Here is a 55250-nt window from a genome sequence, read left to right as displayed (position 1 = left end):
CAAAGCCGATCTCGGCGGCACGTTCGGCCCGCTCGCTGTCGGCGGCATCGCGCCGGGCCTGTTCCACTTGCGCCAGGCGAGCCTCCTCCTCTCGCTCACGCCGGACTCGGTCCCGGGACATGGTGATGAAACTGCCCACGGCCTGCCCCATCGCCCCGATCTCGTCCCGGCTGTCGAACTGCGCCAGGTTCACGTCGACTTCGCCGGTCGCCAGCTTTTTCATCGCATTGGTCAACACGCCCAGCGGCCGGATCACGGTGAAAGCGAGCGATACGGCAAGGAGGAAGGCCAGCAGCACGCCGCCGAGGCCAAGAGCCAGCACGGTGACGAAGCTCTGCATTTCAACGGCGGCAATATGGTTGGCCTCGGTCACGATCGCCTTGAGGGTCGCATCCTCTGCCGTCTTCAGGCGCTGGATGCGTTCACTCGCCAAGGAAAACCAATCGGGGGCTGGGAGACCGTTCAGATCGCCCGCGACGCCGCCCTTGATGATGCGTGCCCGCATCGTTTCCAGGGCCGCGCCGTCGCGCTGCATTTCGACCAGCACCTGTTGGCGCTGGTCTGACGGCAGAAGCTCGACATAGGCGTCGAGCAGCGCCGTCTGCGCGCCGAACAGGCCGGCAAAGACCATGAAACGCTGTTCGTCGATGCGCGCGGCGGACAGGAAGGCGTTGCCGATAGCGCGCTCCTGGCCCGCCAGTTCCTTGGCGTTCATCAGGAGGTTGTAGGCGATCATGTGCCCGAACGTGCCCTCGCTGCCGATCGCCAGCGAAAAGTCGCGCGACAGATCCGTCAGTTGGCCGATCAGACCCGTGTAGAAGTTGAAAGAATCCGCCGCTGTGGCGGAGAGCCCGTCCACCGCCTTGCGTCGATCCGCCAGTTGGGCGAGTTCCGCCGCGACGCGATCGGTGCGCGCCTTGAGAGAAGAATTGTCCTCGGCAGCGACCGTGGCAAGAACGCCGGTCATGGCGGCGACGTGCGGATCGCTCTTGCCCCGGGCGGCGGCCAGGGCATCCACACCTTGCTTGCCCTGCGCACCGATGAAGCCGGCCGTCTGGCCCCGCTCGACCTGCAAGGCGTGCACCAGGCTGCCCAGGGTCGCGATCTCCTCCGTCGCTTCGACCAGGCGCTCAGCATGGCGGTAATTGTCATAGCTGGCGCTCATCTGCATCCAGGCCAGCACGACCACCGCCACGAGCGGAACGGCCATGGCCGCAGCAAGGCGCCATTTCACGGATATGTCTTTCAAACGCATTTTCTCGTCTCACGATGGGGGGATGGCACGCTCCTGGCGGGCCTTGTCGCGAAAACAAGTAAACGGCGCTCAACTATTAACTTTAGCTGAAGCTCACTTTGTATTTTCTAGCCGCGGCGGTGCCGATGCGCGCATGGGTCGCAGTCAGCGTCCATCCGATTCGACGAGGGTGCTGACGAAGTCGAACAGCCCATGGCGGCGGTCACGGCGGAGTCGCTCGGCCTTGACGATCGACTGGACGGCATCGAAAGCCGTCTGCAGGTCGTCATTGACGATGACATAATCATACTCGCGCCAGTGGCCGATCTCGGAGCGGGAATTGGCAAGCCGCGTCTGGATGACCTCTTCGGTGTCCTCGGCGCGGCGGTGCAGGCGCGACTGAAGCTCGGCCATGGTCGGCGGCAGGATGAAGATCGACACGACGTCAGCCTTCATCTTGTCCTGCAACTGTTGCGCACCCTGCCAGTCGATGTCGAACAGCATGTCACGGCCCTCGGACATTGCAAGCTCGACAGGTTCGCGCGGCGTGCCGTAGAAATTGCCGTGAACCTCGGCCCATTCCAGCAGCGAGTCCGAATCGCGCATGCGCTCGAATTCGCGTTGCGAGGCAAAGTGGTAATGCACCCCCTCGATCTCGCTCTGGCGCCGCTGGCGCGTGGTGACGCTGACCGACATGCCGATCTGGCGGTCCCGCTCCATCAGCGTGCGCGCAATCGTCGACTTTCCCGCGCCCGAAGGCGACGAGATCACCAGCATCAACCCCCGGCGCGCGATCTGGACGACCGCCCCCTTGCCCTCTGCCATCAGTTCACTCCAAATTCTGGACCTGTTCGCGGAACTGGTCGATCACGACCTTCAACTCGATGCCCGCGGCGGTAACGGCCACGCCGTTCGACTTCGAACAGATGGTATTCGATTCGCGGTTGAATTCCTGCGCAATGAAATCGAGCTTGCGACCGACGGGGCCGCCAAGCGCCAGGAGATCACGTGCGGCGGCGACATGCGCCTTCAGCCGGTCGATCTCCTCGCGCAGATCGGCGCGGGTGGCCAGAAGCGCCACCTCGGCATGCAGCCGGTCACGGTCGAGCGTGCCGGCAGCGCCCATCAGCGTGGCGATCTGGCTCTCCAGGCGCCGGGCAATCTCGCCGGGCTGGCGCGACGGATCGGCCTCGACGGTCAGCGCCAGTTCCTCGATACGAGTCACCTGGTCCGAAAGCAGGCGATAGAGCGCATCACCCTCGATGCGCCGCATCTCGCACAGCGCATGCACGGCCTGTTCCAGGCCGGCGAGAATATCCGCCTCACGCCGGGAAACCGCTTCTGCGTCGTCGGCCGCTTCCTTGAATTCGACGAGACCACGGATCGACAACAGGGCGTCGAGTCTCAGCGGCGCAGGATCGACCAGCGCCGCACCGAGTTCATCCCTCAATTTCAGCAGAGCATCGAGCGCGTCGCGATTGAGCACGGCCTCGACGCGGTTCTCGCTCACCTGCACGGTCAGTCCGACCTGGACATTGCCGCGCGTCAAAAATTGCGACAGCAGACGCCGGATGTCGCTTTCAAGGCCTTCCATGCCCTGCGGAAGGCGCATCCGGATGTCCAGCCCCTTGCCATTCACCGAGCGCAACTCCCAGGCCCAGCGATGCCGACCGCTGGTTCCCTCGCTCCGGGCAAAGCCGGTCATGGATTGCAGTGCCATCGACCTGTCCTCGGTTAGCTGCTCAGCTCTTCTTCTTCTTCGCGGCGGCGGCGTCCGGATCGGCTTCCGGCGGCGCATCGACCGCTGCACCCGGATCCTCGCCACGTTCGGCCTCGATCTTGCGCCAGTTGCGCACATTCGCATTGTGCTCATCGAGCGTCGCGGCAAAGACATGGCCTCCGGTGCCGTCCGCGACGAAGTACAGGTCCTTGGTCTTCCACGGATGGGCGACGGCCTCGAGCGCGGCACGGCCCGGATTGGCGATCGGGCCCGGCGGCAGTCCCTTGATGACGTAGGTGTTGTACGGCGTTTCCTTCTTCAGGTCCGACTGGTAGATCGGCCGATCGGATGGCTTGCCGTCACCGCCAAACAAGCCGTAGACGATCGTCGGGTCGGACTGCAGCCGCATGCCCTTGGCCAGGCGATTGATGAAGACCGATGCGACATGGGCACGCTCGTCGTCCTTGCCGGTCTCCTTCTCGACGATCGAGGCGAGCGTGACGAACTCCTCCCTGGTCTTGATCGGGAGGTCGGGATCACGTTTCTCCCAGATCTGGTCGACGAGCCTCTGCTGCGCCGCCGCCATCTGGTTGACGATCTCTGTACGCTTGGTGCCGCGCGAGAACTTGTAGGTGTCCGGGCGCAGCGAACCCTCGACCGGCAGTTCGGCCGGCAGTTCGCCTTCCAGAACCGGATCGTCCGCCAGCCGCTTGAACATCTGCTTGACGGTCAGGCCCTCCGGCATCGAAACGGAGTAAAGAATTGACTTTCCCGACTTCAGCAGATCCATGATCTCCTTCATCGACGCGGACGCCTTGATCTCGTATTCGCCGGCTTTCAGGCTCTCGCCTTCCCGCAGGTAGGTCGCGGTCACATGGCGGAAGATGCGGGAATCGGTGATGATGCCGTTGCGCTCGAGGCTGCCGGCGATCTCGGCGAGGCCCGCGCCGCTGCGCACGACGAAATTGGTGTTGGTGGCGAGCGGACCGGGATTCTGGTAGGCCGACATCGCATAGAAGAACACGGCGACCGCGATCACGCAGACCGCTACCACCATCGTCATCAGAAAGTTGAGGAAGATCACCACCTGGCTGCGCGCCTTGCGCGAACGCCGGGGCGGAGCGGGAACCCGCTCCGGACGGAGTGCCTCGGTCGGAGACTTCGGAATGATCGGCCCTTTTGCAGAGGTTTCCGCTCCGCGGCCAAAGGAAATCCCGCTGTTCTGGCTATCGTCGGTCACAGGCAATCCTCTTCAGTTCGGTATCGCTGCTGTCTGGCCAAGCAATACGGCAAAAAGCAGGTGGAAGCGGGACTTGCGCCCCGGCATCCACAAACTTTGCCATGGTCGCGGCGCTCAGCCCTCGTAGCGCCGAAGCACCAGGGAGGCGTTCGTACCGCCAAATCCGAAGGAGTTGGACAGCGCGACGTTGATTTCGCGCTTGCGCGCCTTGTGGGGCACGAGGTCGATCGCCGTCTCGACATCGGGATTGTCGAGGTTCAGCGTCGGAGGTGCGACATTGTCGCGAATGGCAAGTGCGGAGAAGATCGCCTCCACGGCACCGGCAGCACCCAAGAGGTGGCCGATCGCCGACTTGGTCGAGGACATCGAAATCTTCGAGGCCGACTCGCCGACGAGACGCTCGACCGCGCCGAGCTCGATGGTGTCGGCCATGGTCGATGTGCCATGGGCATTGATGTAGTCGACATCTGCCGGGGTGAGACCGGCGCGCTTCAGCGCCATGGTCATGCAGCGGAAGGCGCCATCGCCGTCCTCGGAGGGAGCGGTGATATGGAAGGCATCGCCGGACAGGCCGTAACCGACCACTTCGGCATAAATCTTGGCGCCCCGCGCCTTTGCGTGCTCGAGCTCTTCGAGCACGACGATGCCGGCCCCCTCGCCCATGACGAAGCCGTCGCGGTCCTTGTCATAGGGACGCGAGGCGGCCTTCGGATCGTCGTTGCGTGCCGTCGACAGCGCCTTGCAGGCGGCAAAGCCGGCCAGCGAAATGCGGCTGATCGGCGATTCCGTGCCGCCGGCCACCATGACGTCGGCGTCGCCGAATGCGATTAGGCGGGCCGCGTCACCGATCGCATGGGCGCCGGTGGAGCAGGCGGTGACGACCGAGTGATTGGGACCGCGCAGCTTGTGGCGAATGGATACCTGGCCAGAGGCCAGATTGATCAGTCGACCGGGAATGAAGAACGGCGACAGGCGACGGGGGCCCTTGTCGCGCAGGATGTAGCCGGCCTCGACGATACCTTCGATGCCGCCGATGCCGGAGCCGATCAGAACGCCGGTGGCACACTGGTCGTCATCGGTCTTCGGATGCCAGCCGGCGTCGTTCAGCGCCATGTCGGCGGCTGCGATCGCATAGATGATGAAATGATCGACCTTGCGTTGCTCCTTGAGCTCCATCCAGTCGTCGGGATTGAAGGCGCCCTCTGCATCGCCGGTCGGGATACGACAGGCGACCTTGGCCGGCAGGTCATCGACCTCGAATTCGGTCACGAGGCGGGCACCACTTTCCCCGGCGAGAAGTTTCGACCAGGTCAGTTCAGTTCCACACCCTAGCGGAGATACCATGCCGGTACCGGTGATAACGACACGTCTCATCGCCCGTAGTCCACCCCACTCTTGCAGTCGATGTCATCAGAAAACAGTAAGGCCCGCATGTCGCGGGCCCCGGCGGGAAAGGCAGCCACAGCCGCCGTCCCGCTATGCGTGCAATCGATCAGGGCTGAGCCTTCTCGATGAACTTTACGGCGTCGCCGACCGTCAGGATCGAGTCAGCCGCATCGTCCGGGATCTCGACGCCGAATTCTTCTTCGAAGGCCATGACCAGTTCGACCGTGTCGAGCGAGTCCGCACCCAGATCATCGATGAAGCTTGCGCCTTCAACAACCTTTTCAGCGTCTACGCCGAGATGATCAACAACAATTTTCTTAACGCGTTCTGCGATATCGCTCATGTCGGTTTCCTCGACCTTCTTAATCTCAGGGGCGTCTGGACGACTTCCCTACCCTGTTCAAACCGGCGAACACTTCATCGCCACCGGCAAACCCGTTCAGCCCCGTCTCAATGAACCAACCATACAATCAAGTGCATAGCAATCGCCTTGGGAGACGGAACGACTGTTCACAGTCATGGCCCGCTTAACACGGTTTCGCCGCGCCGCAAAGCCAGAAAAATCGCGCGAGGCCCGTGCTCAACACCCAATTGGGCAAGCAGTGGCTCACGCGCGAGACTTGCTCAGATCATCGCCATGCCGCCGTTGACGTGCAAAGTCTGCCCGGTCATGTAGCTCGCCTCGTTGGATGCGAGATAGACGACGGCCGAAGCGACTTCCGAGCCGGTGCCCATGCGACGCATCGGGATGGCGCCCATGATGGCGTCCTTCTGCTTGTCGTTGAGCTTGCCGGTCATGGCGCTTTCGATAAAGCCCGGAGCGACGCAGTTGACCGTCACGTTGCGGGTGGCGATTTCCTGGGCGAGCGACTTGGAGAAACCGATCATCCCGGCCTTGGAGGCGCAGTAGTTCGCCTGGCCCGGATTGCCGGTAACGCCGACGACCGAGGTGATGTTGATGATGCGGCCGAAGCGGCGGCGCATCATCGGATGGGTGAGTTCGCGCGTCAGGCGGAAGACGGCCGTCAGGTTGACTTCGAGGACGCTGTCCCAGTCGGCGTCGGCCATGCGGACGAACAGGCCGTCCTTGGTGATGCCGGCATTGTTGACCAGGATGTCAACGCCTTCGAGGTCCGCCTCGGCTTTCTCGCCGAGCGCCTTGACCTCGTCGCGGTCGGACAGGTTGGCCGGGAAGATCTTGACGCGGTCGCCGAGTTCGGCGGCCAATGCCTCGAGCTTTTCGACGCGGGTGCCGTGCAGGCCGACGATGGCGCCCTGGGCGTGCAACTGCCTGGCGATTTCCTCGCCGATGCCACCGGTCGCGCCGGTGACGAGGGCCTTGCGGCCGGTCAGGTCAAACATGTTCCTAGTTCCTTGTTCCAGATCATCCAGACAATCAGCCGAGTAGCGCAACAAGCGCGGCGTCGATGTCGGCCGCAGAATTGACGGCAATGCCGCTGACGTTCTTGTCGATGCGGCGGGCAAGCCCGGTCAGCACCTTGCCGGAGCCGACTTCATAAAGCGTGGTGACACCGTTGGCGCCGAACCATTCGACGGTCTCGCGCCAGCGGACCTGGCCGGTCACCTGCTCGACGAGAAGGTCGGCAATTTCGCCGGCATTGGTGACGGGGGCAGCGCGCACATTAGCGATCAGCGGCACGACCGGATCGTGTTTTTCGACCTTGGCCAGCGCCTCGCGCATGGCGTCTGCGGCGGGAGCCATCAGGGCCGAGTGGAAGGGAGCCGAGACCGGCAGCATGATGGCGCGCTTGGCGCCTTTTTCCGTGGCAAGAGCCGCTGCCATCTCGACGGCCGCCTTGGCGCCGGAGATGACCAGCTGGCCGCCGCCATTGTCGTTGGCGATCTGGCAGGGGCCGGAAGCAGACGCCTCCTGGCAGGCAGCCTGCACATCGCCGTGCTCGAGGCCAATGATCGCCGCCATGGCGCCCTCGCCCACCGGAACGGCCGCCTGCATGGCATTGCCGCGAATGCGCAGCAGGCGCGCGGTGTCGGCGAGCGAGAAGGTTTCGGCAGCACAGAGCGCGGAATATTCACCGAGCGAATGGCCGGCGACGAAGGAAACCCTGGATTTCAGGTCGAGGCCGCGCGCCTGCATGACTCGCATCACCGCCATCGACACGGCCATCAATGCCGGCTGGGCGTTGGCGGTGAGGGTCAAGGTCTCTTCCGGTCCATCGAACATGATGGCCGAGAGCTTTTCGCCGAGCGCCTCGTCGACTTCCGCAAAAACCGCCTTGGCTTCCGCATAGGTTTCGGCAAGCTCCTTGCCCATGCCAACGGCCTGACTGCCCTGGCCGGGGAATGTGAATGCAATGCTCATGGGGATATTCCTTCTCGGGATGATGTTCTTCCCTGACTTTTTCCTTTCCCATTGACGTGTTTTTCCAGTGAGTCAAGACCGGGGGCCCTCGGTCGACTTTTTGCCCACGGAACCGATTCGGCGCATTTTGCCCTTGCGAATGATCGAGGCGCCCCTAAATTTCCGCCGGTCCTCTCTACCTTTCCGAAGCCCCCACCACGGATTCCTTTTTCATGAAGCACAATACACTCGGCCGCACCGGCATCTCCGTCTCCGAAATCTGCCTCGGCACCATGACCTGGGGCTCGCAGAACACCGAAGCAGAAGCCTTCGACCAGATGGACTATGCCGTCGAACACGGCGTCAATTTCTTCGACACCGCCGAACTCTATCCAACCACGCCGCTTTCGCCCGAAACCTACGCATTGACCGAAACGATCATCGGAAACTGGTTCAAGAAGACCGGCAAGCGCAAGGACATCGTGCTCGCCACCAAGGTCGCCGGCGCCGGTCGTCCCTATATCCGCGAGGGCAAACCGATCACCGGCGCTTCGATCCGCGAGGCGGTGGACGCCAGCCTCAAGCGCCTGCAGACCGATTACATCGACCTCTACCAGATCCACTGGCCCAACCGTGGCCATTTCCACTTCCGCCAGGCCTGGACCTACAACCCTTATGGCCAGGACCGAGAGCGCACGCTTGCCGACATGACCGAGAAGCTCGAGGCGCTGGACGAGTGCGTCAAGGCCGGCAAGATCCGCGCCATCGGCCTGTCCAACGAGACGACCTGGGGCACGCAGAAGTTCATCGCGATCGCCGAGGCGCGCGGCCTGCCGCGCGTCGCCACGGTGCAGAACGAATACAGCCTGCTCTATCGTCACTATGACCTCGACATGGCGGAACTCTCCCACCACGAGGACGTGGGCCTCCTCGCCTATTCACCGCTCGCCGCCGGGCTTTTGACCGGCAAGTATCTCGGAGGAACCAAGCCGGCGGGTTCGCGCGCGGCGATCAACGGCGACCTCGGCGGTCGCCTGCAGCCGTTGCAGGAACCGGCGGTTCGCGCCTATGTCGACATGGCGGCGAAGCATGGCATCGACCCCTCGCAACTGGCCATCGCCTTCTGCCTGACGCGCCCCTTCATGGCCTCCGTCATCATTGGTGCGACGACGATGGAGCAGTTGAAGACCGACATAGGTTCGGCCGATATCAGACTGTCGGACGAGATCCTGAAGGAGATCGGCAAGGTTCACCGGGTCTATCCGGCGCCGATCTGAAACCCTGCGCGCCGACGGCAGCGGCAGTTTTCCGTCGCAAACGCTTGCCATCGGCGCGAAAATCCGTATAAGCGCGCTGTTCACAACACCCGGTCTCCTGGCTGGTGGCTGAACGGAGGGCCGGCTTCCGATGAGGAAGCCGCAGGAACCGAAGGGTTTTCCGGCCTCCCGTGTCTCCGCTCTCGACCGTCTCGAACACAACGCTTTTCTTGCCTCGGCTCGGCCGAACAGGAGCAGTCGTTGAGGCTTAGCGCCGGATCCGGGTGATGACAACCGCAAGAAAGGCAAAGCTTACAATGGCTCTTTACGAACATGTATTCCTTGCCCGGCAGGATATGTCCGCACAGCAGGTTGATGCCCTCGTCGAACAGTACAAGGGTGTTATCGAAGCGAATGGCGGCAAGGTCGGGCGCGTAGAAAACTGGGGCCTCAAGTCCCTGACCTACCGCATCAAGAAGAACCGCAAGGCGCACTACGCCCTGATGGACATCGAAGCTTCGGGTGCAGCGATCCACGAAATGGAACGCCAGATGCGCATCAACGAAGACGTTCTTCGTTACATGACCATCGCCGTCGAAGCCCACGAAGAAGGCCCGTCTGCGATGATGCAGAAGCGCGACCGTGACGACCGTCCGCGTCGTGACGGCGACGATCGTGGCCCGCGCCGCGAAGGCGGCTTCGGCGACCGTGGTCCGCGTCCGGACCGTGGCCCGCGCGAAGGTGGCTTCGAGCGTCGTCCGCGCGAAGACCGCGCGTAAGCTGAGCAAAAGGAGAAATTACAATGGCTGATGCATCCTCTTCTCAGGCACGTCGTCCCTTCCATCGTCGTCGCAAGACCTGCCCCTTCTCGGGCGCCAATGCTCCGAAGATCGACTACAAGGACGTTCGCCTTCTGCAGCGCTACATTTCCGAGCGCGGCAAGATCGTTCCCTCGCGTATCACCGCGGTTTCCCAGAAGAAGCAGCGCGAACTGGCCCAGGCCATCAAGCGCGCCCGCTTCCTCGGCCTGCTGCCCTACGTCGTAGCGTAATCTGATCCGAAGCCTGCCGGTCACCGACCGGCGGGCTTCATCCCTTCCGCGTTGGGCGCGGATCGGAACCATGCCGAAGGTCGCTCGCTTGATGAAAAGCATGAACGACCTCAGGTGAAATCCCATGTTGGGGACGGAGTTCAGGATTTGAATCCGTTCTATCCCCTAACTGCTTGAACCGGCAGGACAGCGAACGTGAAACAAGTGAACGGACAATTGCTGCTGATCGGCGTGATCGCCGGTGTTACCGCTGCCCTGCTGGTGCTGGGCGCGAATGCGCAGCCGTCCTTTTCGTCTATTCTCTATGCCGCCTCCGCCCTGCCCGTGCTGATCGTCGGTCTCGGCTGGGGCAATGTCGCGGCGATCGCCGCCGTCGGCACCGCGGCCATTCTCGGCGCGCTCGCCATCTCGCCCCTCTTTGCGGTCGCCATGGCGGTCTTCACGCTCCTGCCCGCCGGCTGGCTCAGCCATCTGGCCAATCTCGCCCGCCCGGCCTCCGAGATCGGCGGCCCTGACGACCTGATGGCCTGGTATCCGCTGTCGGACATCCTGCTGCATCTCTGCGCCCTGGTCACGCTCGCGGTGATCTTCCTCGGCGTGATGATCGGCTATGGCCCCGAACTGACGGGCCAGATGGTCGACATGCTGTTTTCCTCGATCAATGCGCGCGATCCGAGCCTTGCGGCCGATCCGGCCGCCGTCGATCAGATCAAGGGCATGATGGTCCTGCTCCTGCCGATCGTCCAGGGCGGCATGTGGGTGCTGATGCTGTTTGCCGCCTACTATTTCGCCATGCGCGTCGTCAGCGCTTCGGGCCGGGCACTGCGTCCGCGCGAGGATCTGCCGTCGTCGCTCAGGATGAACCGCAATGCGGTCTTTGTCTTCCTCGCCGGCATCGTCGCCTGCTTCATCGGCGGCACGCCTGCCCTGATCGGCGCGACGGTCTGCGGCACCTTCGGCGCGGGTTTCCTGCTCGCCGGCTTCGGCTCGCTGCATCTGAGGACGCGCGGCAAGGACTGGCGCCTGCCGGTGCTAGTGCTTGCCTACCTGTCCGCGCCGATGATCCTGCCGGCCTTCCTCATTCTCGTCCTCGGACTTGCCGATACCAAGCGGACCGTGGCCCTGACCCCGGCAGCCAAGGCCGAAACCGACAATTCCAAATCTTGAACGCAAACTGAAAGGAACAAAAACATGGACGTCATTCTTCTCGAACGCATCGCCAAGCTCGGCCAGATGGGCGAAACCGTCAAGGTTCGCGACGGCTTTGCCCGTAACTACCTCCTGCCGCTCGGCAAGGCGCTGCGCGCCAACGCCGCCAACAAGGCGCGTTTCGACGCCGAGCGCGCGACGCTCGAAGCCCGTAACCTCGAGCGCAAGTCCGAAGCCCAGAAGGTCGCCGACGTGCTCGACGGCAAGTCGTTCATCGTCGTCCGCTCGGCCGGCGAAACCGGCCAGCTCTACGGTTCGGTCGCAGCTCGCGACGTTGTCGAAATCCTCGGCGCCGAAGACTTCGTCATCGGCCGCAACCAGGTCGAACTGAACACCCCGATCAAGACCATCGGCCTGCACAAGGTGGTCATCCACCTGCATTCGGAAGTCGAGATCTCGGTCGAACTGAACGTCGCCCGTTCGGCTGAAGAAGCAGAACGCCAGGCCAAGGGCGAAAGCCTCACCTCGGCTGATGCCATCTACGGCATCGACGAAGACGCACTTCGTCCGGAAGACTTCTTCAATCCGGAAGCCGACCGCGACGGCGACGAAGAATAAGCTTCGGCCAACCCACAAGAAAGAACGCCCGGGCCCTTCGTCCCGGGCGTTTTACTTTGCCCGACCCTTTGCAGCCGGGCAGTGAAGGGGCGAAGTATTTGCGCTGACGGCACCCCTTTGGGATATGATTGAATGGTGCCCTGCGATTCGCGCGGCAAATGGCTATGCAAGCTCTTTCATCGGCGGCGCGCAGATTTTTTCAGGCCCCCTGTGGATAGAAGGGGACAAGTCCGACGCGCTCGATTGAAGTTGACTCGCACCGGTCCAGCCGCCAAATCCTAGGGCCAACACGATCGACATTTCCGAGAAGAAAAGACGGTAGCCCGCGATGAACGATGCTGCGCGCAAGATTGCCCCGCTTCAACCGGCCGAGCCCCATTACCGGGAAGCGCCGAACAATATCGAGGCCGAACAGGCCCTGCTAGGCGCGATCCTCGTCAACAACGACGCCTATTACCGCGTCTCCGACTTCCTCAAGCCGGACCACCTCTACGAGCCCCTGCACCGCAAGATCTTCGAGGTCGCCTCGGAAATCATCCGCATGGGCAAGACCGCCAATCCGGTCACGATCAAGACCTTCCTGCCGGCCGACCAGAAGGTCGGCGACCTGACGGTCGCGCAGTATCTCGCGCGCCTGGCTTCCGAAGCGGTCACCATCATCAACGCCGAGGATTATGGCCGGGCGATCTATGATCTGGCACTGCGCCGCGCCCTGATCCAGATCGGCGAGGACGTCGTCAACATCGCTTATGACGCGCCGCTCGACATGCCGCCGCAGGCGCAGATCGAAGACACCGAGCGCCGCCTCTTCGCGCTGGCCGAGAACGGTCGCTATGACGGCGGCTTCCAGTCGTTCAACGATGCGGTCGCCCAGGCGATCGACATGGCGGGCGCCGCCTTCGAGCGCGACGGCCACCTGTCGGGCATTTCCACCGGCATCATGTCGCTCGATGCCAAGATGGGCGGTCTGCAGCGCTCCGACTTGATCGTGCTCGCCGGCCGTCCCGGCATGGGCAAGACCTCGCTTGCGACCAACATCGCTTACAATATCGCGGCGGCCTATGAGCCGGAAATCATGCCGGACGGCTCGTTCAAGGCCAAGAACGGCGGCGTGGTCGGCTTCTACTCGCTGGAAATGTCGTCCGAACAGCTCGCCACCCGTATCATTTCCGAGCAGACGGAAGTCTCGTCCTCCAAGATCCGACGCGGCGACATCACCGAGGCCGATTTCGAGAAGCTGGTCGCCTGCTCGCAGATGATGCAGAAGGTGCCGCTGTTCATCGACCAGACCGGCGGTATTTCCATTGCCCAGCTGTCGGCCCGCGCCCGCCGCCTCAAGCGCCAGCGCGGCCTCGACTGCCTGGTGGTCGACTATATCCAGCTGATGACCGGCACCGGCAAGGCGGGCGAGAACCGCGTTCAGGAAATCACCCAGATCACCACGGGCCTGAAGGCGCTCGGCAAAGAACTCAATGTGCCGATCATCGCGCTGTCGCAGCTGTCGCGCGGTGTCGAAAGCCGCGAAGACAAGCGCCCGCAGCTTTCCGACCTTCGCGAATCGGGCTCGATCGAGCAGGACGCCGACGTTGTGCTCTTCGTGTTCCGCGAGGAATATTACGTGAAGAACAGCGAACCACGCGACCTGGCCGACCCGAAATATCCGGAATGGGAAGCGTTGATGGACAAGGTCAAGGGCACGGCCGACGTCATCATCGCCAAGCAGCGTCACGGACCGACCGGCACCGTCAAGCTCGCCTTCCAGTCGGAATTCACCCGCTTCGCCGACTTGGCCGATCCGAGCTTCGTCGAATATCAGGAGCCTTGAGCGGAGTCTATTTGACTCGCCGCCTTCGTGTTGGCAATATCGCCAACATGAAGGCGGCGCTGCTCTATCGCTCGAAAACCGTGTTGTCGGATGGGGCCATCGTCGAGATGGTGATCTGGAAGGTTCCACGCCCCGTGGCAGGCAGCCACCACGCCTACAAGTACAGCCTCTTCTACGGCTACGAAGGACAGAGGGTGGTCGCCTACGACAATGAAAGAGGCAAAGGCGATCACAGGCACATACGCGGCCACGAGGAAGGATACGAATTCTCGACGGTTGACAGGCTCATCGCCGATTTTCTCGAGGATGTGCACGTAAGGAGGCAGCACGGCCGATGAAGACTGCAACGATCAGAATTCAACGCGACGATGAGGCGGCGCTCCAGAATGCCGCCAAGGGGTTCCTGGCCGCCTGGAAAACCGGCGAAGCCCAGGATCACGTCTTCAGCTTCGCTTCGCCGGAACAGCTCTTTACCGTGCTGACGCCCAAGCGCTGGACATTGATCGAAACCCTGCAATCGCTTGGTCCTTCGACCTACCGGGCTCTGGCGGCAGCGCTGTCGCGCGATGTCAAGCGCGTTCACGAAGATGCGGCGACGCTGATCGAATGGGGCCTCATCGAAGTGAATGAGGATGCGCGCATCCATGTCCCTTTTGACATCATTCATGCAGATTTCGATCTCAGAAGCGTCGCATGATAGTGTGGCATCGTACTGTGGCATCCAGAAAATTGTGCAGCGCGAAGGTATTTTCCGCGCCGGCCTTTTTCCGGCTTTGGAAAGCAGTAGGATGCGCGAAACAATCCTCATGCCCGACGAGTAGAAATGACCGCCTTCGATCTTACCGACGCCGCCGATGAATTCCTCGCCGCTCCGCTGCGTCTGACCATCGACCTTTCCGCCATTGCCGACAATTGGCGTGACATGGCTCGCCGCTCGGGCAAGGCGCGCACGGCCGCCGTGGTCAAGGCCGACGCCTATGGCCTCGGCATCGAGGATGTCGGCCAGACCCTCTACCATGCCGGCGCGCGCGATTTCTTTGTAGCCGTCCCCGCCGAAGGCGCGACGCTGCGCGCCTATGCGCCGGAAGCACGGATCTTCGTTCTCTCCGGCATCTGGCCGGGCATGGAGGCCATCTTTTTCGAGCATGACCTGGTTCCGGTCATCGCCTCGCAGGAACAGCTCGCCTTCTGGATGTCGGTCGTCGCCGAGCATGGCGACCACCCCTGCGCGCTGCATGTCGATACCGGCTTCAACCGCCTCGGCCTGCCGCTCGAGGATGCCTTGGCGCTGGCTGACGACGTGTCACGCCCGGCGAGCTTCTCGCCCGTGCTCGTTCTCAGCCACCTTGCCTGCGCAGATGATCCGGCCTCGCCGATGAACCGCCAGCAACTTGAATCCTTCCGCAGGGTTAGCACCGCCTTCGAAGGCATTGATTCAAGCCTTTCAGCTTCTGCCGGAACTTTCCTCGGCGCCGACTATCACTTCGACCTGACCCGTCCCGGCATTGCGCTTTATGGCGGCGAGGCCGTCAACGGGATGGACAACCCGATGCGTCCCGCCGTGACGGCCGAGGCCCGCATCCTGCAGATCCGTGAAGCCAAGGCCGGGGAGACGGTCAGCTATGGTGGCACAGCCATGCTCAGCCGCGACAGCCGGCTGGCCATCGTCTCGGCCGGCTATGCCGACGGCTATCTGCGCGCCCTTTCGGGTAGCGGCGTGCCGTTGCGCGAGACCGGCATTCCCGGCGCCTTCGGCTTCATCGCCGGTTACAAGGTGCCGGTCGTCGGCCGCGTTACCATGGACCTGACGATCTTTGACGTCACCGATGTTCCGCCGAACGCGATTGCCGCGGGCGACTATGTCGAACTGTTCGGCGCCAACATGCCCCTCGATTATGTCGCGCGCGCCGCGGGCACCATCGGCTACGAATTGCTGACCAGTCTCGGCCTGCGCTACGAACGCCGCTATATCGACGCGCTCTGAAGACTTGCGGGCTGAAGACTTGCGGGAGCCGCTTGCCTCTTGTGGCGTTTTCTCCTAACTGAGAGAGCGATATTCACTCTTTGTTCCGCATTTGCGCGGCGACGGACTCCACGGCATGGCAAAAGCGAAGACCCAATTCATCTGCCAGAACTGCGGCACGGTGCATAACCGCTGGGCGGGCAAATGCGACGGCTGCGGCGAATGGAACACCATCGTCGAGGAAGATCCGATGGGCGGCATCGGTTCCGGCCCCGGCAAGACGCCGAAGAAAGGCCGCCCGGTTACCCTCACCTCGCTGTCCGGCGAGATCGAGGAGGCGCCGCGCATCCCGACCGGCATGGGCGAACTCGACCGGGCGACCGGCGGCGGCTTCGTGCGCGGCTCGGCGGTCCTGATCGGCGGCGATCCCGGCATCGGCAAATCGACGCTTCTGATGCAGGCGGCCGCCGCCCTGTCGCGCAAGGGGCATCGCGTGATCTACGTCTCGGGCGAAGAGGCCGTCGCGCAGGTTCGCCTGCGTGCCCAGCGTCTCCATGCCGCCGACACCGAGGTTCTTCTTGCCGCCGAGACCAATGTCGAGGACATCCTCGCCACGATTTCCGAGGGCAAGCGTCCCGATCTGGTCATCATCGATTCGATCCAGACGCTGTGGAGCGACACGGCGGATTCGGCGCCCGGCACCGTCACCCAGGTCAGGACCGGCGTGCAGGCAATGATCCGCTTCGCCAAGCAGACCGGCGCCACCATGGTACTGGTCGGCCATGTTACCAAGGACGGCCAGATCGCCGGGCCGCGCGTGGTCGAGCACATGGTCGATGCCGTGCTCTACTTCGAGGGCGATCGCGGCCATCACTACCGCATCCTGCGCACGGTAAAGAACCGCTTCGGCCCGACCGACGAGATCGGCGTGTTCGAAATGTCCGACAAGGGCCTGCGCGAGGTTGCCAACCCGTCGGAACTCTTCCTCGGCGAACGCAATGCCAATTCGCCCGGCGCCGCCGTGTTTGCCGGCATGGAGGGCACCCGCCCCGTCCTGGTCGAAGTGCAGGCGCTGGTGGCCCCGACGACGCTCGGCACGCCGCGCCGCGCCGTGGTCGGCTGGGATTCGTCGCGTCTTGCGATGATCCTCGCCGTGCTCGAAGCCCATTGCGGCGTTCGGCTCGGACAACACGACGTCTACCTGAATGTCGCCGGTGGATACCGCATCTCGGAGCCGGCGGCCGACATGGCCATCGCCTCGGCCCTTGTTTCGTCGCTGGCCGGTCTTGCCCTTCCCGCCGATTGCGTCTATTTCGGCGAAGTCAGCCTGTCGGGTGCCGTCCGTGCCGTCTCGCACACCGCTCAAAGGCTGAAGGAAGCGGAAAAGCTCGGCTTCTCGTCCGCTGTGCTGCCCGCCGCCTCGTCGGAACTGCCGAAGGGGACGACGGGAAAGTGGAATGAAGTCGAAAGCCTGCCCGATCTCGTGGCGCGCATTGCCGGTTCCCGGTTGAAGGCGCGCCCGGAAGGGGACGGCGTCTGATCCAATCCGGCGCGCCGCCAGCCTAAGGCGGCAGCGGTCGCGATGGCAATCATGCGGGCGTTGGCCGGCAAGTCTTGGAGTTGGTATTTATGCCCATTACGATTTTTGACGGTATTGTCATCGGCGTCGTGCTGTTCTCGGCCGTGCTCGCCATGGTGCGCGGTTTCTCGCGCGAAGTCCTTTCGATCGCCAGTTGGGCCGGCGCGGTTGCCGCCGCCTATTATCTCTATCCGATGCTCGTGCCCTACGTGAAGAACTACACGAGCGACGACCGCATCGCAGTGGCCGGCTCGGCCGGCATCATCTTCCTCGTCGCGCTGATCGTCATTTCGTTCATCACCAGCCGGATCGCCGATTTCATCATCGACAGCCGCATCGGCGCGCTCGACCGCACGCTGGGCTTCCTGTTCGGTGCGGCGCGCGGCATCCTGCTTCTGGTCGTGGCCGTCGCCTTCTGGAACTGGCTGGTCGACGTCAAGCATCGGCCGGACTGGGTCAACAATGCCAAGTCGAAGCCCTTCCTCGACACGCTGGTGCTGAAGCTCGAAGCCGTGTTGCCGGAAGACATCGAGCCGCAGATCCGCTCCCGCATTCTTGGCAAGCAGGAACCTGCCGCAGAGGCGCCTGCAGACCAGGCTCCGGCCGACCAGGCGCCCGCAGAACAGGCACCGGCAGAAGACGCGCCGGCCGCCAACAACTGACCAGGCTGCGGCCTTCGGCCGCGCCCTTGAAATCCACAAGCGGACGCCGCCGGATCAGGACAGACCGGCGGCTTCCGTGTTAGAGCCGTCCCGACACATCTGTCCGATCGAGCAAAGGCCTGCTTCCATGTCTCAGTCTGATTTTTCCGGTTCCGAATGGACGCTCGAAGACGACACGCTCCATGAGGAATGCGGGGTGTTCGGCATTCTGGGCCACACCGACGCGGCGACCCTGACCGCGCTTGGCCTGCATGCGCTCCAGCATCGCGGCCAGGAGGCGGCCGGCATCGTCTCCTTCGACGGGCGGCAGTTCCACACCGAAAAGCACATGGGCCTGGTCGGCGACCACTACACCAACCCGGCGACGCTGGCGAAGCTGCCGGGCTCGGCGGCAATCGGCCATACCCGCTACTCGACCACCGGCGAAGTGGCGCTGCGCAACGTGCAGCCGCTGTTTGCCGAACTGGAGGAAGGCGGCATCGCCATTGCCCATAACGGCAACTTCACCAATGGCCTGACGCTGCGCCGCCAGATCATCGCCACCGGCGCCATCTGTCAGTCGACCTCGGACACCGAAGTCGTACTGCACCTGATCGCCCGCTCGCGCCATTCCTCCACCGCCGATCGCTTCATCGACGCCATCCGCCAGATGGAAGGCGGTTATTCGATGCTGGCGATGACCCGCACCAAGCTGATTGCCGCCCGCGACCCGATCGGCATCCGCCCGCTCGTCATGGGCGAACTCGACGGCAAGCCGATCTTCTGCTCGGAAACCTGCGCGCTCGACATCATCGGCGCCAAGTTCGTCCGCGACGTGGAGAACGGCGAAGTCATCATCTGCGAGATCCAGCCGGACGGTTCGATCACCATCGACGCCCGCAAGCCGGCCAAGCCACAGCCGGAGCGGCTCTGCCTGTTCGAATATGTCTATTTCGCTCGTCCCGATTCCGTGGTCGGCGGCCGCAACGTCTACCAGACGCGCAAGGCCATGGGTCTCAATCTGGCGACCGAAGCCCCGTGCGACGGCGACGTGGTGGTGCCCGTTCCCGACGGCGGCACGCCGGCAGCGCTCGGCTATGCCCAGGCGAGCGGCATTCCCTTCGAATACGGCATCATCCGCAACCATTATGTCGGCCGCACCTTCATCGAGCCGACGCAGCAGATCCGTGCCTTCGGCGTCAAGCTCAAGCATTCCGCCAACCGAGCGATGATCGAGGGCAAGCGCGTCGTTCTGGTCGACGATTCGATCGTGCGCGGCACCACCTCGCTGAAGATCGTGCAGATGATCCGCGATGCCGGCGCCAAGGAAGTGCATATCCGCGTCGCCTCGCCGATGATCTTCCATCCCGACTTCTACGGCATCGACACGCCGGACGCCGACAAGCTGCTGGCCAACCAGTATTCCGGCGTCGATGCGATGGCCAAGTATATCGGCGCGGACTCGCTTGCTTTCCTGTCGATCGACGGGCTTTACCAGGCCGTCGGTGGCAAGCCGCGCGACAACGCTGCGCCGCAGTTCACCGACCACTATTTCACCGGCGACTATCCGACCCGTCTGCTCGACAAGGAAGGCGAGAAGATGGGCCGCAAGGTTTCCATGCTGGCCACCAACGGCTGAGCTGAAGGGTAAGTATCATGACTGTTGACCTTAAGGGCCGTATCGCGCTCGTCACCGGCGCCTCGCGCGGCATCGGCTATTACACCGCCCTGGAGCTTGCCAAGGCGGGCGCCCACGTGATCGCCTGCGCCCGCACGGTCGGCGGCCTGGAAGAACTCGACGATGCGATCAAGGCCGTCGGTGGCAGCGCCACCCTCGTGCCGTTCGATCTGGCCGACATGAACGCCATCGACGCGCTGGGTGCATCGATCAACGAGCGTTGGGGCAAGCTCGACATCCTGGTCGCCAATGCCGGCATTCTCGGCGTGATTTCGCCGATCGGCCATATCGAGGCGAAGGTGTTCGAGAAGGTGATGACCATCAACGTCACCGCCACCTGGCGCCTCATCCGCTCGCTCGAACCGCTGCTCGTCAAGTCCGACCAGGGCCGTGCGCTGATCCTGTCTTCGGCCGCAGCCCACAAGTGCCGGCCGTTCTGGGGCGTCTATTCTGCCTCCAAGGCCGCCGTCGAGGCTCTGGCCCGCACCTGGGCCGGCGAAACCCAGCGCCTGCCGTTGCGCATCGTGTCGATCGACCCCGGCCCGACCCGCACCGCGATGCGCGCGCAGGCCATGCCGGGCGAGGATCCGAGCACCGTTCCGCACCCGTCGGAAGTTGCCGCAAGGCTCCTGCCGCTCTGCGGTCCCGAGCTGACGGAAACCGGCAAGCTGTTCGTCGTACGCGACGAGAAACTCAAGGACTATCGCCTGCCGGAGTGACGCTCTACCTCTGGCGGTCAGTCAAGATCTCGACTATATTAAATTTAGTTAGTCGGAGCGACGATATGACCAAGGCAAAAGCACAACATGTGGTGCCCCGCTCGGGAAAATGGGGCGTGCTTACCTCCGGCGCGTCCCGCGCGAGTAGCGTCCACACGACCCAAGCTGAGGCAATAGAGACCGCGCGAGAAATAGCAAAGTCCCGGAAAACAGAGCTTTATATTCACGGGCAGGACGGGCGAATCCGCGAACGCAATAGCTATGGCAGCGACTCTTTTCCGCCGAAGGGCTGAGCGTGCTCCCAATGTTCGAACGATCAGTTTTCATAAACTGCCCGTTCGACGAAGGCTACGCACCTGTTCTCCAGGCCATCGCCTTTTGTGTTACTTACTTGGGTTTCGCGCCGAGACTGGCGCCGCAAAACGCAGATAATGCGGCCAATCGGCTTGACCGCATCGCCGATATCATCCGTTCGTCAAAATACAGCATTCACGACCTTAGCCGCTGCCGTTCCAAGTCCGTGGGTGAGTTCGCCCGTCTGAACATGCCTTTTGAATTGGGCATGGATCATGGAAGCAGGCGCTATGGCGCGGGACAACTACGGGAGAAGTCCATCCTTATCCTTGAGGAAAGCCGCTACGACTATCAAAAGGCTCTTTCCGACATCGCCGGATGGGACATCGAACCTCATGACGGCGATCATCAAATTGCAGTCAAGAAGGTTCGCGCCTGGCTGATTCGTCAGGCCGGAGCGCCCAAACACGGCGCGGCCTTGATCCTGGGGAAGTACGCCACTTTTCAGCAATGGTACTGGAAGCGTGAGATTGCCGCTGGTGCCGCAGAAGACGACATCCGGCAATATCCCACGGTCGACGTCATCGACGCGATGCAAGAATGGATGGATGCAAAACAACCCGAATAGCCGCGATGTTATTCGGTCACGGTATTTGCAGCTCTCCCTCCAGGGCAGAAAGCAGACGTGCTAGTCCCGCCTGGGACGGACACAGGACATTCAGGTCGACGGGGCCTTGGATGCCGTCAAGGGAGCCGTTGTCGGCAAACTGCCAGATCGACCAGCGACGGCAGTCCTGCTGCTTCGGCTCGCGCGCGATACTGCGCAGCCAGAGAAAGTGCTCCGGAAAGACCGCCTCGTTTCCCTTCAGGTAGCGATCGTGGAAATCCTCGTCGACGTAGAAGATCGGCTTGCCCGGAAACACCGCGCCGAGTTCATCCATGAAGGCGCTGAGTTCTGCGGCCAGTTCATCCACTGTCGGCACCTTGTCGCAATTGCCGTGGAACTCGATGTCGACCGCGATCGGAAGCGTGTCCGGCTCGCGCGGCACCGTGGCGATCACATTTCGCGCCTGATCCCTGCCCGGCCGGCAAAAGGTGAAGAAGTGATAAGCACCGCGCACGATGCCGGCCTGTTTGCCGCGTTGCCAGTTCTCGGCGAACTTGCGATCCCGGAAATCGCCGCCCTCGGTCGCCTTGATGATGGCGAAGCGTACCCTCGGCTGCATGGCAAGCCTTGGCCAATTGATGTCGCCCTGGTGGTGGCTGACGTCGATGCCCTGGATCGGGTAGTCCTTGGGGGACGGAGGTTCGAAGGGGGCCATTTCGGTTCCATACCAGACATGGAGCGCTCCCGCAGCGGCAAGAATCACCACAACGATGATGATCGCCCTGATCGAATTCCTCACCACGACGCTCCTTTCCCCCCGCCCCGCGACCGACAAGGGGCCGGACGGCGTCATCGGGACAGTTTATGACCGATCTCAATTGCGGCCATCGGCCCGCGTCACCCGCTTGTGCCCCAGCGGCTGATTGGCGGCGTTCGGGTTCGCATGGTCGTTTGCGAGCACGGTCCGCCGAGCAAAACCCGGGACGTGCCTGCGAACCCGGTTTCGACCGTCGGTCTTCGCCTGGTAGAGCGCAACATCGGCGGCGGCGAGCAGCGGATCGAGATCTGGTGCCGCCTCGTCGGTCGCGGCGACCCCGATGCTGACCGTCACCAGAACGGAGCGTCCGTCGACCGCCGTGTGCAGGCGTTCGACGGCCCTGCGCATGGCCTCGGCGATATCGGCGCCCTCCGAGATACCGGTATTCGGGATCAGGCAGGCGAATTCTTCTCCGCCTATACGAGCGAGGAGCCAGTCGGACTGCATCCGTCCTTCCAGCAAGGCCGAGAACTCCATCAGCACCTTGTCGCCGGCAGCATGACCATAAGTGTCGTTGATATGCTTGAAATGATCGATGTCGAAGAGCAGGAGCGCGGCCGGCGCGGATTGGCGGGACAGCATCGCCTCGGCCTCGGCGACAAACGAACGGCGATTGCGGACATTGGTCAACGGATCCCGTTCGGATACGAGCCGGCTTCGGCGCTCGTCGCGCTCCAGCGCCAGGATCATCAAGGTGATGACGGAAAGAATGATCAGGAGCGTCTGCGCAAGGGAGGCGAGAACGAACCACGTCGGATACGGACCCTGATCGGTATAGACCGGTCCGAAGGCGAACGTGCCGACGAGCACCACGTACCAGACGACGGCGCGGGCACAATGCACGCCCGCTGCCAGCTTGCGGGACGGCAAGGGCTCCCTGAGCCTGCCTCGCCAGATCTCCAGCGCGCCGAGCAGGGAATAGGTGCCCATGATCAAGCCGAGAATAGTCGTGCGTACATTGATCGATGACTGAAACAGCGGCGTGAAGAACAGGCAGGCCCAGATGATCGCACCGGCAGCGGCATGCAGGTAGCTGGGGCGCTTCCCTTCGAAGACGACGATTGCCTGCCAGAAAAGGCCCATCGCAAGCATGCTGGCACCGAGGCCGAGGCCGGAGGAGACCGGGAAGGGCAAAGCGCCGCGCATCGCGTGCAGAATCGTCCCGACGAAGCCGACCGTGGCGGCGAAGGTCAGGATGCCGAGGAGGACGCTGTCGCGACGCCGGCGCCAGAGCGTGCCGACCAAAAGCGCGGAAATCAGCGTCGAGCAGGCGTGGAACACAAAAATCGTCGGAAGATGCAGCAATTGATCCATGGGAGTGTAAGAGCGTCCATCGCGCGACTGAATTTTCTCGATGATGGCGCATCTTGCCTTTCAGAACCCTTACACGGCATCAACGGGAACGCCCAAAATTGGTCTTGCAGCATTGCCCCTTTCCCGCTCCACCGGGCCTTTCCGCGCCGCTCCTGTCCTTCCTTCCGGACCACGGCGACGCTATTCTGTTGCATCTCCATTCTGGAACTCTTCGCCATGACCTTCCTACGCTATGCAACCGCGGCCTTTCTCCTTGGCGCCAGCCCGAGCCTTGCCGACGATCTGGTTGCCCTGAGCACCACTGCGACCGCAATCACCGGCGACATCAGTTTCGATGATTTCGAAATGGTTTTCGACAACGGCGAAAGGATCGAGTTCGAGGACCTGATCGCCGATCACTTCACAGTGGACGGCAAGGACGTGCCGGCCTCCGTCTACAGCGTGAAGGCGCCCGGCAATCCGGTACTGCTGAACGGCAATCGCCTCTGCGGCGAAAGCCCGGTCACCTATCTGGCCTCCTGGCTGGACGGCGACGTGACCATGGTCGCCGTGTTCGAGACGACGGAGGCGCCGACGCGCAACGACAGCATGTGTGCTCTCTACACCTACGTCTATCCCTGACATTGCGGCGCGACGGGGGACCTCCCCCTTGACCTCGTCTTCGGCCCAAGCCATAACTCGCCCCATGAAAACGACCATCTGCATTATCTGCGGGATCATTATTCGCTAGCGTCAGCGCTGGCCCGGCCGTTTTCGTCTCCCGACCCAAGTCCCAGATGACAAACGCCCCGGTCCAGCCGGACGGGTTGGCTATCGGGAGACGGGAATGGCGACGAGCCTCAAGCTTTACAACACACTGACGCGCGACAAGGTCGATTTCGCCCCGATCGATGCCGACAACGTGCGCATGTATGTCTGCGGCCCGACCGTCTACGACTTCGCCCATATCGGCAATGCGCGCCCGGTGATCGTCTTCGATGTGCTCTACCGGCTGCTGCGCCATGTGTATGGCGATAGCCACGTCACCTATGTGCGCAACATCACCGACGTCGACGACAAGATCAACGCCCGGGCGCTGCGCGACTTCGGCGCGCGGATCGGCGACGGCTCGATGACGCTGAACGACGCCATCCGCGCCGTGACGGAGAAGACGGAGAGCCAGTTCCATGCCGACGTCGCGGCGCTCGGCTGCCTGAAGCCCACCGTCGAGCCGCGCGCCACCGACAATATCGCTCAGATGGTCATCATCATCCAGCGGCTGCTGGACCAGGGCCACGCCTATGTGGCTTCCGGTTCCGAAGGCCACGAAGTGCTGTTTTCCACCGCCTCCATGGCCGACTACGGCCAGCTTTCCAGGCGCAAGCTGGAAGACCAGCAGGCCGGCGCCCGCATCGCCGTCGAGGCCCACAAGATGAACCCCGGCGACTTCGTGCTGTGGAAGCAATCGGCCGACACCGAGCCGGGCTGGAACGCCGACTTCACGTTCGAGGGCAAGACGGTGGCGATCCACGGCCGCCCCGGCTGGCACATCGAATGCTCGGCCATGTCGGACCGCTATCTCTGGGAAGAGATCAAGGACCGGCTTTCGCCAAAGGCCAAGGCACGGCCGCACCAGTTCGACATCCATGGCGGCGGGCTGGACCTGATCTTCCCGCACCACGAGAACGAAATCGCGCAGTCCTGCTGCGCCTTCGACACCGACATCATGGCCAATGTCTGGATGCATAACGGCTTCCTGCAGGTCGAGGGCCGCAAGATGTCGAAGTCGGAGGGCAATTTCGTCACCATCAACGAATTGCTGGAAACCGACAAGTTCGGTGCGCGCAAGTGGCCGGGCGAGGTGCTGAGGCTCGCCATGCTGATGACGCATTATCGGGAGCCGATCGATTTTTCGGTCAAGCGGCTGGAAGAGGCGGAAAGGCTTCTTGCCAAGTGGCCGACCACAGATGCCGGCGACGCACAGCCGGACTCGGCCATCATCGACGCGCTGGCCGACGACCTCAACACGGTCGCCGCGGTCCAGGCGCTGCATGCGCTTGCGCAGGCCGCCAATGCCGATGCGTCGAAGCTTGGCGTGTTTGCCGCCAGCGCCGCCCTGCTCGGCATCCTGCCGAAGAAGGCAGCGCTGAGCGACGACCTCGCCGCCGCCGTCGAGGCGCTCGTCGCCATGCGCCTGGAGATGCTGAAGACGAAGAACTTCGCCGAGGCCGACAAGATCCGCGACGAGCTTCTGGCGAAGGGCATCCAGCTCAAGGACGGCAAGGACAGGGAAACCGGCGAGCGGGTGACCACCTGGGAGGTCAGGCGGTAGGATGTATACGGTGGCGCGACAGACCCGAAAAGGAGACTGATCATGACCGATGCCATATACACCGGCGGGTGCCAATGCGGCGCCGTTCGGTTCCGGGTCGCCGGCGTTCTCAAGGATTCGTCGATCTGCCATTGCCGGATGTGCCAGAAGGCCTTCGGCGCCTATTATGCGCCGCTCGTCTCGACACGCGGAGCGGACCTCGAATGGACGCGTGGGCGCCCGAAGACCTTCCGTTCGTCGAACTTTGCCAGTCGCGGCTTTTGCGACAATTGCGGTACGCCGCTGACGTATGAGGCACCCGACGGCGTGGCGATCGCCGCCGGAGCCTTCGACGATCCATCGCTTCTGCCTCCGGTGGTGCAGTTCGGGATCGAATGCAAGATCGACTTCGTCGACCGCCTGCACAAATTGCCCGGCCACCGCACGGAAGAGGATGCCGACGAGGCCCCCTTCGTGCTGGAGATCGTATCCTACCAGCATCCCGACCACGACACCGACGGCGCCTGGCCGAAGGAGATCCAGCAATGACGCAGAAAAACCCCAATACTCAGATGCCGAAATGGCTGCTCTACGGCCTAATCGGCAAGGGCATCCTGGTCGCCCTCATCACCGTCGGCGTCGTCGCCTACATGGCACTGCGCTAGGAGACAATTGATGGACGGAATTTTCACCGGCGGATGCCAGTGCGGCGCGGTCAGGTTCCGGGCGGAAAAGCTCGGTCGGCCGTCGATCTGCCATTGCCGCATGTGCCAGAAGGCCTTCGGCTCTTTGTTCGGCGCGCTGGTGACGGCCGACCATGCGCATCTCACCTGGACGCGCGGCCAACCCTCGCTGTTCCGTTCCTCGGCCAAGGTGAAGCGCGGCTTCTGCAACAAGTGCGGCACGCCGCTGTCCTACCATGTCGGCGAAAGCATCGAGCTTGCGATCGGCGCCTTCGACCATCCGGAAGCGCTCGAGCCGCAGGTGCAGGTCAACCACGACAAGCGCCTGCCCTGGATCGACCACCTGTTCGACAAGCCGGCGGTGAAGACACCGGAAATGGAGGCGTTCTTCGCCTCGGTCGTTTCCAACCAGCATCCCGACCATGATACGGCGGTCTGGCCGCCCGAAGAGGATTGACCATGACCAATGACTTGCGCGGCTTCTACCCGGAGATCGAACCGTTCGAGGCCGGCTTTCTCGATGTCGGCGACGGCCATACGATCTACTGGGAACGCGTCGGCACCCGAGGTGCCAAGCCCGCCGTCTTCCTGCATGGCGGTCCGGGCGGCGGCACCAGCCCGACGCAGCGGCGCCTGTTCGACCCCGCACTCTACGACGTCCTGCTGTTCGACCAGCGCGGCTGCGGCAAGTCGACCCCGCATGCCGGACTGGACGCCAATACCACCTGGCACCTGGTGGCCGACATGGAACGGCTGCGCACGCTGATGGGCGTCGAGAAATGGCTGGTTTTCGGCGGCTCCTGGGGCTCGACGCTGGCGCTCGCCTATGCGGAGACGCATCCGGAGCACGTGTCGGAACTGGTGCTGCGCGGCATCTACACACTGACCAGGGCGGAGCTCGACTGGTACTACCAGTTCGGCGTGTCGGAAATGTTCCCCGACCGGTGGGAACTCTTTCAGGCGCCGATCCCGGAGGATGAACGCCACGACATGATGGGCGCCTATCGTCGCTATCTCACCGGCACGGACAAAAAGAAGCAGCTCGAATGCGCGATTGCCTGGAGCACCTGGGAAGGCGCGACCATCACGCTTCTGCCCAATCCGGACTATGCCGCGCATTTCGGCGAGGACGACTATGCGATCGCCTTTGCCCGGATCGAGAACCATTTCTTCGTCCATGCCGGCTGGCTGGAGGAAGGGCAGTTGCTGCGCGACGCTCATAAGCTCAAGGACATTCCCGGCGTCATTATCCACGGCCGCTACGACATGCCCTGCCCGGCCAAGTATGCCTGGCAGTTGCACAAGGCCTGGCCGAAGGCAGATTTTCACCTAATCGAGGGAGCGGGACACGCCTTTCTGGAGCCCGGTATCCTCGACCAGTTGATCCGCGCGACCGACCGGTTTGCGGGCAAGGAATGAAGACTTGCCCCTCACCCTGACCCTCTCCCCGTGAACGGGGAGAGGGAACGGAAACGTCGGCGGCACGAGCCTTCTCCCCGCAAGCGGGGAGAAGGTGGCGGCAGCCGGATGAGGGGCAGCGCAATGAGAAGACGACATATGCCTCGGGAGGCACACACATGACACGCGAAAAGATCTACCTCTTCGACACCACGCTGCGCGACGGGCAGCAGACGCCGGGCATCGATTTTTCGGTCGAGGACAAGATTGCCATCGCCGCCATGCTGGACGAATTCGGCCTCGACTATGTCGAGGGCGGCTATCCGGGCGCCAACCCGACCGACACGGCCTTCTTCGCCAAGAAGCGCACCACGCGGGCCTCCTTCGTCGCCTTCGGCATGACCAAGCGGGCCGGCGTCTCGGCCTCCAACGATCCGGGTCTCACGCAGCTGCTGCAGGCCAGGAGCGATGCCGTCTGCCTTGTGGCCAAGACCTGGGACTATCATGTGGAGGTGGCACTCGGGTGCACCAACGACGAGAATCTCGACAGCATCCGCGAGAGCGTCGAGGCGGTCGCCGCCGCGGGCAAGCAGCCGATGGTCGATTGCGAGCATTTCTTCGACGGCTACAAGGCCAATCCCGCCTACGCGCTGGCCTGCGCCAGGGCAGCCTACGAGTCCGGGGCGCGCTGGGTGGTGCTGTGCGACACCAATGGCGGCACCCAGCCGCCGGAGATCCGCGACATCGTCCAGGCGGTGATCGCGGCGGGCGTTCCCGGCTCATCGCTCGGCATCCATGCCCACAACGACACGGGCCAGGCGGTCGCCAATTCGCTCGCTGCCGTCGAGGCGGGCGTGCGCCAGATCCAGGGCACGCTGAACGGCATCGGCGAGCGCTGCGGCAATGCCAATCTGGTGACGATCATCCCGACGCTCTGTCTGAAAGAGACCTATGCGTCGCGCTTCGAAACGGCGATCGACACCGACAAGCTGGTCGAGCTCACCCGGCTGTCGCACGCCTTCGACGAGTTGCTCAACCGCTCGCCCGACCACCAGGCGCCCTATGTCGGGGCGTCCGCCTTCGCCACCAAGGCCGGCATCCATGCCTCGGCGCTGCTGAAGGACCCGCGCACCTACGAGCATGTCGTGCCCGACAGTGTCGGCAATTTCCGCAAGGTCATGGTTTCCGACCAGGGCGGCAAGGCCAATTTCATCAACGCGCTCAAGCGGCGCGGCATCGAGGTGGACAGACAGGATCCGCGCCTCGACACGCTGATTGCGATCGTCAAGGAACGCGAATCGTCGGGCTATGCCTATGAGGGCGCGGATGCGAGCTTCGAGCTTCTCGCCCGTCGCACGCTCGGCACCGTGCCGGATTTCTTTGCGGTCGAGAGCTTCCGGGTCATGGTCGAGCGCCGCTTCGACAGCCATGGCCGGCTGAAGACCGTGTCCGAGGCGGTGGTGAAGATGGTGATCGACGGCCAGACCGTGATGTCGGTCGCCGAAGGCGACGGTCCGGTCAACGCGCTCGATCTCGCGCTGCGCAAGGACATCGGCAAGTTCCAGGCCGAGATCGCCGATCTCGAACTGGCGGACTACAAGGTGCGCATCCTCAACGGCGGCACCGAAGCCATCACCCGTGTACTCATCGAATCCACCGACGATACCGGCGTGCGCTGGTGGACCGTCGGCGTGTCGGAAAACATCATCGACGCCTCGTTCCAGGCGCTGATGGATTCGGTCGTCTACAAACTGATGAAGAACCGGCAGATGGCGGGCAGGATCGCGGCGGAATAGCGGCGTCACTCAGCAGCGGCAACGGCCAGCGCATGGGTGGACAGCCCCCAGTCCGGCTCGGAGTACCATTCGTCCTCCGCCTGTATGCCCTTCCAGCGCAGGCTCTGGACCGCCCGCCAATTGTCGGCGAAGGCGGCGCGAAGGCGTGTGTGGCAGGCCCAGTCGGACGGGGTCACCCCCTCGCCCCAGATAAACGAGACACCCTCGATGAACCGGGCGGAGTAGCCTCCGGCTTCCCACCTCACCAGCAGGAACCCGGCCATGGCGGTGTATTCCGGCCCCTTGTTGCGCCCCTCGAAGACGGGGACGCCCAGCGGGAACAGCAGCCGTCCACCCGGCCTCAGCCGCTCGATCCAGGCCTCGGCCGGCCGGTCGACGGCGAAATTGACGTAGATGATGTCGGCCGCGTGCTTCGGCCATTCCAGCGCATTGCCGCAGATCACCTCGACATTGAGGTGGCCGGCCAGGCAGGTCCGCGCCCGGTCGGCTAGCACGGCATCGTATTCGACGGCAAGCACACGCCCCTCAGCGCCGACAAGCTCAGCCAGGATGGCGGTGTAATAGCCCGTTCCGGCACCCGCATGGACCACCGTTTCACCCGCCTGGGGCGACAGCGAATGAATGGCCAGCGCGTGCAGCGAAGGGCTGCCGTTGTTGACGCCGCGCGAGGCGTCGAGAGCCACCAACACATCCTCATAGAGCGTGGCCACGTCATGCGACGGCGCCTCACGATAGCCGCCACGCTCCTGTATCAGCCAGGGCGGCGGGCCGAGGAAATCCTCGCGCCTGACCCGCGAAAAGGCATCCGCCAGGCGGTCATCCGACAGGACACCCGCCTTCTGCAGCATCCGTACCGCGTATTGCCGACGCTGCTCCATGGTCGAACCGGCCAGCATGATCCGCCTCCATCTGCGTGGCCCCCGACCGCAAATTTGCCGTGTGCACGCATCAAAAGCAATCGACCATTGTTCACCCGAATGAATTTGCCCATTCGCAAGCCATCCGATAACCCGCATGGCCGAGATATCGATCAGGAATGTCCATCATGTCCGAACAGATTGCACCTGCGGTGAAGAACGAGGACAGCGCGCGCGGATTCGCCTTCGCTTTCGCGGCCTATTTCATGTGGGGCTTCCTGCCGCTCTACCTCAAGCTGGTGGCGCATATTCCGCCGATGGAGGTGGTGGCCAACCGCATCGTCTGGTCGCTGCCGATCACCGGTGTCATTCTGTATTTCCTCAAGCGCGGCGGCGACGTGTGGAAGGCGATCCGCACGCCGTCCATGCTCGCCATGGCGTTCGTCACGGCCACCCTCGTGACGATCAACTGGCTGGTCTATGTCTATGCGATCACCTCCGGCCAGGCCTTGCAGGGCGCACTCGGCTACTACATCAACCCGCTGATCTCGGTTTTGATCGGCGCCATCCTGCTCAAGGAGCGGATGATGCTGCCGCAGAAGGTCGCCGTGCTCCTGGCGGCAATCGCGGTTGCCATCCTCACCTATGATGCCGGCGGGCTGCCGTGGATCTCGCTGGCGCTTGCCTTCAGCTGGGGCTTTTACGCCTTCTTCCGCAAGACGCTGCCGATCGGCCCCAACCAGGGCTTCTTCCTCGAAGTCCTGATCCTGTCGGTACCGGCCTGCCTCTATATCCTGTTCATTGAACTGGCCGGCACCGGGCATCTGTCCAACGGCTCGGGCGCAAGCGACATAGGCCTGCTGTTCTTCAGCGGCATCGCCACGGCCATCCCGTTGATGATCTACGCCAACGGCGCGAAGCTGCTCAGGCTGTCGACGATCGGCATGATGCAGTATATCGCGCCCACCATGGTGTTCATCACCGCGGTCTTCGTCTTCCACGAGCCGTTCGGGCAGACGAAGTTCATCGCCTTCCTGTTCATCTGGGCCGCCCTGATCACCTATTCCTGGCCGATGATCCGCGAGTATCGCAACCGCTGAAAGGCGGGCTCGAGAGGGCGACCGCTCGGCGCACAACCAACCGGAGACGTCAGATGCAGATGACGGACATTCCCTTCGGCACCACCGACTGGAGCATGGTCGAGACGACGGAGCATAAGGGCGAGACGGGCTCGGCCACCTGGCGCACACGCCAATTCGGTGCGGTCCGGGTTCGGATGGTCGAATACACGCCCGGCTATCTGGCGGATCACTGGTGCGTCAAGGGGCATATCCTGCTCTGCCTCGAGGGCGAACTGACGACCGAGCTTGCCGACGGCCGTGTCTTCGTACTGAAGCCCGGCATGAGCTATCAGGTGGCCGACAATGCCGAGCCGCACCGCTCCTCCACAAAGGTCGGCGCCCGGCTGTTCATCGTCGATTGATCGGACCCAGTCTCAAAGCCGGGAAATGACCTCGTCTGCTCCGTCGAGGTCGGTGACCGTTTCCAGCTTTTCGAGGATCGCCGGCACGATGTCGTCGATCTCGGCGATCACCATCGGCTGGACCCGGTGGGCGGTGTGGATGAAGCCCTGTTCGCGCATGTGGCGCACCAGTTCGAGCATCGGATCCCAGAAGCCGTTGACATTGGCAAACACCATCGGCTTCTCGTGTCGGCCGAGCTGCGCCCAGGTCATGATCTCGACGATCTCTTCCAGCGTACCAATCCCGCCCGGCAGGGTGACGAAGGCATCGGCGCGCTCGAACATGGCGTGCTTGCGCTCGTGCATGTCCCGGGTCACGATCAGTTCGTCGAGCTGGCCCAGGGAATGGCGGGTGGCTTCCATGTCGACGAGGAATTCCGGGATGATGCCGGTCACCTTCCCGCCGTTCGACAGGACGCCGCTGGCGACGGCACCCATGATCCCTTTGGTGCCGCCGCCATAGACCAGTTGCAGACCATGCGCCGCGATCGAGCGGCCGAGCGCACGGCCCGCTGCTAGGTAAGACGGATCGCGTCCGGGCTGGGAACCGCAATAGACGCAAACGGATCGAATCGAAGATGCTTTTTCACTCATGTCCGAAACATGAGCGTGGAGCGACGGCGAGGTCAACAAAATTGACGGAAAGCTGTTTGCCACAATCCCGAATCCCTTGGGAACGCTTGTGAAAGTCGAAATATGGGGCTAGCAATTTTCAAGGATTATGGCGGCTGTTCCGCCCGGAGACTGACGATGATGAAAAACCGCGCCCTTTGGGTCGCCCTGTTGGTGCTCGGCGTTTCGACCCTGCTGATGGTGTTCTTCGTCCTGCCGCGTGTCTCGCCGGTCAAGGAGGATGCGTCGAAGGTCGCGACCCCGGCCGTCGATACAGCCAAGGACGCGGCGACACAGGCGGAATCAGCCGTGGCGGATGCCGCCAAGGCAGCAGCTGAAAAGATGGACCGGCTGAAGGCGGAGGCCGTAACCGCGGTGACCGGCATGAAGGCGTTGTTCGCCGAGGGCCGTACGCCTGCGGCCGACGCGTTCGCCACCGCCAAGGCCGTAGCGAGGGCAGCCGTCCAAGCGCTCGTCACCCTCGACATTCCGGCCGGCATCGACGCAACGCTGGACACGGCTATGAAGACGGCCCGCGGCGGTGCCGCCAAGGCGCTCGCACTGATCGAGGCGCTGCCGGACGATCCGGCCAAGGCCGCCGGGCTGATCGCCGCGATCGAAGGTGCGCTCACGGGCACGGAGACACCGGAGGCGGCCCCTTCCGCCCCCGCGCCAGCGCCCGACAACGCCGCCGACGCCGCCTTGCCGCGCTTCGACATTCTGCGCGTCGAGCCCGACGGTTCGACGGTGATCGCCGGCAATGCGGCTGCGGGCTCGAGGCTGGAGATCATGTCCGGCGACACGGTGATCGCCACGCTCGACGTCGATCCGAGCGGCGATTTTGCCGCCGTACTCGACCAGCCGCTGCCGCCCGGCGACCACAGCCTGCAGCTCAAGGCGACCGGCAAGGACGGAAAGTCGGTCACGTCGGAGGAAGTCGCGACGATCTCCGTTCCCGCCAATGCGGACGGCAAGCTGCTCGCCATGGTGTCCAAGCCCGGCGAAGCGAGCCGGCTGATCACTTTGCCGGAAAGCGTCAATTCCGCAGCCAAGCAGGAGCGTGTCGCGGCGACCGACAGCGCAAGTGCGCCAGCAGCGCCGGCAGCGCCCGAGAGTGGCCAGACCGCAACGGCGCCGACGGCCAACCAGCCGGCAGCCGGTGACGCTGCGGCGGTGATGAACCCGGAAATCCAGGTGTCAGCCGTGGAAATCGAGGGTGACCGCATCTTCATCGCGGGCAAGGCGCCGGTCGGCGGCACGGTCCGGGGCTTTGCGGACGACACGGTCATCGGCAATGCCGTGGCCGACGCCAGCGGCAATTTCGTCATCGAAGGCCGCATCACGCTTTCGGTCGGCGCACATGTCATTCACGCCGAACTGCTCGATGCCGCCGGTCAGGTGGTCGTGCGGACCTCGGTACCGTTCAATCGCCCGGAAGGCGAACAGGTTTCCGTCGTCGCGCAGAACAGCCAGACGGCCTCGGGTCAGGGCGGCGCCATGGTGCCGGTCGATCTCGCCGCCTTCGAAAAGTTGCGTGGTTCGCTCGGCCAGGCCTTCGCCCTGCTGCAAGGTCTCTATGCGGACGGAAAGAAGCCGGTTCTCGAAGAGCTTGCCGCCGCCCGCTCGGCGAGCGAAATCAGCTTGAAGTCGATCGCCGATTTCCGCCCTGCGGCAGCGGCAGCCAAGCCAATCGTCGACTTCGTCGCGGCAACGGCGGCGAAGGCGGCAAAGGCCTATACCGCCCTCCAGGGCCTGCCGAACGATATCGAGGCGGTCGGCGCCGAACTGCCGAAGATCGCCGCGCTGGTCGAGGCGGTCCTTTCGCCTTCGGCACCGTCGTCGGATCTGGCCCTGCCCACCGCGGAAGCCCCGGCCACGCCGGGCACCGTGCCCGCTGAACCGGTCGCGCCTCAAACGACGGCCGCCGCGCCGAAGACGATCGAGCAGCCGCCGCTGACCGAAAGTCGCAACAGCGTGATCATCCGTCGCGGCGATACGCTGTGGCAGATCTCGCGCCGCGTCTACGGCCAGGGCGTGCGCTACACGACGATCTACCTCGCCAATTCCAATCTGATCGACAATCCCGACCTGATAGAGCCGGGCCAGGTGTTCGAGGTTCCGAGCGAGGCGCTGCCCGATGCGGAAGAAATCCACCGCAAGCGCCTGAGCGGGGAAAAGAGCAACTAAGCCGGCGGAGAAGTTTCTCCGCCACGACATTGCATTGGGCAAGGCGAGGCCCTATGTGCGAGATCAGGCGGCGGCTCCCAGGGGGTCGCCGCTTTTTTGGCGCGAAAGAGACTTTTGGGGTGGATCAGGGAATGGCTGGTAACAAAAAGACGGTTTCGGCAGATAGCAGCAATCCTCTCAATACGCTCGTCAACCTCTGGCCCTATATGTGGCCGCGCGACCGGCTGGACCTCAAGATGCGGGTCGTCTGGGCAACCGTCTTCCTGCTCGTTTCGAAACTGGTCCTGATCCTCGTCCCCTACTTCTTCAAATGGGCGACCGACGCGCTCAACGGCAAGCTCGACATGGCCGGCATCCTGCCCGCCTTCCTGCTCGGCGCCGTGGCGCTGGTCATCGTCTACAACCTCACCCGCATCGCCCAGGTCGCCCTCAACCAGTTGCGCGACGCGCTGTTTGCCAGCGTCGGGCAATATGCGGTGCGCCAACTGGCCTACCGGACCTTCGTGCACATGCACAAGCTGTCGCTGCGCTTCCATCTGGAGCGCAAGACCGGCGGCCTGTCGCGCATTATCGAGCGCGGCACCAAGGGCATCGAGACGATCGTCCGCTTCACCATATTGAACTCCGTTCCGACCTTCATCGAATTCCTGCTGACCGCGGCAATCTTCTGGTGGGGCTACGGCTTCTCCTATCTCGCGGTCACCGCCGTCACGGTCTGGGCCTATATCTGGTTCACCATCCGCGCCAGCGACTGGCGGATCGGCATCCGCCGCTCGATGAACGACAGCGATACCGACGCCAACACCAAGGCGATCGATTCGCTGCTCAACTTCGAGACGGTCAAATATTTCGGCAATGAAGACATGGAAGCGAGCCGTTTCGACCAGTCGATGGCGCGCTATGAGAAGTCGGCGACCCAGGTCTGGACATCGCTCGGCTGGCTGAACTTCGGCCAGGGCGTGATCTTCGGCCTCGGAACCACGGTGATGATGGTGATGTCAGCCATGGCGGTGAGCCGTGGCGAGCAGACGATTGGCGATTTCGTCTTCGTCAACGCCATGCTCTTGCAGCTCGCCGTGCCGCTCAATTTCATCGGTTTCGTCTACCGGGAAATCCGCCAGGGCCTGACCGATATCGAACAGATGTTCGACCTGCTCGAGGTCGAGGCGGAGGTGGTGGACAAACCTGGAGCACCGGACCTCGTTATCGGACAGGGCGCCATCGTCTTCAAGGATGTGCATTTCGCCTATGACCCGCAGCGTCCCATCCTCAAGGGGGTGTCGTTCGAGGTGCCGGCCGGCAAGACGGTGGCGGTGGTCGGTCCGTCCGGCGCGGGCAAGTCGACCATCTCGCGTCTTCTCTACCGCTTCTACGACATCCAGCAGGGCTCGATCACCATCGACGGCCAGGACGTGCGCGACGTCACCCAGAAGAGCCTGCGCTCGGCCATCGGCATGGTGCCGCAGGACACCGTGCTGTTCAACGACACGATCGCCTACAATATCCGCTACGGTCGCCCGTCGGCCACTGATGCCGAGATCACCCAAGCCGCCGACGTCGCCCAGATCGGCCACTTCATCACCGACCTGCCGGACGGTTTCCAGACCAAGGTCGGCGAGCGTGGGCTGAAGCTCTCGGGCGGGGAGAAACAACGCGTGGCGATCGCCCGCACCGTGCTGAAGGCTCCGCCGATCCTCATCCTCGACGAGGCGACCTCGGCGCTTGACACCACGACCGAGCAGGAGATCCAGGCGGCGCTCGACATCGTGTCGAAGAACCGCACCACGCTGGTCATTGCCCATCGGCTCTCCACCGTCGTCGATGCCGACGAGATCATCGTGCTCAAGGGAGGCGAGATCGCCGAGCGCGGCACGCATGCGGCATTGCTCGACATGGGCGGGCTCTATGCCTCGATGTGGAACCGTCAGCGCGAAGCGACCCAGGCGGAGGAACACCTGCGGCAGGTGCGCGAGAGCGACGAATTGGGGGTCGTGGTACGCAAGCCGCCGGCGGTCTGAGCCACGGGCCGCGGCCGGAGCGGGCGGCCTCGGCTTAAGCCGCGACGCAGAGTCGATTGCGGCCGCTGTTCTTGGCCCGGTAGAGCGCGTCGTCGGCGCGCTTCAACGCTTCGTCCAGGTTCTCTTCACGGGGGCGGAAGGCGGCAAGGCCGATGCTGACCGTGCCGGCCAGCGCCGACAAGGCTGTCGCCTGACAAATGCGCTCGACTTCCATGCGCATGCGATCGGCGGTTTGTTTTGCCTCGTTGATCGACCCGTCGATGAACAGCGCGTAGAACTCCTCCCCGCCGGCGCGGGCGATGACATTGCCCTTGCCGACCGTTTTCTCCAGTGTTCCGGCGATCATCCGCAGTGCATTGTCGCCTTCGGCATGGCCGAGCCGGTCGTTGATCAGCTTGAAGTGGTCGACATCAATGACCGCGACTGCCAGGGTTTTGTCGTCGTCACGGGCCTGTTGCACCATCTGCTCGGCCAGATCGAAGAACTTTCGACGGTTATAGGCATTGGTCAGCGGATCGCGCTCGGCGGCCTCGGTCAGGCGTGCTTCGAGCGTCTTGCGCTCGGTGATGTCGAGGATGGCTCCGGCAATGCCACGGACACGCCCGTCCCCACCCTTGATCGCCGCCTTGTGGAACATGACATGTCGGCGCGTTCCGCCCGAGTGGCAGACCTCGCTTTCGTAGACCTGGGTGCCGCCGCGCTCGAGCAGTTCATCGTCGGCCGCCTGGTAGCGCTGGGCCAAGGCTTCGGGGGCCACGTCGTAGACGGAGCGGCCGATCACGCCCTCCGGCGGGCTGCCGATGAACTCGGCGAAGGCGCCATTGCAGCCGACATAGATACCCTCCGAGTTCTTGAAGAAGATCGGCGCCGGCAGGTTGTCGATACAGGCCTGCAGATAGTCACGCTCCATGGCGAGGCAGGCCTGCTCGGTCTGTGCACCGCGCGCTCGTTCGATCGCCCGGCTGGTCCGGGCGAGACAGATGGCGACATCTTCCGCCGAAGTCGGATCGACGACATCGTCGGCGCCGAGCGTGATCGCGCGCTGGATCCAGGCGGGGCTCAGCTTGTCGGAGGCAAGGACGAGATAGGCGTGCTCGCCCAGCGTTCGGCGCAATTCCCCGATGGCGCTGCCCAGTCGCTCGGCCTCGGCCGGCACGAAGTAGGCTACCGGAGTCTTCGGTATCTCGATCGACAACGGTGCGGCCACGCCATGTTCCGCCAAGAACCGGGGGATCGGGCGCCCGTCGACCGCCAGCCAGAAAACCGCGCGGTTTCCCTTCAGATCGGGCTGCCGGATCATTTTTTGTTCAATACTGGACAATTATGCTTCCATCATACGGAGGATGCCGGATGAGAACTTTCCGAAACGGGCCGATACAAGTTTTTACCTATCGTTCTAGGGGGGAAATATTGACGGATGGTGCATACGGCCCCACCTACCAAAAATGGTCGGACCTAAGCTCGTCATGACGCGGCATGGGGTTTCCGATGCGAGAGCATTGCCCCCGGCACGCTTTCGGGTTAGTCAGCCACGTCGATCCTTTGCAGCGAAACGAGGTTTTTCATGGATCTGTTCGAGAGTATCCGTAAGGCTATCGTGCCTGTGCACAAGGAAGGCTATCCCTTCGTCGCCATCTTCTTCGTCGTCTCGCTGATCCTCGGCTGGATCTTCGAGCCGCTGTTCTGGGTCGGCATGGTGCTGACCCTGTGGTGCGCCTATTTCTTCCGCGATCCGGAGCGTGTCACGCCACAGGATGACGACCTCGTCGTCAGCCCGGCAGATGGCCGCGTTTCCGCCATCCAGATGACCGTTCCGCCGGAGGAATTGCATCTGGGCAACGAGCCGATGCTGCGTATCTCGGTGTTCATGAACGTGTTCAACTGTCATGTGAACCGCTCGCCGGTGCGCGGCCGGATCGAAAACATCGTCTATCGCGAAGGCAGCTTCCTCAATGCCGAGCTGGACAAGGCGAGCGAAGACAATGAGCGCAACGGCCTGGTCATCGAGACCGGCCATGGCAAGATCGGCGTCGTGCAGATTGCCGGTCTGGTGGCCCGCCGCATCGTCTGCTGGGCCAATCCCAACGATCCGCTGGCCGCCGGCGAACGCTTCGGCCTCATTCGCTTCGGCTCGCGTCTTGATGTCTTCCTGCCTGCCGGAGCCGAACCGCGGGTGTCGATCGGCCAGACCGCCATTGCCGGCGAGACGGTGATCGCCGAGTTCGGCTCGACCAAGGGGCCCGTGGTCAGCCGCCGCAGCTGAGGCGAGGAAGGACAAGAGAGCGCCATGCAGATCCAGAAGCCGCCGGCCGAAGAGAATGGGAGCAATGATCGCGCCCGCGGACCCCGTCTCCGCGAGATTCCGATGCGTTTACTGGTGCCCAACCTCATCACGGTTCTGGCGATCTGCGCCGGCCTGACCGGTATCCGCCTGGCCTTCGAGAACCGCTATGAGCTGGCCGTCATGATGGTGCTGGCCGCCGCCTTCCTGGACGGGATCGACGGACGTATCGCGCGCATGATGAAGGCGACGTCCAAGTTCGGCGCGCAGATGGATTCGCTCGCCGACATCGTCAATTTCGGTGTCGCCCCCGCTTTGGTGCTCTACGTTTTCATCCTCGACCAGGCCCGCTCGTTCGGCTGGATCGCCGCCCTGATCTATGCGATCGCGGCAGGGCTGCGCCTGGCGCGCTTCAATGTCATGGCCGAGCGCGAGACCAAGGTTCCGTGGCAGTCGGAATTCTTCGTCGGCGTGCCTGCCCCGGCCGGCGCCATGCTGGTGTTGCTGCCGGTCTATCTGGGCTTTCTTGGGGTGCCGCCGAGCGCGCCGGTGGCTTTCGCGGGCTCCGTCTACACTATCCTGATCGCCTATCTGCTGGTCAGCCGCCTGCCCGTCTGGTCGGGCAAGTCGGAGACCAGCCGCATTCGCCGGGATCTCGTCCTGCCGATGATTCTCGGCGTTGTGCTCTATGTGGCACTGCTGATGAGCTTTACCTGGGAGGTGCTGTCGCTGACCGTTCTCGGCTATATTCTCTCCCTGCCCTTCGGTGCCCGCTTTTGGCACCGTCGCTACGGCACGCTGACCATCGGCGAAGAAGCTCCGGAAAAGGGTCTTTCCGAGATTGATCGAGGCCTGTAAGGCGCGCTTTTACCACCGAACGACTAGTTTTTCCGCGAGACCGACGCTCAACTCGCGAAATATGGTGGCTTCTGACCAAAATTGATTTGCGCGTGAGTCTGCGTCACGCTTTTGTCATGATCTGCTCGAATAGAGCGCAAACGCAAAAACAAGAAAATATCTGGGAAACGCTGCAGGAGCATGACATGACCACCAAGGCCCCCGCCGAGCAAAAGCCGGCGCCACAGAATCTCGATTCCTATTATCGGCCGCTCGGCCTGAAAGCTGTCCTCGCCGCGGCATTGATGTTGAAGCGCAAGCCGGCCAAGAAGGCTACCGCCTGAAGATTGAAGCGTTTCCTGGCTAGAACAAGCTCATCTGGTCACCGCCGGATGACGTTTTTTTCGGCTTGGCCACCGCCAGGCTTTCCCCGACGGGTGCTTGCACTTCCGGTCCGGTGTTCTTGACCTTGTTGACGAGGTCGGAAACGGGGACAGCCTCGAAAAAATCCTCCTCGGCAGATGTCATCAGATCGGCGACGTGCCGAGGCTCTCCGCTCTTGCAGTCGAGCCAGCGCTCGTAATCCTCCGGCTTGATCACGACCGGCATGCGGTCGTGAATGCGGCCGATCGTCTGGTTCGAATTGACCGTCAGAATCGCGGCCGTGTCGACTTCGGAACCGTCCGCGGACGCCCAGGTCTCCATCAGCCCGGCGAAGGCAACGATCTTGCCGTGGCGGGGTCTGATCCAATAGGCCTGCGATTTCTCGCCGCTCTCCTTCGCCGGCCGGTGCCATTCATAGAAACCGGAGGCGGGGACCAGCACGCGGCGGTGTCGCATGGCGGCCCGGAACGAGGCCTTGCCGATCGCCGTTTCCGCGCGGGCATTGATCAGCAGCGGAAACTCCTTCGGATCCTTGACCCAGGACGGCATCAGCCCCCAGCGGACGAGGACGGCCTTGCGATCCGGCAGATTGCTGCCCGGCTCGTGCCGGTCGCCGGCGACGACGACCAGGATCGGCTGCGTCGGGGCGATATTATAGCGCGGCGGGAAATCTTCGAGCTCCAGAAGCCCGAGGAATTCCCGAACCTCTTCGGGTGTCGCCGTCAGTGAAAAGCGTCCGCACATGAGGATGTGCATCGCACCTGACGCCGTACCGGTCAAGCCGCTGCCGCCGTGCATGCTCGCTTGCAGGCTCCGGCAAAGCTGTCGATAGTCCGAGGGTCGATTCTCCGCCGGGCGAACATGCCTGCCGACGAGATCCATCAGGAGATCCGGTCATCATGCAGACCCGCCCGCGCCTCGCCTCCTCCGCAATCGTCGAACGTGACGGCCGGTTTCTGCTGGTGCGCCGCCGCAATCCGCCGGCAGCGGATCTGTTCGCCTTTCCCGGCGGCAGAGCGGAGCCTGGCGAAACACCGGAGGAAACGGCGATCCGGGAGCTGTTCGAGGAGACCGGCCTGCTCGGACGCGAACCCCGCCTGTTTGAGACGGTCGAACTCTTTCCCGAGGACGGCACGCCGGAAAGCCATTTCCTGCTTTCGGTGTTTCGTGTCGAGGCCGAGCCGGAAACCGTGGCGGTCGCCGATGACGATGCACTTGAGGCAGGGTGGTTCCTGCCGGAGGAGATCAGCCGACTGCCGGTTCCAGACAGCGTGCGCGCCTGCATCGAGAGACTGGTCAGGGCCGGCGAAGCGGGTTAAACAATTACATGGCGCATCGATCGCCCAACACGTGACGGAAGCGACGACAAGGCAGGGCATGCGCGCGACAAGATCTTTTGCCACGGCAGTCTTTGCCTTAGCCCTGTGCGCGCTCGGCCCGGCCTCGGCAATGGCACAATCGGCCGATGTCCCCGCGGCACAGGAGCCAGTTCCGGAAACGGCGGAAAAGCCGGCGCCCTACGACGACAAGCTCGCCCGGCTGTCGGAGATCCTGGGCGCGGTGCATTACCTGCGCAATCTATGCAATAAGGATGGCGAGCCGGGATGGCGTGAAGCCATGCAGGCGCTGATCGACGCGGAGACAGCGAGCGAGCCGAAACGGCGGGCACGCATGGTCGCCGCCTATAATCGCGGCTACCGATCCTTTGCCTCCGTCTATACGACCTGCACCGCATCGGCGGTCGCGGCGGAAGGGCTCTACCGTAACGAAGGCGCAACACTGGCCGTCGAAATCGCCGCCCGCTATGGAAATTAACGATTAATTCACCTGTTTTGGTCTCGGGCCGTGTCGTTTTGATAAAAGACTGATAGTGTCATTAACAGGTGAGTAAGGACTACGCTTCGGGGAATGACCATGGAACCGCGCCGCAACGAGATCGACGACATGATCGTGCATGAGAAGACGCAGGTTGCGCTGGAGTACCAGAACGAAGCCTGGGCCGACGGCATCGCCGACGGCATCGAGCCGGAAATCATCGCCGACGCGGCCTTTGCACTGGCCATGCGCGAAACCATTCGCATTCATGGCGAGGGCGGAGCGGAAGCGATCCTCGATTCGCTGCGCGCCCGCATGCTGGCCGGAGAATTCTCCCCCGAACGGCGTATGCAGTAAGAGGCTTAGAGGCTGTCATGCAAAGCAGGCCAAAGCCCTCATGGCGCGATCGCCTCGCGCCCCTTTTGTCCGTCGCGCTGGCGCTTGGCTTGACGTTCGGCGCCGCGGGTCCCGCCCTGGCGCTTTCCGACATCCCGCCGTTGCCGGCGCCGCAGCAGGATCCCGCCACACCGCAACAGCCGGTTGAGGGCGAGGAAACCGAGGAGCTTCCCGCTTCCGAACCGATGGGCATTCCCGACCCCGATCCGCTGATCAACAAGCCGGCCGATGGCATGCCTGCGGGTGAGGCGCAGGCCGATCCCGACCAACCGCCCCCGGAGGTCATCTACGACCTGTCCAAGGCACCGGAACCGGTGCGGCGGATGCGGGACCTGCTGATCGAGGCCGCGACCTCCGGCGATATCGAACGCCTGCGCGTACTGATGAATCCCGGTCCGAATCAGACCCGGATCGTTCTGGAAAGCAGCGATGCGGATCCGGTCGCCGCGCTCAAGCAATTGTCGGGGGACGAGGAAGGGCTCGAGATTCTCGCGATCATGATCGACATCCTGTCGACCGGCTTCGTCAGGGTCGATGCCGGGACGCCGGACGAAGTTTATGTCTGGCCCTATTTCGCCGAGAAGTCGCTGGCGCAGCTGACATTGCCGGAGAAGGTGGAACTGCTGCGCATCGTCACGGCCGGCGATGTCGCCGAGATGCAGGAACTGGGCAATTACAACTTCTTCCGCATGGGTATTTCGCCCGACGGACAGTGGAAATTCCTGACCGCGGGCGACTGAGCCTTTTTCGCTCAGCAGGCCACCGGCGGTACGGCTTCATGGTGGATGATTTGCCCTCGGCGGATCGGAAATGATTCCCTTTTTCGATGCGATGTTCTAACTCTCGGGCATCGACCAACCGGAAGGGACCGACGATGCCAGAAGCCTCCTTGCCCGACCGTGCCCTGATCCAGGTGTCCGGTGCCGATGCCGAGCATTTTCTCCACAATCTGGTGACCACAGATATCGCCGCCCTGCCGCAAGGCGAGGCCTGGCCCGGCGCGCTTCTGACACCGCAGGGCAAGATCCTGTTCGATTTCCTCGTCTGGCGCGACGGCGACGGCTTCGTGCTGGACACCTCCGTCGGCCAGCGAGAGGCGCTGGTGAAGCGTCTCCTCATGTACAAGCTGCGAGCCGCCGTCGAGATTTCGCCTCTCGAGCCGACCGGAGTGACCGTCGGCTGGGGCGAGGATGCGGGCCGCGATCTGGGCGGGACGGGCGTCGTCGACCACCGCTTTGCGGTCGCGGGCATTCGGGTGACGCGCAAGCCGGGCGGCGCGGGCGCGGGATCGTCGCAAGGCTACCACGCCTTGCGCGTGCTTTCCGGCATTGCCGAATCCTGCCTGGACTACGCCCTTCAGGACGCTTTTCCCCATGATGTCCTGTTCGACCTTGCGGGCGGTGTCTCGTTCAGGAAGGGCTGCTACGTCGGCCAGGAAGTGGTGTCACGCATGCAGCATCGCGGCACGGCGCGGCGTCGGCTGGTTCTGGTGACGGCGGATACCGCCCTGCCCGCAACCGGAGCCGAAATCCTCGCCGGCGGCAAGCCGATCGGCACGTTGGGGAGTGTTGCCGGCAATCGGGGTCTCGCGATCGTGCGCATCGACCGCGCCGGTGAAGCCATTGCGGCAGGCACGGCGATCCGCGCCGACGAGACCGAGCTGAGCCTTCAGCTTCCCGGCTGGTCCGGGCTGGCCTTTCCCAGCAGTGCCGCCGAGGAGGGCTGAGCCATGGCAGATGCCGCCGGTCTCCCGGGACGCGCCTGGCAGCGCATGCTGTCGGGTCGCAGGCTGGACCTGCTCGATCCCTCGCCGCTCGACGTGGAGATTTCCGACATCGCCCACGGGCTGGCGCGTGTCGCCCGCTGGAACGGCCAGACCTCGGGCGACCATGCCTTTTCGGTCGCCCAGCACAGCCTGATGGTCGAAGACATCTTCCGCCGCCTCAATCCCAAGGCAACCGCCGAGGAATTGCAGATGGCGCTGTTGCACGACGGCCCGGAATATGTGATCGGCGACATGATTTCGCCGTTCAAGGCGGTCGTCGGCGGGGGTTACAAGCTGGTGGAAAAACGGCTGGAGGCGGCGATCCACCTGCGCTTCGGCCTGCCGGCCCATCCGACCCGGACACTCAAGGACCAAATAAAGAAAGCCGACAGGATTTCCGCCTATTTCGAGGCGACCGAACTCGCCGGCTTTTCCGAACCGGAAGCCCGCAAGTTTTTCGGCCAGCCACGCGGCATTTCCCGTGACATGTTGCCGACGGCGCCGCTGCCGGCCCTTCAGGCGCAGGCGCTGTTCCTTGAGCGCTTCGAGGCCATCGAGGCTTGCCGCGCCGTCCGTGCCAAGGTGGCGTCATGAGCGTGATCGTCGTCTCGCCCCTGTCGCGCATCGCCGAGATCGCCGTCCGCCACAAGGCGCGCGAAATGATCACGCTGATGGCCGAGAAGCAGGATTTCCACCGTCCGGCGGTGATCTCAGCGGATCGGCACCTGAAGCTCGGCGTCAACGACATCACGTTTGCCGGCACCGGCGACCTGATCGCGCCGCAGGAGCGGCATGTGCAGCAGGTGATCGACTTCGCCCGCGCATGGGATCAGAGCGCGCCGCTGCTCATCCATTGCTGGATGGGCGTGTCGCGCTCGCCCGCGGCGGCCCTCATCGCCAGCCTCGCCGTCGCGCCGGAAGACGACGACGAGGCGCTGGCGCTTCGGCTGCGGGCCGCCTCGCCCTTTGCTACGCCCAACTCCCGCCTGGTGGAGATCGGCGACAGTCTGCTGGGCCGCGGAGGACGGCTGAAGGCAGCGGTCAAGGCGATCGGCCGGGGAGCGGATGCCGACGGCGATGCGCCCTTCGTGCTTCCCCTGCCAGACCCGGCGCAGACCCGATGACGAACCGGACCACCTCCGTCGAGATCGGCCTCAACGCCGCGATCGTCGCGGTCACGGGCGGCACACCGCGCATACTGGTGGTCAGCGATCCGACGAGCACGCTGGAGAGCCTGCCGTTCGGGCCGTTCGATCCCGCCCGCCACCGGACGATGGAAATGTCGCTGCGCACGACGGTCACGGCCCAAACGGCGCTGCACATGGGCTATATCGAGCAGCTCTACACCTTCGGTGACCGGGGCCGGCACAAGATGGCCGGCGATGTCGGACCGCATGTGGTGTCCGTCGGCTATCTGGCGCTGACCCGCATGGACCCGGCGCGCGAGGCGGGTCTCGATGCCGCCGGCGTGCATTGGCGCGACTGGTACGGCTATCTGCCGTGGGAGGATTGGCGCCACGGCCGACCGGCGGTGATCGACCGGGTGATCCTGCCGGCGCTGACGCAATGGGCGGGCGAAAACCCCGCCGAGGACAAGGCGGAGATGCGGCCGTCGCGCCGTTCGCGGCTGAAGCTCGCCTTCGGTCTCGATGATTTCCCCTTCGACGAGGAGCGGGTTCTGGAACGCTATGAACTGCTCTACGAGGCGGGACTGGTGGATGAGGCGGTGCTGGACGGCCGGGTCGCGGCCCGGCGCGTTTCGGCGCCGCTTGGAATTGCCATGCTTGCCGACCATCGGCGGATCGCCGCGACCGCGCTCGCGCGGCTGCGCGGCAAGATCAAATATCGCCCGGTGGTCTTCGAACTGATGGCGCCGGAGTTCACCCTCACCGAATTGCAGGCGACCGTCGAGGCGATCTCCGGCCGGCACCTGCACAAGCAGAATTTCCGCCGACTGGTCGAGGGCGCCGAACTGGTCGAGCCGACCGGCGAGACGCTGGCGACAGGGGGCAGGCCCGCCGCCCTTTTCCGCTTCCGCCGACAGATCCTCGAGGAAAGGCCGGCGCCGGGCCTGAAGCTCGGCGGACGCTGATCCAGACGCATTGTGCAGGCCCATGCCAAAAGCGCCCGCTTGACCCCGAGGCGCCCTGCCCCATCTAGCCCCTTGACGAAACTTGACGTGAAGGAGTGACCCGTTCGATGGAGCAGCAGGCCAGTGAATTCATCATCGCGACGCGCACTGCGCTCAGCCAGGCGAGTGCCCTTGCCGTGCAGTATTCGTTCTCGATCGTCGGCGCCTTGTTGCTTCTGGTAGTCGGCTGGACGGTCGCCTCGCTCCTCAGCCGCTGGGCGCATGAAGGACTGCTGCGCGTCAGGGGCATTGACGAGACGCTTGCCCGCTTCTTCGCCAATGTCATCCGCTATGCGGCGCTGCTGCTGGTCTTCGTCACGGTGCTCGGCCAGTTCGGCGTTCAGACCGCCTCGATCATTGCCGCGCTCGGCGCAGCGGGCCTCGCCGTTGGTCTTGCGCTCCAGGGAACGCTGCAGAACATCGCCGCCGGGATCATGCTTCTGGTGCTTCGGCCCTTCCGGGTGGGAGAATACATAGACACGGGGGACATTTCCGGGACCGTCCGGGAAATCGGGCTGTTCGCCACGGAGCTCAAGACACCGGACGGGCTTTACAGACTGGCGCCGAACTCGACCTTGTGGAACGTGCCGATCACCAATTTCAGCCGCGAAAGCACACGCCGCTTCGAGTTGAAGGTCGGCATCGGTTACGATGACGACATCGACCTTGCCCAGCGTCTGATGCGGAACCTGGCGGAGAACGACCGGCGCGTATTGAAGGAACCGCCGGTCGACACCTTCGTCGATGAACTGGCCGACAGCGCCGTGGTGCTGACGCTGTGGTACTGGACGGCTGCCGCAGACTTCTGGCCGACCTCGCGCGACATGATCAAGTCAGTCAAGCAGGCCTTCGACGAGAACGGAATTTCCATCCCCTTCCCGCAGGTAACCTACAATGCCCACGTACCCGGCCTTGCGCAACCTACCGCCAGGGCAGAGCGGGAAGACGCATAGACACTGCGCAAGAGCGAGCGCATGGCGATCAGATCGTGAGCTTGATATCTGACGGCGCCCCGGCTTCGCTCTCCTGCTGCTCCGTAAAGGCCGAGTAGGCCGCGATGACCTGCTTCATCTCTTCCAGCACATCGAACAGGCTGACGGTGTCGTCGTCCTCGGCCGACTGGTCATCGACCGGCGGCGGAGGCGGCGGGCCTTCGGGTCGCAGCTTCTCCATCGCGGTGACGAACTGGTCTTGCGTCAGCGAGCCGGTGCCTTCGCCGTCGAGCTTGGCAAAGAGGGCCATTGCATCATCCTCGCTCATGTCCTCGGGGCGGGCTGAAATGAACTCGGCCTCGGTCACCTTGCCGTCGCCATCGGCATCGATATGGGCGAACAGATCGGCGGCAGACTGGCGATCATCCGCCTGGGCATCGGCCTGTCCGCCGGAACTGGCGAGCAACATGGCCATGACGCCACCGGCCACCTGGGAGGAGACACCGCTTGCGGCGTTCTCGTTCTCGACCGTCGGATCCTGGGTGCGCTGCCGACCGCTCGCCTTTTCCGCGGCGGCCAGTTCTTCCGCACTGACGATTCCGTCTCCGTTGGTGTCGAGGCTGGAAAGCGATGTCGAGTAAAGAGAGTTGCCGCTGAGCGACGAAGATATACTGGTCATGCAAATCCCCTCAAGTATCGGCTCAATATGGGTGTGTCCCAGTACGCAATACTCAATCAGCGGGATGTCTTCGGGCTACGGGATTCGCGGAAATCGGTCAAAAGCCAATAATGATCTACGATAAGTAGTTTGCGTACTTCCTAACATAATTCAACGGCTTGAACGCATGGAGTTTCCCGCGGCCGGTGTGACGCAGCGCACGAAGGCGCAAGGGTAGCGACCGCGACCAAAGAACTGATTTTCGTCAGCCGATGACCACATCCAGCCCGATGTCGAGGGTCGGCGCCGCCATGGTCACCTTCGAGGTGGAGATGAAATCGACCCCGGCTTCCGCTATCGCCCGGATCGTCTGGATGGTCACATTGCCGGATGCCTCCAGCATGACGCGGCCCTTGGCTGCGGGATAATCGGCGCTCGAAAGGCCGTGATGCTGCCGGTTGATCTCGACCGCCTCGCGCAAGAGGTCCGGCCCCATATTGTCGAGCAGGATCGCATCGGGTCGCGCGCCAAGCGCCTCGCGCATCTGGTGAAGATTGTCGACCTCGACCTCGACCTTCACCAGATGTCCGGCATAGGCCCGGGCAGCGTCGATGGCGGCGGCAACTCCGCCGGCAACCGCGATATGATTGTCCTTGATGAGGATGGCATCGTCCAGGCCGAAGCGGTGGTTCGAGCCGCCGCCGAGGCGAACGGCGTATTTCTCCACCGCCCGCAGTCCCGGCAGGGTCTTGCGCGTGCAGGTGACGCGGGCGCGGGTGTGGGCGATCTCGGCGGCGAAGCCGGCCGTGTAGGTCGCGACGCCCGAAAGATGCATGAGGAAATTCAGCGCGACCCGTTCGGCCGATAGGATGGAGCGCGCCGGGCCTTCGACCCGGATCAGCGCATCGCCGGGTTTCACCCGATCGCCGTCGGCGACCCTGGCCTCGAACACCACCGAGGGATCGACGAGCCGGAAGGCGGCGCGCGCCAGCTCGATGCCGGCGATCACGCCGTCCTCGCGGCTGTTGAGCACGGCCTGTGCCTGCTTCTCCGGTCCGATCGTCGCATAGGTGGTGATGTCGCCGGCGCGGCCGAGATCCTCCATCAGCGCCGCCCGCACCTGGTCCTCGACCATCAGCGGGAGCAATACGGGGCGAAGGGGCTCGGTCATCGGATACTACCTCTGTCTTGGATCAGCCGGCGATTTCGGCGGCGATGCGTTCGGCATCCTTGAGGGTCATGAAGGTGCGATGGCGCAGGGCCTCCACCGGTTCCGGGAAATCGGAGCGGTAGTGGCCCCCACGGCTTTCCTCGCGCTTCAACGCCGCCGTCGCGATGAGCTTGGCAGCCGTCGCCATGTTGGAGAAGCGGACCCGCTTGTTGATACCCTCGAGACGGACGATCTCGCGGATCAGGTCCTTCAGCCCTTCGGCATCACGGATGACGCCGGCATGGGCCGACATCTCCCGGCGCAGCGCCTTGAGTTCGGCACTGTCTTCCAGGGTCACCAGTTCGTCGTTCTCGCCGGCATCCTTCGGCCATTCGTAGAGCGAGGATTCGGGCAGCATGCCCTTGATGTTCTCGGCGATCCGGGCGGCAAAGACAACGGCTTCGAGCAGCGAGTTGGAGGCGAGCCGGTTGGCCCCGTGCACGCCGGTCGAGGTCACCTCGCCAGCCGCCCAAAGCCCGTCGACCGTGGTCTTGCCATCGGCGTCCACCAGCACGCCGCCCATGTGATAATGCACGGCCGGGACGACCGGGATCGGCTGGGTGACGGGGTCGATCCCTGCCGCCATGCACGAGGCGTAGACGGTCGGGAAGAGATCGGGGAAATGCGCGCCGACCGCCTTGGTGCAGTCGAGGAAGGCGCCGCGGCCGGCCTTCACCTCGGCAAAGACCCCGCGCGCCACGATGTCGCGTGGAGCCAACTCGGCATCGGCATGCAGGTCGGTCATGAAGCGATGGCCGGCCCGGTTGACCAGGATCGCGCCGTCGCCGCGCAGTGCTTCGGTCGCCAGCGGCGCCGGGTCCTGGCCGATGTCGATGGCGGTCGGGTGGTACTGGACGAATTCCGCGTCGGCGATCATCGCACCCGCCTTGGCCGCCATGCCGAGCCCGGCGCCGCGCGCCTCGGCGGGATTGGTGGTCACCTGGTAGAGATGGCCGATGCCGCCCGAGCACAGAACCACGGCGCGGGCCGGGAAAGCGACACGCGTCTTCGACTGGCCGGCGTCGGGGCGGGCGATCACGCCGGAGACGAAGCGGCCCTCTGCCACCAGCTCCTCGACGACATAGCCTTCCATGACGCGGATCGACGGCGTCTTGCGCACGGTGGCGATCAGCGCCTCCATGATGGCGCGGCCGGCCTGGTCGCCCTTGACGCGGACGATGCGGCGCTCGGAATGGGCCGCCTCGCGCGACAGCAGCAGTTGGCCCTCGAGATCGCGGTCGAACGGCACGCCATAGGCCAGAAGGTCGCGGATGCGGTCCGGGCCTTCCGAGATCATCAGCCGGGCGATGCGTTCGTCGACGATGCCGGCGCCGGCCGCCAGCGTGTCGGCCAGATGCTTGTCGAAGGTGTCGCCGGGGCTCATGGCGGCGGCGATGCCGCCTTGCGCCCAGGCGGACGACGCCCCCTGGCCGATCGGAGCTGCGGCAAGCACCGTCACCGGACGCGGCGCCAGCTTCAGGGCGCAGAACAGACCGGCAAGGCCGCCGCCGATGATGACGATATCGTCGACGCCCTGCCAGGATTGCGGGCGCATGGATTCGAAGTTCGTGGGCATTCAGGCAATCTCCACCGGCGACAGGCCGGGCCTCGTCAATGCTTCAGATTGATCATCCGCTCCACCGCAAGGCGGGCACGGTCGGCGATCGCCGCATCGACGGTCACCTCTTCCGTCATGAACAGCAGGCTGTCGAGGATCTTCGGCAACGTGATGCGCTTCATGTGCGGACAGAGATTGCACGGCTTGACGAAATCGACGTCTGGCACCTCGGCCTGGATATTGGAGGCCATGGAGCATTCGGTGACGAGAAGGACACGGCCCGGGCGCTTGGTCTTGACATAGTCGATCATGCCCGAGGTCGAGCCGGCATAGTCGGAAACCGCCAGGACGCTTGGATGGCATTCCGGATGGGCGACGATCTCGATCGACGGATCGGCCGCCTTGTATTCCATCAGTTCGTCCGCAGTGAAGCGCTCGTGCACCTCGCAATGGCCCTGCCAGGTCAGGATCTTCTTCTTGGTCTGCTTGGCGACGTTCATCGCCAGATATTCGTCCGGAATGCAGAGCACCGTGTCGGATTCGAAGCTGTCGACAACGGCGACCGCGTTGGACGAGGTGCAGCAGATGTCGGTCTCGGCCTTCACGTCGGCCGAGGTGTTGACATAGGTGACGACCGGCACGCCCGGATAACGGACCTTGAGCGCCCGCACATCAGCCCCGGTGATCGATTCCGACAGCGAGCAGCCGGCGCGGCTATCGGGAATAAGCACGGTTTTCTGCGGATTGAGCAGTTTCGAGGTTTCGGCCATGAAGTGCACGCCGCACTGGACGATGATTTCGGCATCGACACGGGTCGCATCGCGGGCAAGCTGCAACGAATCACCCTTGATGTCGGCGACGCAGTGGAATATCTCCGGCGTCTGGTAATTGTGCGCGAGAATGACCGCGCCGCGTTCCTTCTTGATGCGGTTGATCGCATGGATATAAGGCGCAAAGACCGGCCATTCGATCGCCGGGATGAAGGCCTTCACCCGCTCGTAGAGATGTTCCGTTTCCTTGGCGACGGCCGGCGTAAAGGACAGATCGGGGCGCTCGATGACGCCGAAGCGCTGCGCTGCGGTCTGAGGCCGTCGCGCCTGCGCGAGTTCTCCGCCTTGGGTGAAATGTGCCATGCCGAAACCTCCCCGACTGGGCACCACTTATGCTCAATTTGAGCAAAAATGGGATCAAAGAAAACCGGCAGATGCCGGTGCTGTTGATTTAGAAAGTTTTGTGACGGATTGCAAGGGCCATTGCCCGGCTGGCCGAAATGCCGCGCAGACGCCGCGTCCGTCATGACGGGCATTGACCTTGAACCGGGCCGCCGCCAAGAATGCGCGCCATGAATGACAGCCCCTCGCCCGCCGCCCTCGGACCCGCCCATTTCGCCCCGCAGGCGGCGCTTGCCGAGGCGCTCCTGCCCCATGCCGTATCCGGCGACGACGGATCGCACGATCTCGCCCATATCCACCGGGTTTTTCGCAATGCCATGCGCATCGCCGAGCGAGAAGGCGGCGATCGTCGCATTCTTGCTGCTTCGGTGCTTTTGCATGATTGCGTGGCGGTGGAGAAGAGCTCGCCGCTTCGATCGCAAGCTTCACGGCTTGCGGCGGACAAGGCGACCGACCTGCTCACTGCCCTCCACTGGGAGGCACCTGACATCGCCGCCGTCGCCCATGCCATCACCGCGCACAGTTTTTCCGCCAATATCGCGCCCGAAACGCTGGAGGCGAAGATCCTTCAGGACGCGGATCGGCTCGACGCAATCGGCATGATCGGGGCGGCGCGCTGTTTCTACACCGCCGGCCGGATGGGCTCGGCGCTCTATGACCCCGTGGATCCGCTAGCGGAGCGTCGAGCACTGGACGACCGGACCTTTGCCATCGACCATTTCGCGGCGAAACTGTTCAAGCTCTCCGACAATTTCCAGACCGCTGCCGGCGCCGCGATCGCGCACGAGCGCCACGAACGGCTGCGGGCCGTCCTCACGCAATTCATCGACGAGATCTGAGGCTAAAAAATGCACGTCAGCGAACTTCACATCTACCCCTTCAAGAGCGGGCGCGGGATCGCGCTGCCGGCGGCGAAGGTCGACGCGCGCGGTCTTGTCGGTGACCGCCGGATGATGCTCGCCGACCCGTCCGGGCATTTCATCACCCAGCGGGAACTGCCGGCGCTCGCGACGCTGACCGCCCTTCCCCAGTCGACCCACCTCCACCTGTCGCTTGCCGACGGCCGCGAAATGATGGTTGCCCCGCCGCATCCCGAGCGTCGCATGAGCGTGGCGATCTGGAAATCGATCGTCGACGTCGCGGTCGCGGAGGACAGCGTCAACGATCGTCTCTCCGGATGGTTTGGCCGCCCGGTAAAGCTCGTCTTCTTCGACGGCGAGGCCGAGCGTACGGCCAGCAGCGAGTGGGCTGGCCCCGACGCGCCGGTCACTTTTGCCGACGGCTACCAGGTCTTGGTCACCACCACGGGATCCCTTGCCGCGCTCAATGCCGACATGGCGGAACACGGGGAAGGCAGCGTCGGCATGGAGCGCTTCCGCCCGAACATCGTCGTCGACTGCGACGAAGCCTGGGCCGAAGATCGCTGGGGGGCGATCGAGATCGGCGGCATCCGCTTCGATCTGGTCAAGCCTTGCGCCCGCTGCATCATGACAACGCAGGACCAGCAGACGGGATCGCGCGAAGTCGCCAATCCCATGCCGGCCATGGGGCGCATCCGCATGTCGGCCGACCGCCGGGTCCCCGGCCCGTTGTTCGGCTGGAATGCCGTGCCGCGTGGCGAAGGCCGGCTCTCGCTCGGGGACACGGTGCATGTGACGGAGGAAAAGTCCGCCGCATGGGCAATCAAAGTGCGATGAGAATAACATTCGCCCCGAGATGAACAACTCTAAGACATCGTTGAGCAGGATCACGCCATCTGTAGTTTACTGGGGACGATTTCTTCTAGCGGTTCATCATTTATTGAGGATCTTTGCCCATGTTGGCCGCATCGACATCTTATCCGTCATGAGTCGACGGCAGGGCTTCCCGGACCTTGGGTCGAATTGAATTTCCTTCAGTTTGGACCTGCTCATGACCAGCATCATGACGAATGTCTCGGCCATTGCCGCCTTGGACACCTTGCGATCGATCAGCGGGCAACTCGGCACGACCCAGTCCCGGGTGTCGAGCGGATACCGGGTCGACACCGCCTCGGACAATGCCGCCTATTGGTCCATCGCCACCACCATGCGATCCGACAACAAGGCCCTTTCGGCGGTCGAAGACGCACTCGCGATGAACGCGGCCAAGGTCGACACAGCCTATACCGGCATGGATGCCGCAATCGGCGTGGTCGATGAGATCAAGGCGAAATTCGTGGCTGCACGCGAGCCGGGCGTCGACAGGGACAAGATCAATGCCGAAGTCGAGGAACTCAAGGACCAGTTGATCAGCATATCGTCCTCCGCCAGCTTCAACGGCCAGAACTGGCTCTATCTCGAGACGGCGCAGGACGATGCCAATGCGATTGACAAGGAACTGGTCGGTTCCTTCGTCCGCGCAGCCGACGGCACCGTCTCGATCGAGACCATCAAGCTCAATTATCGCGACGAGACGCAGGTGGCGGAACCGTCCGACACCTGGGCGCTGATCGACTTCATGTCGGCGCATATCGGCGACCTCGGCATTCTGACCAGCCCCAACTTCGCCTGGGACGCAGGCCTTGCGACCGGCTGGGTGCTGCTGAAATCGCCGAGCCCGGCGGTGGCCGGGTATCCGTCCGTCACCGAGATGGAGCTGTCGTCGTCCACCACCGATGCCCAACTGGATGAGATGATCTCGGTGATCGACTCCATGCTGCAATATACCGTCGACACCACGGCGACCTATGGCGCGCTCAGTTCGCGGATCACCATGCAGAGCGAATTCGTCGCCGATCTCAGCGATACCATCGACACCGGCGTCGGCCGTCTCGTCGATGCCGACATGAACGAGGAATCGACGCGTCTCAAGGCCCTGCAGACCCAGCAGCAGCTCGGCATCCAGGCCCTGTCGATCGCCAATTCCAACTCGCAAAACATCCTGTCGCTGTTCCAATAGCGCAACGCGCCATCGGCGCCGGCAGATTGCCTTCGGGGCGGACCTTCAGTTTTTCTGCGGCTTAGACCAGCTCCGATCAATTTCCCTGATGAGCGCTTCACGAAAAGGCGCTTTTCGCGCATGGATCCGCGGCATATCGTCCGATCTCCAAGAGGAGACGATTCCATGGCCACGACTGCCCGCAACCCCATGCCCTGGCTGATCATCATCAGCGGATCGCTGATCGCCATGCTGACCTTCGGGCCGCGTTCGGCCATGGGCTTCTTCCAGCTGCCGATGCTTGCCGATACCGGCTGGGACCGCTCCACCTTCGCGCTGGCCATGGCGCTGCAGAATCTGTGCTGGGGCCTCGGACAGCCGCTCTTCGGTGCACTGGCCGACAAATACGGTACGGCGCGCATTCTGACGCTGTGTGGCC

Annotated in this window: 59 protein-coding genes (2 of these 59 running past the window's edge); 41 read left to right on the top strand and 18 right to left on the bottom strand. The window is 63.6% G+C overall.

Translation table 11 applies throughout. The features are described from left to right. From RHIZ70P_RS12790 to fabD, 8 genes are all read right to left on the bottom strand, one after another. Positions 1-1234: the 5' portion of a methyl-accepting chemotaxis protein gene (locus RHIZ70P_RS12790; protein WP_181904015.1), read on the bottom strand. The gene continues 929 nt to the left of window position 1, outside the view; 1234 of the gene's 2163 nt are visible here — the first part of the coding sequence; the start codon lies at positions 1232-1234; the stop codon falls past the left edge of the window. A gap of 165 nt (positions 1235-1399) precedes the next feature. Beyond that, positions 1400-2059: a guanylate kinase gene (gene gmk / locus RHIZ70P_RS12785; RefSeq protein WP_115670690.1), complete on the bottom strand. Its 660-nt coding sequence runs from the start codon at positions 2057-2059 to the stop codon at positions 1400-1402. A gap of 4 nt (positions 2060-2063) precedes the next feature. Further along, on the bottom strand, positions 2064-2954 hold the full coding sequence (locus RHIZ70P_RS12780) for a YicC/YloC family endoribonuclease (protein WP_115670689.1): 891 nt from the start codon (positions 2952-2954) through the stop codon (positions 2064-2066). A 22-nt stretch (positions 2955-2976) separates the two neighbouring features. Continuing rightward, positions 2977-4194 (bottom strand): endolytic transglycosylase MltG, encoded by a 1218-nt coding sequence (gene mltG / locus RHIZ70P_RS12775; RefSeq protein ID WP_115670688.1) that lies wholly within the window; start codon positions 4192-4194, stop codon positions 2977-2979. 114 nt (positions 4195-4308) lie between these two features. Further along, positions 4309-5568, bottom strand: a complete 1260-nt coding sequence (fabF, locus tag RHIZ70P_RS12770; RefSeq protein ID WP_115670687.1) for a beta-ketoacyl-ACP synthase II — start codon at positions 5566-5568, stop codon at positions 4309-4311. Between the two features lie 118 nt (positions 5569-5686). Next, entirely contained in the window at positions 5687-5923 is a 237-nt protein-coding gene (locus RHIZ70P_RS12765; protein WP_028736116.1) for an acyl carrier protein, read from the bottom strand. A 281-nt stretch (positions 5924-6204) separates the two neighbouring features. After that, positions 6205-6942, bottom strand: coding sequence for a 3-oxoacyl-[acyl-carrier-protein] reductase (gene fabG / locus RHIZ70P_RS12760; RefSeq protein ID WP_115670686.1), 738 nt, complete (start codon positions 6940-6942; stop codon positions 6205-6207). Positions 6943-6976: 34 nt separating this feature from the next. Beyond that, complete coding sequence (gene fabD, locus RHIZ70P_RS12755; protein ID WP_115670685.1) at positions 6977-7921, bottom strand: ACP S-malonyltransferase; 945 nt, start codon at positions 7919-7921, stop codon at positions 6977-6979. A gap of 212 nt (positions 7922-8133) precedes the next feature. On the opposite strand from fabD, the gene RHIZ70P_RS12750 reads away from it, so the two are divergent. The 15 genes from RHIZ70P_RS12750 to RHIZ70P_RS23270 all read left to right on the top strand — a co-directional run bounded on the left by RHIZ70P_RS12750 (position 8134) and on the right by RHIZ70P_RS23270 (position 21301). Continuing rightward, positions 8134-9177 carry an aldo/keto reductase gene (locus RHIZ70P_RS12750; protein ID WP_115670684.1) on the top strand — a complete coding sequence of 348 codons (1044 nt, stop codon included), beginning with the start codon at positions 8134-8136 and terminating at the stop codon, positions 9175-9177. A 296-nt stretch (positions 9178-9473) separates the two neighbouring features. Continuing rightward, complete coding sequence (gene rpsF / locus RHIZ70P_RS12740; protein WP_115670683.1) at positions 9474-9935, top strand: 30S ribosomal protein S6; 462 nt, start codon at positions 9474-9476, stop codon at positions 9933-9935. A gap of 23 nt (positions 9936-9958) precedes the next feature. Further along, entirely contained in the window at positions 9959-10207 is a 249-nt protein-coding gene (gene rpsR / locus RHIZ70P_RS12735; protein ID WP_003502063.1) for a 30S ribosomal protein S18, read from the top strand. A 195-nt stretch (positions 10208-10402) separates the two neighbouring features. Then, a complete protein-coding gene (locus RHIZ70P_RS12730; RefSeq protein WP_115670682.1) occupies positions 10403-11374 on the top strand; it encodes a DUF2232 domain-containing protein in 972 nt (323 codons plus the stop codon). 24 nt (positions 11375-11398) lie between these two features. Beyond that, complete coding sequence (rplI, locus tag RHIZ70P_RS12725; RefSeq protein ID WP_115670681.1) at positions 11399-11974, top strand: 50S ribosomal protein L9; 576 nt, start codon at positions 11399-11401, stop codon at positions 11972-11974. A gap of 328 nt (positions 11975-12302) precedes the next feature. Beyond that, on the top strand, positions 12303-13799 hold the full coding sequence (locus RHIZ70P_RS12720; RefSeq protein ID WP_115670680.1) for a replicative DNA helicase: 1497 nt from the start codon (positions 12303-12305) through the stop codon (positions 13797-13799). Positions 13800-13846: 47 nt separating this feature from the next. Continuing rightward, positions 13847-14137: a toxin-antitoxin system TumE family protein gene (locus RHIZ70P_RS12715; RefSeq protein WP_115670859.1), complete on the top strand. Its 291-nt coding sequence runs from the start codon at positions 13847-13849 to the stop codon at positions 14135-14137. Next, complete coding sequence (locus RHIZ70P_RS12710; protein WP_115670679.1) at positions 14134-14496, top strand: transcriptional regulator; 363 nt, start codon at positions 14134-14136, stop codon at positions 14494-14496. Before RHIZ70P_RS12715 ends, RHIZ70P_RS12710 begins: the two co-directional genes overlap by 4 nt. Positions 14497-14622: 126 nt before the next feature. Beyond that, positions 14623-15783, top strand: a complete 1161-nt coding sequence (alr, locus tag RHIZ70P_RS12705; RefSeq protein WP_115670678.1) for an alanine racemase — start codon at positions 14623-14625, stop codon at positions 15781-15783. A 115-nt stretch (positions 15784-15898) separates the two neighbouring features. Then, positions 15899-17302: a DNA repair protein RadA gene (radA, locus tag RHIZ70P_RS12700; protein ID WP_115670677.1), complete on the top strand. Its 1404-nt coding sequence runs from the start codon at positions 15899-15901 to the stop codon at positions 17300-17302. Between the two features lie 89 nt (positions 17303-17391). Continuing rightward, positions 17392-18003 (top strand): CvpA family protein, encoded by a 612-nt coding sequence (locus RHIZ70P_RS12695; RefSeq protein ID WP_115670676.1) that lies wholly within the window; start codon positions 17392-17394, stop codon positions 18001-18003. A 127-nt stretch (positions 18004-18130) separates the two neighbouring features. Next, positions 18131-19621, top strand: coding sequence for an amidophosphoribosyltransferase (gene purF, locus RHIZ70P_RS12690; RefSeq protein ID WP_115670675.1), 1491 nt, complete (start codon positions 18131-18133; stop codon positions 19619-19621). 17 nt (positions 19622-19638) lie between these two features. After that, a complete protein-coding gene (locus RHIZ70P_RS12685; RefSeq protein WP_115670674.1) occupies positions 19639-20379 on the top strand; it encodes an SDR family NAD(P)-dependent oxidoreductase in 741 nt (246 codons plus the stop codon). A 65-nt stretch (positions 20380-20444) separates the two neighbouring features. Next, a complete protein-coding gene (locus RHIZ70P_RS12680; protein ID WP_115670858.1) occupies positions 20445-20672 on the top strand; it encodes a DUF2188 domain-containing protein in 228 nt (75 codons plus the stop codon). A gap of 11 nt (positions 20673-20683) precedes the next feature. After that, the gene (locus tag RHIZ70P_RS23270; protein ID WP_235842221.1) at positions 20684-21301 is read left to right on the top strand and encodes a hypothetical protein; all 618 of its coding nucleotides are present in this window, start codon (positions 20684-20686) and stop codon (positions 21299-21301) included. A 16-nt stretch (positions 21302-21317) separates the two neighbouring features. Here the strand turns inward: RHIZ70P_RS23270 and RHIZ70P_RS12670 are convergent, their stop codons facing one another. After that, positions 21318-22079, bottom strand: coding sequence for a GH25 family lysozyme (locus RHIZ70P_RS12670; protein WP_419178294.1), 762 nt, complete (start codon positions 22077-22079; stop codon positions 21318-21320). Positions 22080-22154: 75 nt separating this feature from the next. Continuing rightward, complete coding sequence (locus RHIZ70P_RS12665) at positions 22155-23411, bottom strand: sensor domain-containing diguanylate cyclase (RefSeq protein WP_115670673.1); 1257 nt, start codon at positions 23409-23411, stop codon at positions 22155-22157. A 216-nt stretch (positions 23412-23627) separates the two neighbouring features. Between RHIZ70P_RS12665 and RHIZ70P_RS12660 the strand changes: the two genes are divergently transcribed. The 6 genes from RHIZ70P_RS12660 (at position 23628) to cimA (ending at position 29578) form a co-directional block, all read left to right on the top strand. Next, positions 23628-24032 carry a hypothetical protein gene (locus RHIZ70P_RS12660; protein WP_115670672.1) on the top strand — a complete coding sequence of 135 codons (405 nt, stop codon included), beginning with the start codon at positions 23628-23630 and terminating at the stop codon, positions 24030-24032. A gap of 205 nt (positions 24033-24237) precedes the next feature. Next, the gene (gene cysS / locus RHIZ70P_RS12655) at positions 24238-25722 is read left to right on the top strand and encodes a cysteine--tRNA ligase (protein ID WP_115670671.1); all 1485 of its coding nucleotides are present in this window, start codon (positions 24238-24240) and stop codon (positions 25720-25722) included. A 42-nt stretch (positions 25723-25764) separates the two neighbouring features. Beyond that, a complete protein-coding gene (locus RHIZ70P_RS12650; RefSeq protein ID WP_115670670.1) occupies positions 25765-26250 on the top strand; it encodes a GFA family protein in 486 nt (161 codons plus the stop codon). Between the two features lie 126 nt (positions 26251-26376). After that, entirely contained in the window at positions 26377-26841 is a 465-nt protein-coding gene (locus tag RHIZ70P_RS12645) for a GFA family protein (RefSeq protein ID WP_419178293.1), read from the top strand. Between the two features lie 2 nt (positions 26842-26843). Next, positions 26844-27803 carry a prolyl aminopeptidase gene (pip, locus tag RHIZ70P_RS12640; protein WP_115670668.1) on the top strand — a complete coding sequence of 320 codons (960 nt, stop codon included), beginning with the start codon at positions 26844-26846 and terminating at the stop codon, positions 27801-27803. 158 nt (positions 27804-27961) lie between these two features. After that, the gene (gene cimA, locus RHIZ70P_RS12635) at positions 27962-29578 is read left to right on the top strand and encodes a citramalate synthase (protein ID WP_115670667.1); all 1617 of its coding nucleotides are present in this window, start codon (positions 27962-27964) and stop codon (positions 29576-29578) included. A gap of 5 nt (positions 29579-29583) precedes the next feature. On the opposite strand, the gene RHIZ70P_RS12630 is transcribed toward cimA, so the two are convergent. Beyond that, entirely contained in the window at positions 29584-30474 is an 891-nt protein-coding gene (locus tag RHIZ70P_RS12630; protein ID WP_115670666.1) for a protein-L-isoaspartate O-methyltransferase family protein, read from the bottom strand. A gap of 149 nt (positions 30475-30623) precedes the next feature. Between RHIZ70P_RS12630 and rarD the strand changes: the two genes are divergently transcribed. Both rarD and RHIZ70P_RS12620 read left to right on the top strand, forming a co-directional pair. Beyond that, positions 30624-31535 carry an EamA family transporter RarD gene (gene rarD / locus RHIZ70P_RS12625; RefSeq protein WP_115670665.1) on the top strand — a complete coding sequence of 304 codons (912 nt, stop codon included), beginning with the start codon at positions 30624-30626 and terminating at the stop codon, positions 31533-31535. Positions 31536-31588: 53 nt separating this feature from the next. Continuing rightward, a complete protein-coding gene (locus RHIZ70P_RS12620) occupies positions 31589-31918 on the top strand; it encodes a DHCW motif cupin fold protein (RefSeq protein WP_115670664.1) in 330 nt (109 codons plus the stop codon). Between the two features lie 12 nt (positions 31919-31930). On the opposite strand, the gene RHIZ70P_RS12615 is transcribed toward RHIZ70P_RS12620, so the two are convergent. Continuing rightward, on the bottom strand, positions 31931-32551 hold the full coding sequence (locus RHIZ70P_RS12615; protein WP_115670663.1) for a TIGR00730 family Rossman fold protein: 621 nt from the start codon (positions 32549-32551) through the stop codon (positions 31931-31933). 156 nt (positions 32552-32707) lie between these two features. Here RHIZ70P_RS12615 and RHIZ70P_RS12610 point away from each other — a divergent pair, with 156 nt between their 5' ends. After that, positions 32708-34756 (top strand): LysM peptidoglycan-binding domain-containing protein, encoded by a 2049-nt coding sequence (locus RHIZ70P_RS12610; protein ID WP_115670662.1) that lies wholly within the window; start codon positions 32708-32710, stop codon positions 34754-34756. 131 nt (positions 34757-34887) lie between these two features. Next, on the top strand, positions 34888-36774 hold the full coding sequence (locus RHIZ70P_RS12605; protein WP_115670661.1) for an ABCB family ABC transporter ATP-binding protein/permease: 1887 nt from the start codon (positions 34888-34890) through the stop codon (positions 36772-36774). A 34-nt stretch (positions 36775-36808) separates the two neighbouring features. Here RHIZ70P_RS12605 and RHIZ70P_RS12600 read toward each other — a convergent pair whose 3' ends face one another. Then, positions 36809-38074 (bottom strand): sensor domain-containing diguanylate cyclase, encoded by a 1266-nt coding sequence (locus RHIZ70P_RS12600; protein ID WP_115670660.1) that lies wholly within the window; start codon positions 38072-38074, stop codon positions 36809-36811. Between the two features lie 264 nt (positions 38075-38338). Here RHIZ70P_RS12600 and RHIZ70P_RS12595 point away from each other — a divergent pair, with 264 nt between their 5' ends. The 3 genes from RHIZ70P_RS12595 (at position 38339) to RHIZ70P_RS23035 (ending at position 40236) form a co-directional block, all read left to right on the top strand. Then, entirely contained in the window at positions 38339-39037 is a 699-nt protein-coding gene (locus RHIZ70P_RS12595) for a phosphatidylserine decarboxylase (protein WP_115670659.1), read from the top strand. 24 nt (positions 39038-39061) lie between these two features. Continuing rightward, positions 39062-39913, top strand: a complete 852-nt coding sequence (gene pssA / locus RHIZ70P_RS12590; RefSeq protein WP_115670658.1) for a CDP-diacylglycerol--serine O-phosphatidyltransferase — start codon at positions 39062-39064, stop codon at positions 39911-39913. A gap of 185 nt (positions 39914-40098) precedes the next feature. Then, positions 40099-40236 carry a hypothetical protein gene (locus tag RHIZ70P_RS23035; protein WP_181904014.1) on the top strand — a complete coding sequence of 46 codons (138 nt, stop codon included), beginning with the start codon at positions 40099-40101 and terminating at the stop codon, positions 40234-40236. Between the two features lie 19 nt (positions 40237-40255). Here RHIZ70P_RS23035 and RHIZ70P_RS12585 read toward each other — a convergent pair whose 3' ends face one another. Next, positions 40256-41020, bottom strand: coding sequence for an SOS response-associated peptidase (locus tag RHIZ70P_RS12585; protein ID WP_115670855.1), 765 nt, complete (start codon positions 41018-41020; stop codon positions 40256-40258). Between the two features lie 155 nt (positions 41021-41175). On the opposite strand from RHIZ70P_RS12585, the gene RHIZ70P_RS12580 reads away from it, so the two are divergent. The 9 genes from RHIZ70P_RS12580 to RHIZ70P_RS12540 all read left to right on the top strand — a co-directional run bounded on the left by RHIZ70P_RS12580 (position 41176) and on the right by RHIZ70P_RS12540 (position 47336). Continuing rightward, positions 41176-41595, top strand: a complete 420-nt coding sequence (locus RHIZ70P_RS12580) for an NUDIX hydrolase (RefSeq protein ID WP_115670657.1) — start codon at positions 41176-41178, stop codon at positions 41593-41595. A 130-nt stretch (positions 41596-41725) separates the two neighbouring features. Next, the gene (locus RHIZ70P_RS12575) at positions 41726-42091 is read left to right on the top strand and encodes a TIGR02301 family protein (protein WP_235842220.1); all 366 of its coding nucleotides are present in this window, start codon (positions 41726-41728) and stop codon (positions 42089-42091) included. Positions 42092-42190: 99 nt separating this feature from the next. Then, positions 42191-42448 carry a hypothetical protein gene (locus RHIZ70P_RS12570; protein WP_115670854.1) on the top strand — a complete coding sequence of 86 codons (258 nt, stop codon included), beginning with the start codon at positions 42191-42193 and terminating at the stop codon, positions 42446-42448. Positions 42449-42465: 17 nt separating this feature from the next. After that, positions 42466-43227, top strand: a complete 762-nt coding sequence (locus RHIZ70P_RS12565; protein WP_115670655.1) for a hypothetical protein — start codon at positions 42466-42468, stop codon at positions 43225-43227. 134 nt (positions 43228-43361) lie between these two features. After that, positions 43362-44213 carry a YgfZ/GcvT domain-containing protein gene (locus RHIZ70P_RS12560; protein WP_115670654.1) on the top strand — a complete coding sequence of 284 codons (852 nt, stop codon included), beginning with the start codon at positions 43362-43364 and terminating at the stop codon, positions 44211-44213. A gap of 3 nt (positions 44214-44216) precedes the next feature. Continuing rightward, positions 44217-44846 carry an HD family hydrolase gene (locus RHIZ70P_RS12555; protein WP_115670653.1) on the top strand — a complete coding sequence of 210 codons (630 nt, stop codon included), beginning with the start codon at positions 44217-44219 and terminating at the stop codon, positions 44844-44846. Then, positions 44843-45376: a tyrosine phosphatase family protein gene (locus RHIZ70P_RS12550; RefSeq protein WP_115670652.1), complete on the top strand. Its 534-nt coding sequence runs from the start codon at positions 44843-44845 to the stop codon at positions 45374-45376. Before RHIZ70P_RS12555 ends, RHIZ70P_RS12550 begins: the two co-directional genes overlap by 4 nt. After that, positions 45373-46344 (top strand): NUDIX hydrolase, encoded by a 972-nt coding sequence (locus RHIZ70P_RS12545; protein ID WP_115670651.1) that lies wholly within the window; start codon positions 45373-45375, stop codon positions 46342-46344. Before RHIZ70P_RS12550 ends, RHIZ70P_RS12545 begins: the two co-directional genes overlap by 4 nt. Positions 46345-46451: 107 nt before the next feature. Next, positions 46452-47336: a mechanosensitive ion channel family protein gene (locus tag RHIZ70P_RS12540; protein WP_115670650.1), complete on the top strand. Its 885-nt coding sequence runs from the start codon at positions 46452-46454 to the stop codon at positions 47334-47336. 28 nt (positions 47337-47364) lie between these two features. Here the strand turns inward: RHIZ70P_RS12540 and RHIZ70P_RS12535 are convergent, their stop codons facing one another. The 4 genes from RHIZ70P_RS12535 to nadA form a co-directional block, all read right to left on the bottom strand. Then, complete coding sequence (locus tag RHIZ70P_RS12535; RefSeq protein WP_115670853.1) at positions 47365-47994, bottom strand: EF-hand domain-containing protein; 630 nt, start codon at positions 47992-47994, stop codon at positions 47365-47367. A 244-nt stretch (positions 47995-48238) separates the two neighbouring features. Further along, complete coding sequence (gene nadC / locus RHIZ70P_RS12530; RefSeq protein ID WP_115670649.1) at positions 48239-49144, bottom strand: carboxylating nicotinate-nucleotide diphosphorylase; 906 nt, start codon at positions 49142-49144, stop codon at positions 48239-48241. Positions 49145-49166: 22 nt separating this feature from the next. Beyond that, positions 49167-50759, bottom strand: coding sequence for an L-aspartate oxidase (locus RHIZ70P_RS12525; protein ID WP_181904013.1), 1593 nt, complete (start codon positions 50757-50759; stop codon positions 49167-49169). Between the two features lie 35 nt (positions 50760-50794). Next, a complete protein-coding gene (gene nadA, locus RHIZ70P_RS12520) occupies positions 50795-51874 on the bottom strand; it encodes a quinolinate synthase NadA (RefSeq protein WP_115670648.1) in 1080 nt (359 codons plus the stop codon). 209 nt (positions 51875-52083) lie between these two features. Between nadA and RHIZ70P_RS12515 the strand changes: the two genes are divergently transcribed. From RHIZ70P_RS12515 to RHIZ70P_RS12500, 4 genes are all read left to right on the top strand, one after another. Then, entirely contained in the window at positions 52084-52752 is a 669-nt protein-coding gene (locus RHIZ70P_RS12515; protein ID WP_115670647.1) for an HD domain-containing protein, read from the top strand. A gap of 9 nt (positions 52753-52761) precedes the next feature. Further along, complete coding sequence (locus RHIZ70P_RS12510; RefSeq protein WP_115670646.1) at positions 52762-53610, top strand: MOSC domain-containing protein; 849 nt, start codon at positions 52762-52764, stop codon at positions 53608-53610. A 214-nt stretch (positions 53611-53824) separates the two neighbouring features. Next, positions 53825-54832, top strand: a complete 1008-nt coding sequence (locus RHIZ70P_RS12505; RefSeq protein WP_115670851.1) for a flagellin — start codon at positions 53825-53827, stop codon at positions 54830-54832. 165 nt (positions 54833-54997) lie between these two features. After that, positions 54998-55250, top strand: partial view of an MFS transporter gene (locus RHIZ70P_RS12500; protein WP_115670645.1) — the 5' end (the start) only. The gene runs 968 nt beyond the window's last position; 253 of the gene's 1221 nt are visible here — the first part of the coding sequence; the start codon lies at positions 54998-55000; its stop codon lies beyond the right edge, outside the window.

Origin of the sequence: Paenirhizobium selenitireducens ATCC BAA-1503 (assembly GCF_900492185.1) — a bacterium.
GTDB lineage: Bacteria > Pseudomonadota > Alphaproteobacteria > Rhizobiales > Rhizobiaceae > Allorhizobium > Allorhizobium selenitireducens_A.
The sequence above is the reverse complement of the archived record's forward strand: the minus strand, read 5'-3'. Positions and strand labels throughout refer to the sequence as shown.

Excerpts from the sequence above, each read along its gene's own strand:
- gmk (WP_115670690.1), bottom strand. The coding sequence starts at position 2,059 with ATGGCAGAGGGCAAGGGGGCGGTCGTCCAGATCGCGCGCCGGGGGTTG.
- RHIZ70P_RS12780 (WP_115670689.1), bottom strand. The coding sequence starts at position 2,954 with ATGGCACTGCAATCCATGACCGGCTTTGCCCGGAGCGAGGGAACCAGC.
- fabF (WP_115670687.1), bottom strand. The coding sequence starts at position 5,568 with ATGAGACGTGTCGTTATCACCGGTACCGGCATGGTATCTCCGCTAGGG.
- RHIZ70P_RS12765 (WP_028736116.1), bottom strand. The coding sequence starts at position 5,923 with ATGAGCGATATCGCAGAACGCGTTAAGAAAATTGTTGTTGATCATCTC.
- fabG (WP_115670686.1), bottom strand. The coding sequence starts at position 6,942 with ATGTTTGACCTGACCGGCCGCAAGGCCCTCGTCACCGGCGCGACCGGT.
- fabD (WP_115670685.1), bottom strand. The coding sequence starts at position 7,921 with ATGAGCATTGCATTCACATTCCCCGGCCAGGGCAGTCAGGCCGTTGGC.
- RHIZ70P_RS12750 (WP_115670684.1), top strand. The coding sequence starts at position 8,134 with ATGAAGCACAATACACTCGGCCGCACCGGCATCTCCGTCTCCGAAATC.
- rpsF (WP_115670683.1), top strand. The coding sequence starts at position 9,474 with ATGGCTCTTTACGAACATGTATTCCTTGCCCGGCAGGATATGTCCGCA.
- rpsR (WP_003502063.1), top strand. The coding sequence starts at position 9,959 with ATGGCTGATGCATCCTCTTCTCAGGCACGTCGTCCCTTCCATCGTCGT.
- rplI (WP_115670681.1), top strand. The coding sequence starts at position 11,399 with ATGGACGTCATTCTTCTCGAACGCATCGCCAAGCTCGGCCAGATGGGC.
- RHIZ70P_RS12720 (WP_115670680.1), top strand. The coding sequence starts at position 12,303 with ATGAACGATGCTGCGCGCAAGATTGCCCCGCTTCAACCGGCCGAGCCC.
- RHIZ70P_RS12715 (WP_115670859.1), top strand. The coding sequence starts at position 13,847 with ATGAAGGCGGCGCTGCTCTATCGCTCGAAAACCGTGTTGTCGGATGGG.
- RHIZ70P_RS12710 (WP_115670679.1), top strand. The coding sequence starts at position 14,134 with ATGAAGACTGCAACGATCAGAATTCAACGCGACGATGAGGCGGCGCTC.
- alr (WP_115670678.1), top strand. The coding sequence starts at position 14,623 with ATGACCGCCTTCGATCTTACCGACGCCGCCGATGAATTCCTCGCCGCT.
- radA (WP_115670677.1), top strand. The coding sequence starts at position 15,899 with ATGGCAAAAGCGAAGACCCAATTCATCTGCCAGAACTGCGGCACGGTG.
- RHIZ70P_RS12695 (WP_115670676.1), top strand. The coding sequence starts at position 17,392 with ATGCCCATTACGATTTTTGACGGTATTGTCATCGGCGTCGTGCTGTTC.
- purF (WP_115670675.1), top strand. The coding sequence starts at position 18,131 with ATGTCTCAGTCTGATTTTTCCGGTTCCGAATGGACGCTCGAAGACGAC.
- RHIZ70P_RS12685 (WP_115670674.1), top strand. The coding sequence starts at position 19,639 with ATGACTGTTGACCTTAAGGGCCGTATCGCGCTCGTCACCGGCGCCTCG.
- RHIZ70P_RS12680 (WP_115670858.1), top strand. The coding sequence starts at position 20,445 with ATGACCAAGGCAAAAGCACAACATGTGGTGCCCCGCTCGGGAAAATGG.
- RHIZ70P_RS23270 (WP_235842221.1), top strand. The coding sequence starts at position 20,684 with ATGTTCGAACGATCAGTTTTCATAAACTGCCCGTTCGACGAAGGCTAC.
- RHIZ70P_RS12665 (WP_115670673.1), bottom strand. The coding sequence starts at position 23,411 with ATGGATCAATTGCTGCATCTTCCGACGATTTTTGTGTTCCACGCCTGC.
- RHIZ70P_RS12660 (WP_115670672.1), top strand. The coding sequence starts at position 23,628 with ATGACCTTCCTACGCTATGCAACCGCGGCCTTTCTCCTTGGCGCCAGC.
- cysS (WP_115670671.1), top strand. The coding sequence starts at position 24,238 with ATGGCGACGAGCCTCAAGCTTTACAACACACTGACGCGCGACAAGGTC.
- RHIZ70P_RS12650 (WP_115670670.1), top strand. The coding sequence starts at position 25,765 with ATGACCGATGCCATATACACCGGCGGGTGCCAATGCGGCGCCGTTCGG.
- RHIZ70P_RS12645 (WP_419178293.1), top strand. The coding sequence starts at position 26,377 with ATGGACGGAATTTTCACCGGCGGATGCCAGTGCGGCGCGGTCAGGTTC.
- pip (WP_115670668.1), top strand. The coding sequence starts at position 26,844 with ATGACCAATGACTTGCGCGGCTTCTACCCGGAGATCGAACCGTTCGAG.
- cimA (WP_115670667.1), top strand. The coding sequence starts at position 27,962 with ATGACACGCGAAAAGATCTACCTCTTCGACACCACGCTGCGCGACGGG.
- RHIZ70P_RS12630 (WP_115670666.1), bottom strand. The coding sequence starts at position 30,474 with ATGCTGGCCGGTTCGACCATGGAGCAGCGTCGGCAATACGCGGTACGG.
- rarD (WP_115670665.1), top strand. The coding sequence starts at position 30,624 with ATGTCCGAACAGATTGCACCTGCGGTGAAGAACGAGGACAGCGCGCGC.
- RHIZ70P_RS12620 (WP_115670664.1), top strand. The coding sequence starts at position 31,589 with ATGCAGATGACGGACATTCCCTTCGGCACCACCGACTGGAGCATGGTC.
- RHIZ70P_RS12615 (WP_115670663.1), bottom strand. The coding sequence starts at position 32,551 with ATGAGTGAAAAAGCATCTTCGATTCGATCCGTTTGCGTCTATTGCGGT.
- RHIZ70P_RS12610 (WP_115670662.1), top strand. The coding sequence starts at position 32,708 with ATGATGAAAAACCGCGCCCTTTGGGTCGCCCTGTTGGTGCTCGGCGTT.
- RHIZ70P_RS12605 (WP_115670661.1), top strand. The coding sequence starts at position 34,888 with ATGGCTGGTAACAAAAAGACGGTTTCGGCAGATAGCAGCAATCCTCTC.
- RHIZ70P_RS12600 (WP_115670660.1), bottom strand. The coding sequence starts at position 38,074 with ATGATCCGGCAGCCCGATCTGAAGGGAAACCGCGCGGTTTTCTGGCTG.
- RHIZ70P_RS12595 (WP_115670659.1), top strand. The coding sequence starts at position 38,339 with ATGGATCTGTTCGAGAGTATCCGTAAGGCTATCGTGCCTGTGCACAAG.
- pssA (WP_115670658.1), top strand. The coding sequence starts at position 39,062 with ATGCAGATCCAGAAGCCGCCGGCCGAAGAGAATGGGAGCAATGATCGC.
- RHIZ70P_RS23035 (WP_181904014.1), top strand. The coding sequence starts at position 40,099 with ATGACCACCAAGGCCCCCGCCGAGCAAAAGCCGGCGCCACAGAATCTC.
- RHIZ70P_RS12585 (WP_115670855.1), bottom strand. The coding sequence starts at position 41,020 with ATGTGCGGACGCTTTTCACTGACGGCGACACCCGAAGAGGTTCGGGAA.
- RHIZ70P_RS12580 (WP_115670657.1), top strand. The coding sequence starts at position 41,176 with ATGCAGACCCGCCCGCGCCTCGCCTCCTCCGCAATCGTCGAACGTGAC.
- RHIZ70P_RS12575 (WP_235842220.1), top strand. The coding sequence starts at position 41,726 with ATGGCACAATCGGCCGATGTCCCCGCGGCACAGGAGCCAGTTCCGGAA.
- RHIZ70P_RS12570 (WP_115670854.1), top strand. The coding sequence starts at position 42,191 with ATGGAACCGCGCCGCAACGAGATCGACGACATGATCGTGCATGAGAAG.
- RHIZ70P_RS12565 (WP_115670655.1), top strand. The coding sequence starts at position 42,466 with ATGCAAAGCAGGCCAAAGCCCTCATGGCGCGATCGCCTCGCGCCCCTT.
- RHIZ70P_RS12560 (WP_115670654.1), top strand. The coding sequence starts at position 43,362 with ATGCCAGAAGCCTCCTTGCCCGACCGTGCCCTGATCCAGGTGTCCGGT.
- RHIZ70P_RS12555 (WP_115670653.1), top strand. The coding sequence starts at position 44,217 with ATGGCAGATGCCGCCGGTCTCCCGGGACGCGCCTGGCAGCGCATGCTG.
- RHIZ70P_RS12550 (WP_115670652.1), top strand. The coding sequence starts at position 44,843 with ATGAGCGTGATCGTCGTCTCGCCCCTGTCGCGCATCGCCGAGATCGCC.
- RHIZ70P_RS12545 (WP_115670651.1), top strand. The coding sequence starts at position 45,373 with ATGACGAACCGGACCACCTCCGTCGAGATCGGCCTCAACGCCGCGATC.
- RHIZ70P_RS12540 (WP_115670650.1), top strand. The coding sequence starts at position 46,452 with ATGGAGCAGCAGGCCAGTGAATTCATCATCGCGACGCGCACTGCGCTC.
- RHIZ70P_RS12535 (WP_115670853.1), bottom strand. The coding sequence starts at position 47,994 with ATGACCAGTATATCTTCGTCGCTCAGCGGCAACTCTCTTTACTCGACA.
- nadC (WP_115670649.1), bottom strand. The coding sequence starts at position 49,144 with ATGACCGAGCCCCTTCGCCCCGTATTGCTCCCGCTGATGGTCGAGGAC.
- RHIZ70P_RS12525 (WP_181904013.1), bottom strand. The coding sequence starts at position 50,759 with ATGCCCACGAACTTCGAATCCATGCGCCCGCAATCCTGGCAGGGCGTC.
- nadA (WP_115670648.1), bottom strand. The coding sequence starts at position 51,874 with ATGGCACATTTCACCCAAGGCGGAGAACTCGCGCAGGCGCGACGGCCT.
- RHIZ70P_RS12515 (WP_115670647.1), top strand. The coding sequence starts at position 52,084 with ATGAATGACAGCCCCTCGCCCGCCGCCCTCGGACCCGCCCATTTCGCC.
- RHIZ70P_RS12510 (WP_115670646.1), top strand. The coding sequence starts at position 52,762 with ATGCACGTCAGCGAACTTCACATCTACCCCTTCAAGAGCGGGCGCGGG.
- RHIZ70P_RS12505 (WP_115670851.1), top strand. The coding sequence starts at position 53,825 with ATGACCAGCATCATGACGAATGTCTCGGCCATTGCCGCCTTGGACACC.